The sequence below is a fragment of the Geobacillus sp. LEMMY01 genome, assembly GCF_002042905.1.
GTDB classification, from domain to species: Bacteria; Bacillota; Bacilli; order Bacillales; family Anoxybacillaceae; genus Geobacillus; species Geobacillus proteiniphilus.
Genome location: NZ_MVKA01000019.1, coordinates 1 through 57,379, shown reverse-complemented (window position 1 = coordinate 57,379; position 57,379 = coordinate 1). Strand labels below are relative to the sequence as shown.

The 57,379-nt window shown below is 54.6% G+C and carries 58 protein-coding genes, 1 pseudogene, 1 riboswitch and 2 other annotated features (1 of these 62 cut by a window edge); of the genes and pseudogenes, 50 read left to right on the top strand and 9 right to left on the bottom strand.

The features are described from left to right. Positions 1–121: the beginning of a hypothetical protein gene (locus B1A75_RS10695; RefSeq protein ID WP_079936175.1), read on the bottom strand. The gene continues 212 nt to the left of window position 1, outside the view; 121 of the gene's 333 nt are visible here — the first part of the coding sequence; its start codon is at positions 119–121; the stop codon falls past the left edge of the window. A gap of 180 nt (positions 122–301) precedes the next feature. Between B1A75_RS10695 and B1A75_RS10690 the strand changes: the two genes are divergently transcribed. Both B1A75_RS10690 and argH read left to right on the top strand, forming a co-directional pair. Then, positions 302–1,522: an argininosuccinate synthase gene (locus tag B1A75_RS10690; RefSeq protein WP_079936174.1), complete on the top strand. Its 1,221-nt coding sequence runs from the start codon at positions 302–304 to the stop codon at positions 1,520–1,522. Between the two features lie 62 nt (positions 1,523–1,584). Next, positions 1,585–2,964: an argininosuccinate lyase gene (argH, locus tag B1A75_RS10685; protein ID WP_079936173.1), complete on the top strand. Its 1,380-nt coding sequence runs from the start codon at positions 1,585–1,587 to the stop codon at positions 2,962–2,964. Between the two features lie 86 nt (positions 2,965–3,050). Here the strand turns inward: argH and B1A75_RS10680 are convergent, their stop codons facing one another. Further along, positions 3,051–3,497, bottom strand: coding sequence for a universal stress protein (locus B1A75_RS10680; RefSeq protein WP_021322122.1), 447 nt, complete (start codon positions 3,495–3,497; stop codon positions 3,051–3,053). 112 nt (positions 3,498–3,609) lie between these two features. Here B1A75_RS10680 and B1A75_RS19910 point away from each other — a divergent pair, with 112 nt between their 5' ends. The 3 genes from B1A75_RS19910 to ald all read left to right on the top strand — a co-directional run bounded on the left by B1A75_RS19910 (position 3,610) and on the right by ald (position 5,818). Continuing rightward, positions 3,610–3,750, top strand: a complete 141-nt coding sequence (locus B1A75_RS19910) for a hypothetical protein (protein WP_011232228.1) — start codon at positions 3,610–3,612, stop codon at positions 3,748–3,750. Positions 3,751–3,848: 98 nt separating this feature from the next. Further along, positions 3,849–4,613: an SDR family oxidoreductase gene (locus B1A75_RS10675; RefSeq protein ID WP_079936172.1), complete on the top strand. Its 765-nt coding sequence runs from the start codon at positions 3,849–3,851 to the stop codon at positions 4,611–4,613. An 86-nt stretch (positions 4,614–4,699) separates the two neighbouring features. Continuing rightward, entirely contained in the window at positions 4,700–5,818 is a 1,119-nt protein-coding gene (gene ald, locus B1A75_RS10670; protein ID WP_074043378.1) for an alanine dehydrogenase, read from the top strand. A 129-nt stretch (positions 5,819–5,947) separates the two neighbouring features. Here ald and B1A75_RS10665 read toward each other — a convergent pair whose 3' ends face one another. Continuing rightward, on the bottom strand, positions 5,948–7,042 hold the full coding sequence (locus B1A75_RS10665) for a M24 family metallopeptidase (protein ID WP_074043377.1): 1,095 nt from the start codon (positions 7,040–7,042) through the stop codon (positions 5,948–5,950). A gap of 139 nt (positions 7,043–7,181) precedes the next feature. On the opposite strand from B1A75_RS10665, the gene B1A75_RS10660 reads away from it, so the two are divergent. Both B1A75_RS10660 and B1A75_RS10655 read left to right on the top strand, forming a co-directional pair. Beyond that, on the top strand, positions 7,182–7,862 hold the full coding sequence (locus tag B1A75_RS10660) for a metal-dependent hydrolase (RefSeq protein WP_074043376.1): 681 nt from the start codon (positions 7,182–7,184) through the stop codon (positions 7,860–7,862). A gap of 117 nt (positions 7,863–7,979) precedes the next feature. Continuing rightward, on the top strand, positions 7,980–9,287 hold the full coding sequence (locus tag B1A75_RS10655; RefSeq protein ID WP_074043375.1) for a CBS domain-containing protein: 1,308 nt from the start codon (positions 7,980–7,982) through the stop codon (positions 9,285–9,287). 84 nt (positions 9,288–9,371) lie between these two features. Here the strand turns inward: B1A75_RS10655 and B1A75_RS10650 are convergent, their stop codons facing one another. Then, the gene (locus B1A75_RS10650) at positions 9,372–9,680 is read right to left on the bottom strand and encodes a YtpI family protein (protein ID WP_074043374.1); all 309 of its coding nucleotides are present in this window, start codon (positions 9,678–9,680) and stop codon (positions 9,372–9,374) included. A 101-nt stretch (positions 9,681–9,781) separates the two neighbouring features. Here B1A75_RS10650 and B1A75_RS10645 point away from each other — a divergent pair, with 101 nt between their 5' ends. Continuing rightward, complete coding sequence (locus B1A75_RS10645) at positions 9,782–10,729, top strand: DHH family phosphoesterase (RefSeq protein ID WP_074043373.1); 948 nt, start codon at positions 9,782–9,784, stop codon at positions 10,727–10,729. 149 nt (positions 10,730–10,878) lie between these two features. Here B1A75_RS10645 and ytrI read toward each other — a convergent pair whose 3' ends face one another. Together ytrI and ytrH are read right to left on the bottom strand one after the other, a co-directional pair. Continuing rightward, the gene (gene ytrI / locus B1A75_RS10640; RefSeq protein ID WP_074043372.1) at positions 10,879–11,382 is read right to left on the bottom strand and encodes a sporulation membrane protein YtrI; all 504 of its coding nucleotides are present in this window, start codon (positions 11,380–11,382) and stop codon (positions 10,879–10,881) included. Further along, the gene (gene ytrH, locus B1A75_RS10635) at positions 11,379–11,720 is read right to left on the bottom strand and encodes a sporulation membrane protein YtrH (RefSeq protein ID WP_011232219.1); all 342 of its coding nucleotides are present in this window, start codon (positions 11,718–11,720) and stop codon (positions 11,379–11,381) included. The genes ytrI and ytrH overlap by 4 nt, the downstream gene beginning before the upstream one ends. Before the next feature lie 118 nt (positions 11,721–11,838). On the opposite strand from ytrH, the gene dnaE reads away from it, so the two are divergent. From dnaE to pyk, 6 genes are all read left to right on the top strand, one after another. Continuing rightward, on the top strand, positions 11,839–15,111 hold the full coding sequence (gene dnaE / locus B1A75_RS10630; protein ID WP_079936171.1) for a DNA polymerase III subunit alpha: 3,273 nt from the start codon (positions 11,839–11,841) through the stop codon (positions 15,109–15,111). Between the two features lie 59 nt (positions 15,112–15,170). Continuing rightward, the gene (locus B1A75_RS10625) at positions 15,171–15,854 is read left to right on the top strand and encodes a FadR/GntR family transcriptional regulator (RefSeq protein ID WP_074044348.1); all 684 of its coding nucleotides are present in this window, start codon (positions 15,171–15,173) and stop codon (positions 15,852–15,854) included. Between the two features lie 39 nt (positions 15,855–15,893). Then, entirely contained in the window at positions 15,894–16,766 is an 873-nt protein-coding gene (gene accD / locus B1A75_RS10620) for an acetyl-CoA carboxylase, carboxyltransferase subunit beta (protein ID WP_074044347.1), read from the top strand. Continuing rightward, positions 16,751–17,728, top strand: coding sequence for an acetyl-CoA carboxylase carboxyl transferase subunit alpha (accA, locus tag B1A75_RS10615; RefSeq protein ID WP_074044346.1), 978 nt, complete (start codon positions 16,751–16,753; stop codon positions 17,726–17,728). Before accD ends, accA begins: the two co-directional genes overlap by 16 nt. Positions 17,729–17,908: 180 nt before the next feature. After that, positions 17,909–18,868, top strand: a complete 960-nt coding sequence (gene pfkA / locus B1A75_RS10610; RefSeq protein WP_066226883.1) for a 6-phosphofructokinase — start codon at positions 17,909–17,911, stop codon at positions 18,866–18,868. A gap of 27 nt (positions 18,869–18,895) precedes the next feature. Beyond that, on the top strand, positions 18,896–20,659 hold the full coding sequence (gene pyk / locus B1A75_RS10605) for a pyruvate kinase (RefSeq protein ID WP_074044345.1): 1,764 nt from the start codon (positions 18,896–18,898) through the stop codon (positions 20,657–20,659). Between the two features lie 48 nt (positions 20,660–20,707). On the opposite strand, the gene ytvI is transcribed toward pyk, so the two are convergent. Next, entirely contained in the window at positions 20,708–21,826 is a 1,119-nt protein-coding gene (ytvI, locus tag B1A75_RS10600; protein ID WP_074044344.1) for a sporulation integral membrane protein YtvI, read from the bottom strand. A 93-nt stretch (positions 21,827–21,919) separates the two neighbouring features. On the opposite strand from ytvI, the gene B1A75_RS10595 reads away from it, so the two are divergent. The 24 genes from B1A75_RS10595 to B1A75_RS10475 all read left to right on the top strand — a co-directional run bounded on the left by B1A75_RS10595 (position 21,920) and on the right by B1A75_RS10475 (position 46,059). Beyond that, on the top strand, positions 21,920–22,375 hold the full coding sequence (locus B1A75_RS10595) for a DUF441 domain-containing protein (protein WP_074044343.1): 456 nt from the start codon (positions 21,920–21,922) through the stop codon (positions 22,373–22,375). 288 nt (positions 22,376–22,663) lie between these two features. After that, complete coding sequence (gene citZ / locus B1A75_RS10590) at positions 22,664–23,782, top strand: citrate synthase (protein WP_074044342.1); 1,119 nt, start codon at positions 22,664–22,666, stop codon at positions 23,780–23,782. Positions 23,783–23,853: 71 nt separating this feature from the next. Beyond that, on the top strand, positions 23,854–25,125 hold the full coding sequence (icd, locus tag B1A75_RS10585; protein WP_074044341.1) for an NADP-dependent isocitrate dehydrogenase: 1,272 nt from the start codon (positions 23,854–23,856) through the stop codon (positions 25,123–25,125). A gap of 26 nt (positions 25,126–25,151) precedes the next feature. Further along, positions 25,152–26,090, top strand: a complete 939-nt coding sequence (mdh, locus tag B1A75_RS10580; protein WP_074044340.1) for a malate dehydrogenase — start codon at positions 25,152–25,154, stop codon at positions 26,088–26,090. Positions 26,091–26,173: 83 nt separating this feature from the next. Next, positions 26,174–26,641, top strand: coding sequence for a MaoC/PaaZ C-terminal domain-containing protein (locus B1A75_RS10575; protein ID WP_074044339.1), 468 nt, complete (start codon positions 26,174–26,176; stop codon positions 26,639–26,641). A gap of 205 nt (positions 26,642–26,846) precedes the next feature. Beyond that, positions 26,847–27,554, top strand: coding sequence for a response regulator transcription factor (locus B1A75_RS10570; RefSeq protein ID WP_011232206.1), 708 nt, complete (start codon positions 26,847–26,849; stop codon positions 27,552–27,554). Continuing rightward, positions 27,547–29,295, top strand: coding sequence for a two-component system histidine kinase PnpS (pnpS, locus tag B1A75_RS10565; RefSeq protein WP_079936170.1), 1,749 nt, complete (start codon positions 27,547–27,549; stop codon positions 29,293–29,295). Before B1A75_RS10570 ends, pnpS begins: the two co-directional genes overlap by 8 nt. A 150-nt stretch (positions 29,296–29,445) precedes the next feature. Next, positions 29,446–32,082: a DNA polymerase I gene (gene polA / locus B1A75_RS10560; protein ID WP_074044337.1), complete on the top strand. Its 2,637-nt coding sequence runs from the start codon at positions 29,446–29,448 to the stop codon at positions 32,080–32,082. A 125-nt stretch (positions 32,083–32,207) separates the two neighbouring features. Continuing rightward, on the top strand, positions 32,208–33,032 hold the full coding sequence (gene mutM / locus B1A75_RS10555; protein ID WP_074044336.1) for a DNA-formamidopyrimidine glycosylase: 825 nt from the start codon (positions 32,208–32,210) through the stop codon (positions 33,030–33,032). A 27-nt stretch (positions 33,033–33,059) separates the two neighbouring features. Beyond that, positions 33,060–33,665, top strand: coding sequence for a dephospho-CoA kinase (gene coaE, locus B1A75_RS10550; protein WP_074044335.1), 606 nt, complete (start codon positions 33,060–33,062; stop codon positions 33,663–33,665). A 116-nt stretch (positions 33,666–33,781) separates the two neighbouring features. After that, positions 33,782–34,810, top strand: a complete 1,029-nt coding sequence (locus B1A75_RS10545) for a glyceraldehyde-3-phosphate dehydrogenase (protein WP_074044334.1) — start codon at positions 33,782–33,784, stop codon at positions 34,808–34,810. A 331-nt stretch (positions 34,811–35,141) separates the two neighbouring features. Beyond that, positions 35,142–35,516: an adenosylmethionine decarboxylase gene (speD, locus tag B1A75_RS10540; protein WP_011232199.1), complete on the top strand. Its 375-nt coding sequence runs from the start codon at positions 35,142–35,144 to the stop codon at positions 35,514–35,516. Between the two features lie 124 nt (positions 35,517–35,640). Then, positions 35,641–36,039, top strand: coding sequence for an aminotransferase class IV (locus B1A75_RS10535; RefSeq protein ID WP_074044333.1), 399 nt, complete (start codon positions 35,641–35,643; stop codon positions 36,037–36,039). Positions 36,040–36,106: 67 nt separating this feature from the next. Continuing rightward, positions 36,107–36,568, top strand: coding sequence for a transcriptional regulator NrdR (gene nrdR / locus B1A75_RS10530; protein WP_013144522.1), 462 nt, complete (start codon positions 36,107–36,109; stop codon positions 36,566–36,568). Positions 36,569–36,672: 104 nt separating this feature from the next. Continuing rightward, a complete protein-coding gene (locus B1A75_RS10525) occupies positions 36,673–38,058 on the top strand; it encodes a replication initiation and membrane attachment family protein (protein WP_079936181.1) in 1,386 nt (461 codons plus the stop codon). Between the two features lie 11 nt (positions 38,059–38,069). Beyond that, positions 38,070–39,011, top strand: a complete 942-nt coding sequence (dnaI, locus tag B1A75_RS10520) for a primosomal protein DnaI (RefSeq protein ID WP_013144524.1) — start codon at positions 38,070–38,072, stop codon at positions 39,009–39,011. Positions 39,012–39,439: 428 nt separating this feature from the next. Then, positions 39,440–40,315, top strand: a complete 876-nt coding sequence (ytxC, locus tag B1A75_RS10510) for a putative sporulation protein YtxC (RefSeq protein ID WP_074044332.1) — start codon at positions 39,440–39,442, stop codon at positions 40,313–40,315. A gap of 332 nt (positions 40,316–40,647) precedes the next feature. Further along, a complete protein-coding gene (gene thrS / locus B1A75_RS10505; protein ID WP_074044331.1) occupies positions 40,648–42,609 on the top strand; it encodes a threonine--tRNA ligase in 1,962 nt (653 codons plus the stop codon). Positions 42,610–42,759: 150 nt separating this feature from the next. Beyond that, positions 42,760–42,893 (top strand) — a sequence feature (ribosomal protein L20 leader region). Positions 42,894–42,949: 56 nt separating this feature from the next. Continuing rightward, on the top strand, positions 42,950–43,471 hold the full coding sequence (gene infC, locus B1A75_RS10500) for a translation initiation factor IF-3 (RefSeq protein ID WP_074044349.1): 522 nt from the start codon (positions 42,950–42,952) through the stop codon (positions 43,469–43,471). 13 nt (positions 43,472–43,484) lie between these two features. Continuing rightward, positions 43,485–43,685, top strand: a complete 201-nt coding sequence (gene rpmI / locus B1A75_RS10495; RefSeq protein ID WP_074044330.1) for a 50S ribosomal protein L35 — start codon at positions 43,485–43,487, stop codon at positions 43,683–43,685. A gap of 25 nt (positions 43,686–43,710) precedes the next feature. Next, a complete protein-coding gene (gene rplT / locus B1A75_RS10490) occupies positions 43,711–44,070 on the top strand; it encodes a 50S ribosomal protein L20 (protein ID WP_011887944.1) in 360 nt (119 codons plus the stop codon). A 57-nt stretch (positions 44,071–44,127) separates the two neighbouring features. After that, positions 44,128–44,379 (top strand): DUF1294 domain-containing protein, encoded by a 252-nt coding sequence (locus B1A75_RS10485; protein WP_074044329.1) that lies wholly within the window; start codon positions 44,128–44,130, stop codon positions 44,377–44,379. A 15-nt stretch (positions 44,380–44,394) separates the two neighbouring features. Further along, on the top strand, positions 44,395–44,880 hold the full coding sequence (locus B1A75_RS10480) for a dUTP diphosphatase (RefSeq protein ID WP_074044328.1): 486 nt from the start codon (positions 44,395–44,397) through the stop codon (positions 44,878–44,880). A 93-nt stretch (positions 44,881–44,973) separates the two neighbouring features. After that, the gene (locus B1A75_RS10475; RefSeq protein WP_074044327.1) at positions 44,974–46,059 is read left to right on the top strand and encodes a M42 family metallopeptidase; all 1,086 of its coding nucleotides are present in this window, start codon (positions 44,974–44,976) and stop codon (positions 46,057–46,059) included. A gap of 31 nt (positions 46,060–46,090) precedes the next feature. On the opposite strand, the gene sspI is transcribed toward B1A75_RS10475, so the two are convergent. Beyond that, positions 46,091–46,300, bottom strand: coding sequence for a small acid-soluble spore protein SspI (sspI, locus tag B1A75_RS10470; RefSeq protein WP_074044326.1), 210 nt, complete (start codon positions 46,298–46,300; stop codon positions 46,091–46,093). A 140-nt stretch (positions 46,301–46,440) separates the two neighbouring features. Between sspI and B1A75_RS10465 the strand changes: the two genes are divergently transcribed. The 6 genes from B1A75_RS10465 to pheT all read left to right on the top strand — a co-directional run bounded on the left by B1A75_RS10465 (position 46,441) and on the right by pheT (position 52,950). Then, positions 46,441–47,184 (top strand): HI0074 family nucleotidyltransferase substrate-binding subunit, encoded by a 744-nt coding sequence (locus B1A75_RS10465; RefSeq protein WP_074044325.1) that lies wholly within the window; start codon positions 46,441–46,443, stop codon positions 47,182–47,184. A gap of 133 nt (positions 47,185–47,317) precedes the next feature. Beyond that, a complete protein-coding gene (msrA, locus tag B1A75_RS10460) occupies positions 47,318–47,842 on the top strand; it encodes a peptide-methionine (S)-S-oxide reductase MsrA (protein ID WP_074044324.1) in 525 nt (174 codons plus the stop codon). After that, on the top strand, positions 47,839–48,594 hold the full coding sequence (locus tag B1A75_RS10455) for a TrmH family RNA methyltransferase (RefSeq protein WP_074044323.1): 756 nt from the start codon (positions 47,839–47,841) through the stop codon (positions 48,592–48,594). Before msrA ends, B1A75_RS10455 begins: the two co-directional genes overlap by 4 nt. A 40-nt stretch (positions 48,595–48,634) precedes the next feature. Next, a complete protein-coding gene (locus B1A75_RS10450; protein WP_079936169.1) occupies positions 48,635–49,090 on the top strand; it encodes a hypothetical protein in 456 nt (151 codons plus the stop codon). Between the two features lie 53 nt (positions 49,091–49,143). Then, positions 49,144–49,379: a binding site (T-box leader), on the top strand. A gap of 100 nt (positions 49,380–49,479) precedes the next feature. Continuing rightward, complete coding sequence (gene pheS, locus B1A75_RS10445; protein ID WP_074042837.1) at positions 49,480–50,514, top strand: phenylalanine--tRNA ligase subunit alpha; 1,035 nt, start codon at positions 49,480–49,482, stop codon at positions 50,512–50,514. 21 nt (positions 50,515–50,535) lie between these two features. Further along, the gene (pheT, locus tag B1A75_RS10440) at positions 50,536–52,950 is read left to right on the top strand and encodes a phenylalanine--tRNA ligase subunit beta (RefSeq protein WP_074042836.1); all 2,415 of its coding nucleotides are present in this window, start codon (positions 50,536–50,538) and stop codon (positions 52,948–52,950) included. 312 nt (positions 52,951–53,262) lie between these two features. On the opposite strand, the gene B1A75_RS10435 is transcribed toward pheT, so the two are convergent. Next, positions 53,263–54,186, bottom strand: coding sequence for a helix-turn-helix transcriptional regulator (locus B1A75_RS10435; RefSeq protein WP_079936168.1), 924 nt, complete (start codon positions 54,184–54,186; stop codon positions 53,263–53,265). A 141-nt stretch (positions 54,187–54,327) separates the two neighbouring features. Here B1A75_RS10435 and modA point away from each other — a divergent pair, with 141 nt between their 5' ends. From modA to B1A75_RS10410, 6 genes and pseudogenes are all read left to right on the top strand, one after another. Continuing rightward, positions 54,328–55,119, top strand: a complete 792-nt coding sequence (gene modA / locus B1A75_RS10430; RefSeq protein ID WP_079936167.1) for a molybdate ABC transporter substrate-binding protein — start codon at positions 54,328–54,330, stop codon at positions 55,117–55,119. 48 nt (positions 55,120–55,167) lie between these two features. Beyond that, positions 55,168–55,230, top strand: a riboswitch (Fluoride riboswitch). A gap of 52 nt (positions 55,231–55,282) precedes the next feature. Then, positions 55,283–55,672: a fluoride efflux transporter FluC gene (locus B1A75_RS10425; RefSeq protein WP_079936166.1), complete on the top strand. Its 390-nt coding sequence runs from the start codon at positions 55,283–55,285 to the stop codon at positions 55,670–55,672. After that, complete coding sequence (gene crcB, locus B1A75_RS10420) at positions 55,672–56,022, top strand: fluoride efflux transporter CrcB (protein ID WP_079936165.1); 351 nt, start codon at positions 55,672–55,674, stop codon at positions 56,020–56,022. The genes B1A75_RS10425 and crcB overlap by 1 nt, the downstream gene beginning before the upstream one ends. A gap of 83 nt (positions 56,023–56,105) precedes the next feature. Then, the gene (locus B1A75_RS19905) at positions 56,106–56,279 is read left to right on the top strand and encodes a contact-dependent growth inhibition system immunity protein (protein ID WP_161489610.1); all 174 of its coding nucleotides are present in this window, start codon (positions 56,106–56,108) and stop codon (positions 56,277–56,279) included. An 86-nt stretch (positions 56,280–56,365) separates the two neighbouring features. After that, positions 56,366–56,926, top strand: a pseudogene (locus B1A75_RS10415) (RNA-guided endonuclease TnpB family protein); the annotation flags it as partial. A gap of 56 nt (positions 56,927–56,982) precedes the next feature. Beyond that, the coding region (locus B1A75_RS10410) for an NAD(P)-dependent oxidoreductase (RefSeq protein WP_176202405.1) at positions 56,983–57,379 on the top strand (397 nt) is incomplete at its 3' end.

The following is a 57,379-nucleotide window of genomic DNA, read 5'->3' as shown; positions in this document are numbered from 1 at the left end:
GGATCGTTTCCCATTCCAGTAAAATCGCCTCTTGTTCGTTTGGGCTGTAGTCTTCCCAAGGCTTGTCCAGATGCGGCAGGCGGATGCCGAGCCGTTTGTCTTCGATGAAGATGCCGTTCATCCTCATGGCCTCCTTTTCTTCTATTATACGAAACGTCCCCTTAGAGCGTGGTGGAATTTTTATGCTTTTTTATGAATGTGTATTGAAAAATGATCCGAAAGCTGATAAAGTGATAATGTATTAAATTTGAATATTTATTTATGTTTAAGTATATTTATGTGACAGGAGAGGAGAACGACCATGACAAATCCGAAATTGGTGCTGGCATACTCTGGCGGTTTAGATACATCAGTAGCGATCAAGTGGCTTCAGGAGCGCGGCTATGATGTGATCGCGTGCTGCTTGGACCTTGGCGAAGGGAAAGACCTCGATTTCGTGAAAGAAAAAGCGCTCAAAGTCGGCGCGATGAAATCGTACGTGATCGACGTCAAAGACGAGTTTGCGAACGAGTATGCGCTCATCGCCTTGCAGGCGAACGCGTTGTACGAAGGGAAATATCCGCTCGTCTCGGCGCTGTCGCGTCCGCTCATCGCGAAAAAACTCGTTGAAATCGCCGAGCTCGAAGGCGCGGTGGCGGTGGCTCACGGCTGCACGGGGAAAGGGAACGACCAAGTGCGCTTTGAAGTGTCGATCAAAGCGCTCAATCCAGATTTGGAAGTGATCGCCCCGGTGCGCGAGTGGAGCTGGTCGCGCGAGGAAGAAATCGAATACGCGAAAAAACACGGCATTCCGATTCCAGTTGACCTTGACAGCCCGTTTTCCATCGACCAAAATTTGTGGGGACGAAGCAATGAGTGCGGCATTTTGGAAGACCCGTGGGCTGCGCCGCCGGAAGAGGCGTATGAGCTGACCGCTTCGCTTGAGAACGCGCCGGATGTGCCGGATGTCATCGAGATCGGCTTTGAACAAGGCGTGCCGGTGACGTTAAACGGGAAGGCGTATCCGCTTGCGCAATTGATTTTGGAACTGAACGCGTTGGCCGGCAAGCATGGCGTCGGGCGCATCGACCATGTCGAGAATCGCCTCGTCGGCATCAAGTCGCGCGAAGTGTACGAATGCCCAGGCGCCATGACACTGATTAAAGCGCATAAAGAGCTTGAAGACTTGACATTGGTGAGAGAAGTTGCCCATTTCAAACCGCTCATCGAACAAAAAATCGCCGAAGTCATTTACAACGGCCTTTGGTTCTCGCCGCTGAAAGACGCGTTGGTCGCGTTTTTGAAAGAAACGCAGAAAAACGTCACCGGTGTCGTGCGCGTGAAGCTGTTTAAAGGCCATGCGATCGTCGAAGGGCGCAAATCACCGTTCTCGCTCTATGATGAAAAATTGGCGACGTACACGGCGGACGACGAATTTGATCATCAAGCGGCGGTCGGATTCATTTCGCTGTACGGCCTGCCGACGAAAGTGCACAGCATCGTGAACAAGCAAAACAAGGCGTCGGTGCCGATCGGCCAATGAAGGAAAGTGAAGGAAACTTCATGAAAGGAAGGAGGAAGTCGCATTCCTCTGCGACGAGATTGGTGAAAAAGCTTTGGGGCGGACGGTTTACGAAAACAGCGGAAGAATGGGTCGACGAGTTTGGCGCGTCGATCCCATTCGACCAAGAGCTCGTTGAAGAAGACATTGAAGGCAGCCTCGCCCATGCGACGATGCTTGGCGAATGCGGCATCCTGCCTGAAGACGATGTGGAGCAGATCAAAGGCGGGCTGATCCGCCTGTTGGAAAAGGCGAAGCAAGGGGAGCTCGAATTTTCCATTGCCTACGAGGACATTCATTTAAACATTGAAAAAATGCTCATCGACGACATCGGACCGGTCGGTGGCAAGCTGCACACTGGACGGAGCCGGAACGACCAAGTGGCGACCGATATGCATCTATACTTGCGCAAGCGGGTTGAAGAGATTCTCGGTCTCATCCGCGGGCTGCAGCGGGCGCTTGTCGCTCAAGCGGAGAAGCATGTCGAAACGATCATGCCTGGATATACGCATTTGCAGCGGGCGCAGCCGATTTCGTTCGCCCACCATCTGCTGGCCTATTTTTGGATGTTGGAGCGCGACTATGAGCGGTTTTCTGAGTCGCAAAAGCGCATCAACAAGTCGCCGCTCGGCGCCGGAGCGCTCGCCGGGACGACGTTTCCGATCAACCGGCATCGGACGGCGGAGCTCCTTGGCTTTGCCGATATTTACGAAAACAGCCTCGATGCCGTGAGCGACCGCGATTTTATCATCGAGTTTTTAAGCAACAGCTCGATGCTCATGATGCACCTGTCGCGGTTGGCTGAAGAGCTCATTCTTTGGTCAAGCCAAGAGTTCCAGTTCATTGAGCTTGACGATGCGTTCGCGACCGGCAGCAGCATCATGCCGCAAAAGAAAAACCCGGACATGGCCGAACTCATCCGCGGCAAAACCGGCCGGGTGTACGGCCACTTGATGGCCATGTTGACGGTGATGAAAGGGTTGCCGCTCGCGTACAACAAAGACATGCAAGAAGATAAAGAGGGTATGTTCGATACAGTGAAGACAGTCGTCGGTTCGTTGAAAATTTTTGCCGGCATGATCGAAACGATGAACGTGCGCACGGACGTGATGGAGCGGGCGACGAAACAAGACTTTTCGAATGCGACCGAGCTCGCCGATTACTTGGCCGCGAAAGGCGTCCCGTTCCGCGAGGCGCATGAAATCGTTGGCAAGCTCGTCTTGCATTGCATCGAACAAGGCGTCTTTTTGGCCGACTTGCCGCTTGAGGTGTATAAGGAAGCGTCGCCGCTGTTTGAAGACGATATTTATGACGCCTTGAACCCGCGCACGGCCGTCAACCGCCGCAACAGCGCCGGGGGCACCGGATTCTCTGAAGTGCGTGCGGCGATTGACAAAGCGAAAGAGATACTTGACACCCCGTAATGGCGGGGTGTTCTTTTTTGACCGTCACATGTTTTCGCATCGGACAAGGAAGTTTTTCGGTCCATCTGTTTCATGTGACGAAGACATTATTCTTTCGGCGTCCTTACAACGAGCACATCGCATTTCGCGTGGCGGACGATGTTTTCGGAAACGCTGCCGATCAAGAGCCGTTCGACAGCGTTTAAACCGGTCGCCCCGCAAACGATGAGATCGGCTTTGTATTTCGGAGCGACGTCTTTGGCGATTTTCACTTTCGGTGAACCGAATTCGACCGCGATGTCCACATCGTCGAGCCCGGCGGCGATGGCCTCGTTTTTATACCGTTCGAGCAGCTCGTTCGCATATTGTTCCGACCGTTCGGCGAGGGCGTAGTCGTGCGCTTCAACGGTTGTGAACCCGCGCAAATCGATGATGTGGGACAAAATGAGTTTCGCTCCGTTCCGTTTGGCGATTTGGATCGCTTTTTTCAACGCCCATTCCGCTTCTTTCGACCCATCGACGGCGACGACGATCGTTTGGTAGGTCATTGTCATGTTCTCCCCTCCCTTTGGATAAAAATGCTATCTCTATATATGGTATACCCATCGCCCTTTGACGAGAAACTAGGCCATATATTGAGATTTTGTGAACAGGGGAGGAAGAGCAATGGAAAAGCGGTATAACGACTGGCAGTACGACGAGGAGGAAGTGCGGACGATCACCGAGCAAATTACCGAGTCGTATGAGAGCGGCATTGTTGACGAGGATGAATCATATTACGACCCGCGCCGGGAAGTCGGCGAATAGCCATAGCGCCAACGAGCTATGGTTCTTTTTTTTGTATTCGCTCCTGTTTGTAGTAAAGTAAAAATGAAGACAGCGAATGACGAGAAGGAGGGGAAACGGTGCGGCACGCTTTGATTACGGCTGGAGCGAAAGGGTTGGGGAGAAAAGTGACGGAGCTGCTGCTTGAAAAAGGCTATTCGGTGACGGTGAACTACCGGAGCGATGAACAGGCGGTGCGCTCGCTTGTGGAGAAGTACCGCGGCGCCGCTGACCGCCTCCAGTTTGTGCGCGGCGATGTGACGAACAAAGACGATTTGGCGGCGCTTGTTGACGCCGCCATGGAGCGGTTCGGCCGCATTGACTGCCTCATCAACAACGCGGGGCCGTACATTTTCGAGCGGAAAAAGCTTGCCGATTATACGGAAGACGAATGGTACGAAATGATTGAAGGCAATTTGAGCTCGGTGTTCCATTTAGTGAGGCGGACGATCCCGATTATGCGAAAGCAGCGGTTTGGCCGCATCATTACGTACGGGTTTCAAGGAGCGGCGGATGCCCCAGGCTGGGTGCACCGCTCAGCGTTCGGCGCGGCGAAAGTCGGGCTTGTGTCGCTGACGAAAACGATCGCCCTTGAAGAGGCGGAATATGGCATTACCGCCAATATGGTGTGCCCAGGCAACATTGTCGGCGCCATGAAAGAGGCGGGGATCGCCGACGCCCGCGCCAGGCGGGATGCGGAAACGCCGGTCGGGCGCCCGGGAACTGGCGAAGATATCGCCCGCGTGATCGCGTTTTTATGCGAGGACGACTCGGATTTCATCACGGGCGCCGTCATTGACGTCACCGGCGGAGAGAACGTCATCTACCGCCATTTTTTTCAGTAGAATCTTCAGCCGCTTTTCTGATTGCTTTCCGGTTGAACAGGGAACAATAAGGGAAGAACGGAAAGGAAAAAGGAGGAAAAGCGGCCATGAAAATTGGTGTTCCAAAAGAAATCAAAAACAATGAAAACCGTGTCGCCATCACCCCGGCTGGCGTGATGACGCTCGTCAAAGCGGGGCATGACGTGTATGTGGAGACGGAAGCCGGCGCCGGGTCGGGGTTTTCTGACGCTGAATATGAAAAAGCCGGGGCAGTGATCGTGCCGAACGCGGAAGACGCTTGGGCGGCGGAGATGGTGTTGAAAGTGAAAGAACCGCTGCCTGAGGAGTTCCGCTATTTTCGCCCAGGATTGATTTTGTTTACGTATTTGCATTTGGCGGCGGCTGAGGCGCTCACGAAAGCGCTCGTCGAGCAAAAAGTGGTCGGCATCGCTTACGAGACGGTGCAACTTTCGAACGGCTCGCTGCCGCTCTTGACGCCGATGAGCGAAGTCGCGGGCCGCATGTCGGTGCAAGTCGGCGCCCAGTTTCTCGAGAAGCCGCACGGCGGGAAAGGCATTTTGCTTGGCGGCGTGCCCGGGGTGCGGCGCGGCAAAGTGACGATCATCGGCGGCGGCACAGCGGGGACGAACGCGGCGAAAATCGCAGTCGGCCTCGGGGCGGACGTGACGATTTTAGACATTAACGCCGAGCGGCTGCGCGAGCTCGATGATTTGTTCGGCGACCAAGTGACGACGTTGATGTCCAACTCGTATCATATCGCCGAATGCGTGCGCGAATCGGATTTGGTCGTCGGCGCCGTCTTGATCCCGGGGGCGAAAGCGCCGAAGCTTGTGACGGAAGAGATGGTGCGCTCGATGATGCCAGGCTCGGTGTTGGTCGACGTCGCCATTGACCAAGGCGGCATTTTCGAAACGACCGACCGCGTCACGACGCACGACGATCCCATTTATGTCAAACACGGCGTCGTTCATTACGCGGTCGCCAATATGCCGGGCGCGGTGCCGCGCACGTCGACGTTTGCCTTGACGAACGTCACGATCCCATACGCCTTGCAAATCGCCAACAAAGGCTACCGCGCCGCATGCCTCGACACCCCGGCGCTGTTAAAAGGCATCAACACGCTTGACGGGCACATCGTGTACGAAGCGGTGGCGGCGGCGCACAACATGCCGTATACGGATGTTCATTCGTTGCTACAGGGATGAAACAATGAAGATTGAGGCGCCTTGATGTCAATGAGAAAACAAAGCTGTCCATCCGGGCTTTGCGGCAAACCGATGGCCAGCTTTTTTGATGCGCTCATTCGCGGTAGCTTTTGCCAATGACCTCTCTCGTTAAACAATGATCAACTCCTTCGAAAACGACGTCAACACGTCAACCCCATGATCCGTGATCGCGACGTCGTCTTCAATGCGCACGCCGCCGATGGATGGGACGTAAATGCCCGGTTCGATCGTGAACACCATGCCGGGGACGAGCGGTTCGTTGTTGGCGTGATGAAGCGATGGGTATTCATGAATCTCGATCCCTAAGCCGTGCCCAACGCGGTGGGTGAAATATTCTCCGTAGCCGGCTTGGTCGATGACGTTTCGGGCGGCGCGGTCGATCTCGCCCATCGCGGTTTGCGGGCGGCAGGCATCGATTGCCGCCTGCTGGGCGCGCCGGACGGTCTCGTAAATGCGCCGCTGTTCGTCGCTTGCCGTCTGGCAGACGACGGTGCGGGTAATGTCGGAGCAATACCCATCGACGATGACGCCTAAATCGAACAGCACGAAATCGCCTGGTGCGACCGCCGCTGTTCCCGGCACGCCGTGCGGATCGGCTGATTTTGCGCCCGTGAGCACGGTCGTGGGGAACGACATCCCTTCGACGCCGAGTTTTTTCAGCTCATATTCAATAATGGCGACAAGTTCGAGCTCCGTCACGCCCGGGCGGATGGCGGAGACGCCGATTTCGACCGCTTTGTCGGCAAGTTCCGCCGCCTGGCGCAACACCTTCATTTCCTGCTCATCCTTGATCAGGCGAAGCTGGCGCAGCTTTTCTTCGGCGTCGTGCCACTTGGCGTTTGGAAACAATGCCGAGAGCCGCTCGAAACGGGCGAACGACAAATCGTGTTTCTCGACGGCAATCGAGACGGCCTTGATGCCGCGCGCTTCGAGATGGCGCCGGATCTCTTCCCATGGGTCGGTGCTGTCGTCGTAGCCGATCACCGTATACCCAAAGCCGCTCCGGCGGGCGCGCGGGATTTCCATTTGCGGACAGACGAGCGCCGGTTCGCCGTCAGGGAAGACCAAAAGTGCCAGCAGCCGTTCGTGCGGGTCGCACCAAAATCCGCTCAAATAAAAAACGTTGGCGCTTGACGTGATGAAGGCGAATGAACTATGTTGTTGTTGAAGCCAAGAGGAAAATGCTTGCAGCCGTTTGTTCATCGTTCCCTTCCTTCCTTTTTTCGTGATCGTCCATTTTGAGCGTACCAAGAAACGGGCCGCTTGTAAATGGACAGGCGGGAAAAGAAGGAAATGGATGGGCGGCGGCGAATCATGTGTAGTAGAAAGGGGAGATGTGACGATGAAAATCAGCTACCATGGCCATTCGGTCGTCCGCATTGAAACGAACGGAAAAACGATTTTGATCGATCCGTTCATCACCGGCAATACGACGACCGATTTGAACGCAGCGGATGTGAAGGCAGATGTCATCTTGTTGACGCACGGGCACGGGGATCATGTCGGCGATACGGTTGAGATCGCCAAGCGGAACAACGCCCTCGTTGTGGCGACGTTTGAGCTGGCGACGTATTTAAGCTGGCAAGGCGTCGAGACGTTTGGCATGAACATCGGCGGGGCGCGCGAATTTGACTTTGGCACCGTCAAGTTCACGCAGGCGTTTCACAGCTCCGGGTTTGTGACGGGCGACAAGCAAATCATTTATTTAGGCATGCCGACCGGCATTTTGTTCATGGCCGAAGGCAAAACGATCTATCATGCCGGCGACACCGGGCTGTTTTCCGACATGAAGCTGATCGGCGAGCGCCATAAAATCGATGTCGCCTTTTTGCCGATTGGGGACAGCTTCACGATGGGGCCGGAAGACGCGGCGGTCGCCGCTGAGTGGCTCGGGGCGAAACTCGTCGTGCCGATCCATTACAACACGTTCCCGCCGATCACCCAAGACCCCGAGCGGTTCGTTTCGCTTCTCCCGCCGGGCGTCGGCCGTGCGTTGAAACCGGGGGAAAGCATTGAGCTGTAACAGAGGCGCCCTTCCCAAAGCGGGAAGGGCGTTTTATGATGGCCGACGCGACCGTTGAACCCCCGCCGGCTCCGCCGTTATAATATAAAGTAACAACGCGTAAAGGGTGAAGAACCGTTGGCGACAAAACATGAACAAATTTTGGAATACATCCACCGGCTGCCGATCGGCGAGAAAATTTCCGTTCGGCAAATTGCCAAGGAAATGGGCGTAAGCGAAGGAACGGCGTACCGAGCGATTAAAGACGCTGAGAACAAAGGGTATGTGAGCACGATTGAGCGCGTCGGCACGATCCGGATTGAGAAGAAACGGAAGGAAAACATTGAGAAGCTCACGTACGCCGAGGTTGTCAACATTGTGGACGGCCAAGTGCTTGGCGGACGTGAAGGGCTGCATAAGACGCTCAACCGCTTTGTCATCGGTGCGATGCAGCTGGAGGCGATGATGCGCTATACGGGCGCAGGGGATTTGCTTATCGTCGGCAACCGGACGAAGGCGCACGAGCTGGCGCTTCAGGCGGGGGCGGCGGTGCTCATCACCGGCGGGTTTGATACGGCCGACCACGTGAAAAAGCTCGCCGATGAGCGGCAGCTGCCGATCATTTCGACGAGCTATGACACGTTTACGGTCGCGACCATGATCAACCGGGCGATTTATGACCAGCTGATTAAAAAAGAGATCGTATTGGTTGAGGATATTATCATTCCGCTTGAAAAAACTGCGTACTTGCGCGTCGATGATCCCGTCGAGCGGTGGTATGCATTGAACAAAGAAACACGCCACAGCCGATTCCCGGTCGTCGATGATGAGCTGAAAGTGCAAGGGGTCGTAACGGCAAAAGACGTGCTCGATATGGACCGGCAGCTGCCGATTGAAAAGGTGATGACGAAGCAGCCGATTACGGTGAACGGAAAAACGTCAGTCGCCTTTGCCTCCCACATTATGGTGTGGGAAGGAATTGAACTCCTTCCCGTTGTGGATGACCATCACCGGCTGCAAGGGATCATCAGCCGCCAAGACGTGTTAAAAGCGCTGCAAATGGCGCAGCGCCAGCCGCAAGTCGGGGAGACGATCGATGATCTCATCACCGCCCAGTTTCGTGAGTCAGGCGACAAAGAGACGTTGTTTCGCTGCACGATCACCCCGCAAATGACGAACTATTTAGGGACGCTCTCGTACGGCGTGTTTACGACGATCGTCACCGAAGCGGCGGCGCGGATGCTTCGCGCGTACAAACGCGGCGATTTGGTGATGGAAAATATCACGATTTACTTCATCAAGCCGGTGCAAATCGACAGCACGGTCGACGTGCGGGCAAAGCTTTTAGAGCTCGGGCGCAAGTTCGGGAAAGTGGATGTCGAAGTGTATAACGAAGGCGATCTTGTCGGCAAAGCGATGATGATGTGCCAGCTGATCGACCGATAAACGGTAAAGGCAAAAAAGGATGTCCACTTCCTTATTGGAACATCCTTTTCCTTTATCGTTGGCCGGCGCATACGCCAAACGGCATTACCCTTGTTTTGCCGCTTCCTTTGCCTCTTCGACCGCCTGCGGCAGATAGTAGCGGTAGGCGCGGTAGCCGGCCCAAACGCTGCCAAAGCCTAAGATGATAAAAATAGCGGAGATGATGTACGTCACGGTTGTCTGATACAAAAACAATTGGTTGATCCCGAACAAGGCAACGAACAGTCCAAGCGCCATGCTCGATTTCGCCGAGAGAAAGCGGCGTTCCATCGGACGCTGGGAGCGGACGTAGCGGATTTTATAATAGACGTAAAACGAAAAGGAAAATATAATGAAAATAACCAGGGCTGGCATGGTTGATCCCTCCGTTGTTCATTTCTTTTTTCATTGTACATAGAAGCAGGGAAAAATGCCAGCGGTTGAATATGACAGGTGACAAAAAAGGGGAAGAACGAATGAAACCGGTTCATCAACAAATTCTTGATGCGATTCGTGAATTTGACACGATCATCATCCACCGGCACGTGCGCCCGGACCCGGACGCGTACGGGTCGCAAGGCGGGTTGGCGGCCATGCTAGCGGCGTCGTTTCCGAAAAAAAGGGTGTACGCGGTCGGAACGGACGATCCGTCGCTGTCGTTTTTGCGGAACATGGATGTCATTGATGATTCCGTGTACGAGCAAGCGCTCGTGATCGTCTGCGATACAGCCAATGAGGAGCGGATTTGCGACAGCCGCTACCGGCTCGGGCGAAAGCTGGTGAAAATTGACCATCACCCGAACGACACGCCGTATGGCGACATTATGTGGGTCGATACCGCCGCCAGTTCGACAAGCGAAATGATTTATGAGTTTTATTTGGCGGGAAAAGAGGAAGGATTGACGATGACCGCTGAGGCGGCGCGTCTCATTTACGCGGGCATTGTCGGCGATACGGGACGCTTTTTGTTTCCGCGCACAAGTGAAAAAACGTTCCGCTACGCTGGGGAGCTCATTTCGTACGGCTTTTCGTTGACGGAATTGTACGATGGGTTGTACCGGACAAGCCTACCGCTCGCCCGCTTAAGCGGTTATGTGCTGTCGAACTTTACGATCGAGGAAGGGGTGGCGGCTGTGAAAATGCCGCGGGCGCTGCTTGAGGAATACGGCGTCACCCCGCTTGAGGCGTCGCAACTCGTCGGTTTGCTCGGCAATATTGACGGCATTGTCGCCTGGGTGTTTTTCATTGAGGAAGAACGGGAAATCCGCGTCCGCTTCCGTTCCAAAGGGCCGGTTATCAATGTGGTCGCCAAACGCTACGGCGGCGGCGGCCATCCGCTCGCAGCCGGCGCGTCCATTGCCTCTTGGGAAGAAGCCGATCGCGTGATTGAAGACGTGAAAGCGGTCTGTCGGGCTGAGCGATGACGGAAACGGGTGGTTTTAAAAAGTTGTTGTTTAAGTGAAGCGCCATGTTGATAAGAAAAGGTGTCCCGAAGGCTTTCGGGACACCCTCTTTTCCCGCAAGACGCGCTTGTTTGGCATCGCTACGGCGGAATGGGGCGGCAAGGCGCTCTCTACGGAAGCGGCGTCAGTTTGACTTCGACGGCCAACAAGGTAAAGATCGTGAGTGTGTGAAGTTCAAGCCGGTATTGCTTCTCGTGGATCGTATACGTTTTGTTTTCAATTGCTCGCTCAATCAGTTCGCGGCTGTTGTACACCGTTTCGATATCTTTCGTAATCAAATGGGACAAATCTTCTTTGACGCTGTCTTCAATGCGAAAAGTCGTGTATGAATCAAGTTTATATTGCTCGGCGTTGGCGAGATGGACGGAAACGTCCTGCACGGTCAGCTTTTTTTTCATTTCCTTATTGTAATGAATATAGTCTTCCTGCCAAATGCGAATTTCGTTTTGCAAATCGGCGATCTGTTCGTTGAGCTCATTGACGTGCCGCACTTGTTTTTCCTGCAAGACGCCGAAAATATACAAAAAGACAAACCAGCTGATGAGCGCTCCGATCGCCGCGCCGGCGAAAAAGCGCTGCCATGACGGGTGTTGGTAATACGGAGGAATTCTCATGGCGAAATGTGCTCCTGCGTCAGCCACGTAATGATCGCCACTCCGGTTTGTGCTCCGCCCATGGCGGACAAAATGAGCAAAAATTGCCGCACGATGTCTTTCGTTTCCCCTAAAAACAGCCCTCGCTCAACGACGTAAAACGTGTCAAACGTCCCGCCGATGGCGGCGACGACCGCCCAAATGCGCAAATCGCCGGCAAATCGGTACATGGCCGTCAACGGCTGGCCGCCGCTCAAAAACGCGCCGAGCGCGCCGATGATGGCGCCGCCAAGCAGCACGCCGACGGCGATAAAATAGCTTTGAATGAACGCCGGCAAGAAGGCCGCTTTTTCGTTCATGCGTTTCCCCGCCCTTTCTTTCTCTCTTATCTATGTATATCAATAGGGTGGACGGAGTATGTAGCCGAAAGAAAAGTTTTCGCCCGTCAAGCGCACGGATGAGGGAGGGATGGTCATTATGTTCGTCCACTTGCATGTGTTGAGCGGATACAGTTTGTTTCAAAGTGCGGCGGCGGTGGAGGCGCTTGCAGCGAGGGCGAAACAGCTTGGCTATCAAGCGCTCGCGCTCACTGACCGGAATGTGTTGTATGGCGCTATTCCGTTTTACCGAGAATGCAAGCAGAACGGCATTCGCCCGATCATCGGCGTGACGGCTGATGTCGCTCTTTCTGGGGAGGAAGCGTTCCCGCTCGTGCTGTTGGCCGCCAATGAAGAGGGGTATCGCCATTTGCTTGAAATCAGCACCATGATGCAAATGGGGGAAACAAAGCATATGGAGGAAGCCGCTCTTGTGCGCTTAAGCGGCGGCATCATCGCCATCACTCCTGGAAGCGAGGGACGCGTCGAGTCGCTTGTTGCCGCCGGCGAATGGGAGCGGGCGAAAGAGGCGCTCGCCCGCTACCAACGGTTGTTTCCAGGACGGCTGTATGTCGCCATCCAGCGCGGCGAGCAAACGCGTACCTCGTATGAAGGAGAGCTTCGTCGTTTGGCGGAAGAGATGGACGTTCCGCTTGTAGCGACGAACGATGTCCGTTATATTGAGCGCGACGATGCTGTGGCGTGGCGTTGCTTGCAGGCCATCGGCCGCGGCGTGCTGCTCGCTGACATTGAGGACGATGACGGCCGCTATTTGGCGGGGCCAGAGGAGATGGCGCGCCGGTTTGCGGACTTGCCGGAGGCGCTGGAGAACAGCTTAACGATCGCCAATCAATGCGAGCTGTCTATCAAATTTGGCGGCTGGCGGCTGCCGGCGTACCCCGTTCCGGACGGAGAGACGGCCGACAGTTATTTGCGCCGCTTATCGGAACAAGGGCTCGCCCGACGCGTGCCGTCGGCCGATGAGCGCTACTGGCGTCGGCTTTCGCATGAGCTGGATGTGATTCAGTCGCTTCATTTCAGCGACTATTTTTTGATCGTCGCCGATGTGCTCGCCTACGCCCGCCGGCGCGGCATCATGGCCGGCCCGGGCCGCGGTTCGGCGGCCGGGTCGCTTGTCGCCTATGCTCTGTCGATCACCGATGTTGACCCGATCAAGTATGGGCTTTTGTTTGAACGGTTTTTAAACCCGGAGCGGGCGTCGGTGCCGGATATTGACTTGGATTTTCCTGATGACCGGCGCGAAGAAGTGATTCGCTATGTGGCGGATAAATACGGGCGTGACCGCGTCGCGCAAATCATCACGTTCGGCACGTTCGGCGCCAAAGCGGCGCTGCGCGAGACGGCCAAAGCGCTTGGCGTCCCTGGGCGGGAGGCGGAACAGGTCGCGGCGCTGTTGCCGAACAAACAAAGTGTGACGCTCAGCCAATGGCATGCCGAGTCCGCCGCTTTTCGGCGCGCGGTGGCAGCGGTTCCGCAAGGGAGAGAGTGGCTGGCTGTTGCGCAAAAACTGGAAGGGCTGCCGCGCCATACGTCGATCCACGCTGCTGGTGTCATCATCAGCCCGGAGCCGCTCGTTCGCTTCGTGCCGCTGCAGCCCAGCCATGGCGAATGGCCGTTGACGCAATACGCCATGGGGGCGCTTGAAGCGCTCGGATTGCTGAAAATTGATTTTCTCGGTTTGCGCACGCTTACGTTGATCGAGCAGATCGTGCGCTTGATCGAGCGGCAGACAGGAAAGCCGTTTGACATCCGCACGCTGCCGCTCAATGATGAAAAAACGTACGCGCTGCTTGGCGCTGGAGATACAAACGGCATTTTTCAGCTGGAATCAAGCGGGATGAAGCGCGTGCTCGCCGAGCTGCGGCCGTCGCAATTGGAAGATGTCGTCGCCGTCAATGCCTTGTATCGGCCGGGACCGATGCAAATGATCCCCGTTTACATCCGGCGCAAGCGCGGGGAAGAGCCGGTGTCCTATGCCCATCCTGATCTTGAGCCGATTTTGGCGCCCACATACGGGGTGTTGATCTACCAAGAGCAAATTATGCAAATCGCCGCTCGACTTGCCGGATTTTCTCTCGGACAAGCGGATGTGCTTCGCCGGGCGGTGGCGAAAAAAGAGAAAGCGCTGCTTGCTGAGCAGCGTCAGGCGTTTGTCGCCGGCTGCATGACGAACGGCTATCCGAAAGCAGTCGCCGAGGAACTGTATCGACACATCGTCCGCTTTGCCGATTACGGCTTCAACCGAAGCCACGCGGTCAGCTATGCGCTGTTGTCGTATGCGATGGCGTATATGAAAGCTCATTACCCGCTTTGTTTTTATGCGGTCATGCTCACCAATGCTTCCGGAGACCGAGAAAAAGCGGCGATGTACTATTGGGAGGCGGCGCGAAAAGGGATCAACATCCTTCCGCCGTCGGTCAACAAAAGCGGTTTTCGCTCTTCCGTTGAGGGGAGCGCCATTCGCCTCGGGTTGACGATGGTGAAGCAAGTCGGCTCGGCGGCGAAGCTGATTGTCGAGGAGCGGAAAGCGAACGGACCGTTTGCCGACTTCTTTGATTTCGCTGCTCGCCTGCTGCCAAAAGGGCTCGGGCGCCCGGCGCTCGAGGCGCTCATTTCCGTTGGGGCGTTTGACGAGTTCGGCGCAGATCGGGCTTCGCTTCTTGCCAGCATTGACGTTGCGATCGAACATGTGCAATGGATCAGGCCTTTAGAAACAGGCGGGCTGTCGTTAAAGCCGAAATACGCTGATGCGCCGCCTCTATCGCCGGCTGAGCGGCGGCGGCGGGAAGCGGAGTTTCTTGGCTTCGCCGTCACCCCGCACCCGGCGGCGGTGCTTCGCCCGTTGCTGCAAGCGGCGGGGGCGGTGTGTGTTGCCGATGTACAAGGTCCGTCAACTGTGGTCGGGGGAGCGGTCGTCCGCATACGGAAAACGAGGACAAAGCAGGGTGAAGAAATGGCGTTTTTCACCGTCGGCGATGAGAGCGGGGAATTGGAGGCGGTGGCGTTTCCGAACGTTTACCGCCGCGCGGCGGACGTATTGAAAGAAGGGCAGTTTGTATTGCTTGCCGGAACGATTGAGGTGCGCGGCGGACGGCGTCAGCTCATCATCCGCCGGGCCGAACGCTTGACGGCGTCGGCGCTGTATATCGACGCCAGCCGCCAAGACAAGGCGCGTCTTGCCGCGCTGAAGCCGCTGTTGGAACGACACCAAGGCCGCACCCCGGTGTATTTGTACGATGAAGCGAAGCGAAAGCTTCTCCGTCTTCCCGAGCGGTATGCGGCCGATCTCACCGCCCCGCTTGTCGATGAACTGCTTTCCTTGTTCAGCTTCGGACGCGTGGTCGTCAAGTAAATCGCTCTTTACTATTTCATTATTTTGTTATATCGTATAACCATTAGGTGGTCAGACCAGTGGATGAAGCGAAGGAGAGGGGTCATTGTATCAAAGAGGAGAACGTGTGTGCCGAGACGTTGAAACATATCCACCGTATGATGGTGGAAGACAACTTAGCCCCTGGCGACAAGCTGCCGTCGGAGCGCGAGCTGGCCGAACGGCTCGGCGTCGGGCGTTCATCAGTGCGCGAGGCGTTGCGGGCGCTTGAATTTCTCGGCTTGATTGAAACGCGGCGCGGCGAGGGGAGGTATATGCGTGAGGTCGGCAGCCACCAGCTGATCGACCTGTTGGCGATGTTTTTGTTGGAAAACGAACGGGCGAAGGCGGATTTGGCGGAAACAAAATGGCTCATCGAGCGCCTGTTGCTTGAGCTTGCGTGCCGGCGCCGGAGCGCGGAGGACGTAGACGAGTTGAAAAAAATCGTTCGTCAAAAACCGATTGATTTCGCGCGGTTTTTCGAGACGGTGGTGGAAGCGGCTGGCAATGTTTTGCTCGCCCGCATTTGGCGGGTGCTGTCGGGGTTTGCCGCTTCGTTTGCGCCCGAGCCGCCCCTTGCCGACGCCGGTTATGAACAGCTGCTTGCCGCGTTGGAAAGGCAAGATCCGGCGGAGACTGTCGCCGTCTGGGAGGCGCAACGGCCTTCGCCGTTGTCGAAACGGGCAGGACATCGTTTGACAAACAATGATGTCCATTTTCGATAAAGTAGTAGAGAGGCGAAAACGCAAAGGAGGGGCTCCCTCGTGTGGAAAGACTTGTTTGCGAAAAAGAAAAAGTATGCACCGCTGCCTTCAGAACAAGCGAGGCATGAAGTGCCGGAAGGTGTGATGACGAAATGTCCGCAATGCAAAAAAATTATGTATACAAAAGAGTTGATCAAAAACTTGCGCGTTTGCCTAAGCTGCGGCTACCATCATCCGATGCCGGCGCGTGAACGGATTGCAAGCCTTCTTGATGACGGCAGCTTCTGCGAGTATGACGCCGATATGATCTCGGTCAATCCGCTCGGCTTTCCGGGCTACATAGAAAAACTGGAAGAAGACCGGCGCAAGTCGGGGCTGAACGAGGCGGTCGTCACCGGCGAAGGGGCGCTTGACGGCCATCCGCTCGTCATTGCTGTCATGGATTCATCGTTTCGCATGGGCAGCATGGGCTCGGTCGTCGGCGAGAAAATCGCCCGCGCCGTCGAGCGGGCGCGCGAACAGCAGAGGCCGTTTCTCATTTTCACCGCTTCCGGCGGCGCCCGCATGCAAGAAGGGGTGTTGAGCCTCATGCAAATGGCGAAAACAAGCGCGGCGCTCAAACGGTTCAGCAACGACGGCGGCTTGTTCATCTCCGTCATGACCCACCCGACGACTGGCGGTGTATCGGCGAGCTTCGCCTCGCTTGGGGATTATAACTTTGCTGAGCCGGGGGCGCTCATTGGTTTTGCCGGCCGTCGCGTCATCGAGCAGACGGTGCGCGAAGAGCTGCCGGACGATTTCCAGACAGCGGAGTTTTTGCTGAAGCACGGGCAGCTCGATGCCGTCATTCACCGCCACGAGCTGAAAGAAACGCTTGCGGTCGTCTTGGATATTCATCAAAAAGGAGGGGAAGAGGGATGGTGGCGGAATTAGAATTCGAAAAGCCGCTTGTCGAGCTGCGCCGCAAAATTCAAGAGTTGAAAGAGTTCATGAAAACGGCGGACGTCGATTTATCGGCGGAAATCGAAAAGCTCGAAGCGCGCCTCGCCAAGCTGGAAAACGAGATTTATGCGAATTTGACGCCGTGGGACCGCGTGCAAATCGCCCGCCATCCGCAGCGGCCGACGACGCTCGATTACATCGAGCGGTTGTTTACGAACTTTCTTGAGTGCCACGGCGACCGCTGCTTTGGCGATGACGAGGCGATCGTCGGCGGCATCGCCAAATACGACGGACTCCCCGTGACGGTCATCGGTCATCAGCGCGGCAAAGATACGAAAGAAAACTTGCGCCGCAACTTTGGCATGCCGCATCCGGAAGGGTACCGGAAAGCGTTGCGGCTCATGAAGCAGGCGGAAAAGTTTTCTCGGCCGATCATCTGCTTTATCGACACGAAAGGCGCCTACCCGGGCAAAGCGGCCGAAGAGCGCGGGCAAAGCGAGGCGATCGCCCGCAACTTGTTTGAAATGGCTGGACTCACGGTGCCTGTCGTCTGCATCGTCATCGGAGAGGGCGGAAGCGGCGGGGCGCTGGCCCTTGGCGTCGGCAACCATATCCATATGCTTGAAAACTCGACGTACTCGGTCATCTCGCCGGAAGGGGCAGCGGCGATTTTGTGGAAAGACGCTTCATTGGCGCAGCGGGCGGCGGAAACGATGAAAATCACCGCTCATGATTTAAAGGCGCTCGGTGTCATTGATGAAATCATTCCGGAAGTGAAAGGCGGAGCGCACCGCGACGTCGATGAGCAAGCCAAGCGAATTGACTGCGTGCTGCGCCGTTCGCTCAAGCAGCTGTTGGCGCTTGATGGCGAAGAACTCGTCCGGCAGCGTTACGAAAAATTTAAACAAATGGGCCAAGTGTCGTTTTTGCCGGAAACGATTCGGGCAAGATAAGGAAAAAGCTGTCTCCGTCTGCGAGACAGCTTTGTTCTATCGTGAAAAAATCCACTTTTGTAAGCCGTTTCAGCAAAGCCTTCTGTATTGTGTTCCACTGTTGTTCATGGTACATTAGGGATGTTCAAGAAGACGTATGAGGTCGGACGTGTGCAATTTGATGCAAATGAGGTGGAAATGATGAAACGGATTGGTGTGTTGACAAGCGGCGGCGACTCGCCGGGCATGAATGCGGCCATTCGCGCTGTCGTCCGCAAAGCGATTTACCATGGGGTGGAAGTGTATGGAATCTACCACGGGTATGCCGGACTGATCGCCGGAAACATCAAAAAGTTGGAAGTCGGGGACGTCGGGGACATCATCCATCGCGGCGGCACGATCCTTTACACCGCCCGCTGCCCGGAGTTCAAGACGGAAGAAGGGCAGAAAAAAGGGATCGAGCAGCTGAAAAAGCACGGCATTGAAGGGCTGGTCGTCATCGGCGGCGACGGGTCGTATCAAGGAGCGAAAAAATTGACGGAGCACGGCTTCCCGTGCGTCGGCGTGCCCGGGACGATCGACAACGACATTCCAGGCACCGATTTTACGATCGGCTTTGACACGGCGCTCAATACGGTCATTGACGCCATTGACAAAATCCGCGACACGGCGACGTCGCATGAACGGACGTACGTCATCGAAGTGATGGGCCGCCATGCCGGCGATATTGCGCTATGGTCGGGGCTTGCCGGCGGGGCGGAGACGATTTTGATTCCGGAAGCGGACTACGACATGGACGACATCATCGCCCGCTTGAAGCGCGGCCATGAACGCGGCAAAAAACATAGCATCATCATCGTCGCCGAGGGAGTTGGCAGCGGTGTCGACTTCGGCCGGCAAATCCAAGAGGCGACCGGCTTTGAGACGCGCGTCACCGTATTGGGCCACGTGCAGCGCGGCGGATCGCCGACGGCGTTTGACCGCGTGCTCGCCAGCCGCCTCGGCGCCCGTGCGGTCGAGCTGCTCCTTGAAGGCAAAGGCGGCCGTTGCGTTGGCATCCAAAACAACCAAATCGTTGACCATGACATTGCCGAAGCGTTGGCGAAAACACATACGGTCGATCAGCGGATGTATACATTGTCGAAAGAGTTGTCGATTTAATTCCCGAGGGGAAAGGAAGAAGAAGTGATGAAGCGGAAAACGAAAATCGTCTGTACGATCGGGCCGGCAAGCGAGAGCGTGGACAAGCTCGTGCAATTGATCGAAGCGGGGATGAACGTGGCGCGCCTCAACTTTTCGCACGGCGACCATGAGGAACACGGGCGGCGCATCGCCAACATTCGCGAGGCGGCGCGGCGGACGGGCCAAACGGTCGCCATTTTGCTCGATACGAAAGGACCGGAAATCCGCACGCACAATATGGAAAACGGCGCCATCGAACTGAAGGAAGGGGCAAAGCTCATCATTTCGATGAGCGAAGTGCTCGGCACGCCGGAAAAAATTTCTGTCACCTATCCGGGGCTGATCGATGATGTGTCCGTTGGTTCGAAAATTTTGCTGGACGATGGGTTGATCGGCCTTGAAGTCAACGCGGTCGACAAGCAAGCTGGAGAAATTGTCACGACCGTCTTAAACAGCGGCGTGCTCAAAAACAAAAAAGGGGTCAATGTCCCCGGCGTGCGCGTCAATTTGCCGGGCATCACCGAGAAGGATCGAGCCGATATTTTATTTGGCATCCGCCAAGGCATCGACTTCATCGCCGCCTCGTTTGTTCGTCGGGCGTCTGATGTGCTCGAAATCCGCGAGCTGCTTGAGGCGAATGATGCCTTACATATCCAAATTATCGCGAAAATTGAAAATGAAGAAGGCGTCGCCAACATCGATGAAATTTTGGAAGCCGCCGACGGCCTCATGGTGGCGCGCGGCGACCTTGGCGTTGAGATTCCGGCTGAGGAAGTGCCTCTCATTCAAAAAATGCTCATTAAAAAGTGCAACATGCTTGGCAAGCCGGTCATCACGGCGACGCAAATGCTCGACTCGATGCAGCGCAATCCGCGGCCGACGCGGGCTGAGGCGAGCGATGTCGCCAACGCCATTTTTGACGGCACCGACGCTGTCATGCTTTCCGGGGAAACCGCAGCCGGCCAGTATCCGGTCGAAGCGGTAAAAACGATGCACCAAATCGCGCTCCGCACCGAGCAAGCGTTGGAGCATCGCGACATTTTGTCCCAGCGCACGAAAGAAAGCCAAACGACGATCACCGATGCCATCGGCCAATCGGTCGCCCACACGGCGCTCAATTTGGATGTCGCGGCGATCGTGACGCCGACGGTGAGCGGAAAAACGCCGCAGATGGTGGCGAAATACCGCCCGAAAGCCCCGATCATCGCGGTGACATCAAACGAAGCAGTCTCGCGGCGGCTGGCGCTCATTTGGGGCGTGTATACGAAAGAAGCACCGCATGTCAATACAACCGATGAAATGCTCGATGTGGCGGTCGACGCGGCAGTGCGCTCCGGCTTGGTGAAACACGGCGACTTGGTCGTCATCACGGCCGGCGTGCCGGTCGGCGAAACAGGATCGACGAACTTAATGAAAGTGCACGTCATCAGCGACTTGCTTGCCAAAGGGCAAGGCATCGGCCGCAAGTCGGCATTCGGCAAGGCGGTCGTCGCCAAAACGGCGGAAGAGGCGTGCCGAAAAATGGTAGAGGGCGGCATTTTAGTCACCATCAGCACTGATGCCGATATGATGCCGGCTCTCGAAAAAGCGGCGGCGATCATCACCGAGGAAGGCGGGTTGACGAGCCATGCCGCGGTCGTCGGCTTAAGCCTTGGCATTCCGGTCGTCGTTGGGGTGGAAAATGCTACCAAATTGTTTAAAGATGGGCAAGAGATCACGGTCGATGGCGGCTTTGGCGCCGTCTACCGCGGCCATGCGAGCGTGTTGTAACGGACGTTGCAGCAAAAACAGCCTTGGCGGGAGCCAAGGCTGTTTCGATTACGTGGTCGGCTTGCCGATAATAAAGCGCCAAATATCGCGGAAAACATTGGCGCTATGGAGCGTGCGGATGATAACGAGCGCCACCGGACCGGCGATCAAGCCGAGAAAGCCGAGCAACTTGAAGCCGACGAACAAAGCGATGAGCGTCGCGAGCGGATCGAGGCCGATCGTTGAAGAAAGCACTTTCGGCTCCATGATTTGCCGCTGGACGAGGACGACGACATACAGCACGCCCAACCCGATGGCAAACGGAATGTCGCCGCTAGCAGCAGCGTAAATGATCCAAGGAACAAATACAATCCCCGTTCCCAAATACGGCAAAATATCGACGAACCCGATGATCAACGCGATGGTAATTGCGTAATCGACGCGCAAAATAAGCAAGCCGATCAACACGATGACCGTCGTAATCGAAATGAGCGTCGCCTGCGCTTTAATAAAGCCAAACAGCGCCCGCTTCAAATCAAGAAACACCGTTTTTCCGCTTGTGCGGGCTTTCGTCGGCAGCCATTGCTGCGCCATGCGCATCAGACGGTGCCAGTCTTTGCTGATGAAAAACGTCGCCAGCAGCGAAAAAATAAAAACGGTCGCTGCATTCGGCAGCCAGGCAAGAAGCTGCGGAATGTTTTGCAGGATGCTTTGAACAAATTCTCCGACCGTCGTCCCAATTTTTTTTCCGACGGCTTGAATGTTTTGTATAATTGTATCCTGTTGGGTGGCGCTTAAACTTTTAAACATCCCGGCCAAATCTTTGTAAATCGGGATGATTTGGTCGGCGACGAACGTCTCCATGTAAGTGATCAACGCTTGAAATTTTTCCGGCACGACGTTGGCTAAATATTGCGTTCCCGAAACAATTTCAGCAACGAGAAGCGTGACCAAACCGGCGACCGCGGCAAATAAAATGATGAGCGTGACGCTGACCGCGAGCCAGCGCGGCATTTTCGCTTTCCGCTCCAAAACATCGACGAGCGGGTTGATGATCATCGCGATGAAAAAGGCGATGATGAACGGATACGTCACCGTCGAGATGTAGTACGCGGCGATGGCGCCGAGCACTACGATGGCGACGACGAGAAAGAAGCGCAAAAAACGATCGACATAAACTCGGGACAATGTTTCACCCCCAACGATGTTCCATATTGATATATTACACGTTTTCTTACGGGGAAGCAAAAAGGCAAGTTTCATAGGAAAGGGCGGACGACCATGAACGAACCGGTGTTGTTTTTATTGTTGTTGCTTGCGCTTGGCCTGTTAGCGAAAAACAAGTCGCTTATTGTCGCCGTCGTCGTGCTGGTGGCCATCAAACTTGTCGGCTTGGATCAAAAAGTGCTGCCGATCATTCAGTCCAAAGGGATCAACTGGGGGGTGACGGTTATTACGATCGCCGTGCTCGCTCCCATCGCTTCTGGGGAGATCGGCTTTAAGCAGCTTGTCGGCTCTCTGCAGTCGTTGTCGGCCTGGGTGGCGCTCGCATCTGGCATTTTTGTCGCCTTGATCGCCAAAGAGGGGGTTGCGATGCTGGCCAATGACCCCCATATGACGGCGGCGCTTGTGTTCGGCACCATCATTGCCGTATCCTTGTTTCACGGGGTGGCGGTTGGGCCATTGATCGGCGCTGGCATTGCCTATACGGTCATCAAAATGGTAGAATATTTTTGATCATCAGGCGGTGTGTGGGATCCTCCGTTTTGAGATGAATGGATTTCCATTTTGTTCCTGAACATCGTTTCTTTTGACGTGTGACAGCTGACAAAAGTCTGATAATTGTTTATAATAATAAACGTGAGTGAGTTTTCGGCCAAGCTTTGTGCAGCTGTTGCGACGGGGCGGTTGTCGCCGGCATCATGTAAGCACTTTCGCGCGCGTTTTTTGCCTCCATTTCGAGCAAGCGCTCACCGGCCATCTGTCGTTATGGCCGGAACTTATGAAGAGAAGGGGAGATTGAACATGACAGTAACCCGTGGTTTAGAGGGAGTTGTGGCCACAACTTCAAGCATCAGTTCGATCATCGATGACACGTTGACGTATGTCGGTTATGACATTGACGATTTAGCCGAAAACGCTTCCTTCGAAGAAGTCATTTATTTGCTTTGGCATCGCGAACTGCCGACGAAAGAGCAGCTTGAGGAATTAAAGAAACAGTTGGCGGAAAACGCTGAAATTCCGAATGAAATCATTGAACACTTCAAGCTGTATCCGATTGACAAAGTGCATCCGATGGCTGCTTTGCGCACCGCGGTATCGCTTCTCGGCTTGTATGACGAAGAGGCGGATGTCATGACGAAAGAGGCGAACTATCGGAAAGCGATTCGCCTGCAGGCGAAAATCCCGACGATCGTCACCGCCTTCGCCCGCGTGCGCAAAGGGTTGGAACCGGTTGCGCCGCGCAAAGATTTGAGCTTTGCCGCCAATTTCTTGTACATGTTGACCGGTAAAGAACCAGACGACATTGCTGTGGAAGCGTTCAACAAGGCGCTCGTGTTGCATGCTGACCACGAGTTGAACGCGTCGACGTTCACGGCGCGCGTCTGCGTAGCCACGCTGTCCGATATTTATTCCGGAATCACCGCGGCGATCGGCGCCTTGAAAGGGCCGCTTCACGGCGGAGCGAACGAAGCGGTGATGAAAATGTTGACGGAAATCGGCACGGTCGACAACGTCGAGCCATACATCCGCGCCAAGCTGGCCAACAAAGAAAAAATTATGGGCTTTGGCCATCGCGTCTACCGAAAAGGCGACCCGCGCGCCAAACATTTGAAAAAAATGTCGGAAAAACTGACGAAGCTCGTCGGCGAGCCGCATTGGTATGAAATGTCGACGAAGATTGAAGAAATCGTCACATCGGAAAAAGCGCTGCCGCCGAACGTTGACTTTTATTCCGCCTCGGTTTACCATTGTTTAGGAATCGATCATGATTTGTTTACGCCGATTTTTGCCGTCAGCCGCACCTCTGGATGGTTGGCCCACATTTTGGAGCAATATGACAACAACCGTCTCATCCGTCCGCGCGCCGAGTACACCGGCCCGGGCAAACGGGCGTACGTGCCGATCGACGAGCGCGGCTAACTAAGTGAACAAGGCGGTGAAGGCGAGCCTTCACGCCTTTTCAATAAAACATCGCATTGGGGGGTTTACACGTGACGCAAGGGGAAAAAATTACGGTCACTAATGGTGTGCTCAACGTTCCAAACCATCCGATCATCCCGTTCATCGAAGGGGACGGAACCGGCCCGGACATTTGGGCGGCCGCTTCGCGCGTGCTCGAAGCAGCGGTGGAAAAAGCGTACAAAGGCGAGAAAAAAATCGTCTGGAAGGAAGTGCTTGCTGGTGAAAAAGCGTACAAGCTGACGGGCAACTGGCTTCCGGATGAGACGCTCGAGACGATCCGCGAATACATAATCGCCATTAAAGGGCCGTTGACAACGCCGGTCGGCGGCGGCATCCGCTCGCTGAACGTAGCGCTCCGCCAAGAGCTCGACCTGTTTGTCTGCCTGCGCCCGGTCCGCTACTTCCCAGGCGTTCCGTCGCCGGTGAAACGCCCGGAAGACACCGATATGGTCATCTTCCGTGAAAACACGGAAGACATTTACGCTGGCATTGAATATGCCAAAGGCACGCCGGAAGTGAAAAAAGTGATCGACTTTTTGCAAAACGAAATGGGCGTGCGCAAAATCCGCTTCCCGGAAACGTCCGGCATTGGCATTAAGCCGATTTCCGAACAAGGGACGAAGCGGCTCGTGCGCGCGGCGATCAACTACGCGATCGAACACGGCCGCAAGTCGGTGACGCTCGTTCATAAAGGGAACATTATGAAATTCACCGAAGGCGCGTTTAAAAACTGGGGTTATGAATTGGCGGAGGAAGAATTCGCCGACAAAGTGTTCACATGGGCGCAATACGACCGAATCGTTGAAGCGGAAGGCAAGGAAGCGGCGAACAAAGCGCTTGCTGATGCGGAAGCGTCCGGCAAAATCATTATCAAAGACGTCATCGCTGACATCTTCCTGCAACAAATTTTGACGCGTCCACGAGAGTTTGATGTCATCGCGACGATGAACTTAAACGGCGACTATATCTCGGATGCCCTCGCAGCCCAGGTAGGCGGCATCGGCATCGCTCCGGGAGCGAACATCAACTACGAAACCGGTCACGCCATTTTCGAAGCGACGCACGGCACGGCGCCGAAATATGCGGGGCTCGATAAAGTCAATCCGTCGTCCGTCATCCTATCTGGCGTGATGATGTTTGAGCATCTCGGTTGGAACGAAGCAGCGAAATTGATCATCAAAGCGATGGAGAAAACAATCGCCGCGAAAATCGTCACGTATGACTTCGCCCGCCTGATGGAAGGGGCGACAGAAGTGAAATGTTCGGAATTTGCTGATGCGCTCATCCGCAATATGGACTAACCTTTGAAAGAAAGGGATGGCAAACGATGGCGATGAAACGAAAAAAAATCTCGGTGATCGGCGCCGGATTCACGGGGGCGACGACGGCGTTCCTTTTGGCGCAAAAAGAGCTCGGCGACGTCGTGTTGGTCGATATTCCGCAGCTTGAGAACCCAACGAAAGGGAAGGCGCTCGATATGCTCGAGGCAAGCCCGGTGCTCGGCTTTGACGCGAACATCATCGGCACGTCGGATTACGCTGACACAGCCGATTCCGACATTGTCGTCATCACGGCAGGCATCGCCCGCAAACCGGGCATGAGCCGCGACGATTTGGTGACGACGAACCAAAAAATTATGAAGCAAGTGACGAAAGAAGTCGTCAAATATTCGCCGAACTGCTACATCATCGTCTTGACGAACCCGGTTGATGCGATGACGTATACGGTCTTCAAAGAGTCCGGGTTCCCGAAAAACCGTGTCATCGGACAGTCGGGCGTCTTGGATACGGCGCGCTTCCGCACGTTCGTCGCTCAAGAGCTGAACATTTCGGTAAAAGATGTCACTGGGTTTGTTTTAGGCGGCCATGGCGACGACATGGTGCCGCTCGTCCGCTACTCGTACGCCGGCGGCATTCCGCTCGAAAAACTCATTCCGAAAGATCGTTTGGACGCCATCGTTGAGCGGACGCGCAAAGGCGGCGGTGAAATCGTCAACCTGCTCGGCAACGGCAGCGCCTACTACGCACCGGCCGCGTCGTTGGTCGAAATGGTCGAGGCGATTTTGAAAGACCAGCGCCGCATTTTGCCGGCAATCGCCTATCTTGAAGGCGAATACGGCTATGAAGGCATTTATTTGGGCGTGCCGACGATCCTCGGCGGCAACGGCATCGAGAAAGTGATCGAGCTCGAGCTGACCGAAGAGGAAAAAGCGGCGCTCGCCAAATCCGTCGAATCCGTCAAAAATGTCATGCGTATGTTGGAATAGTGGCGAGGCAAAAATTCGGGCGTTGCCCGGATTTTTGCCCACAGTCAATGAAAGCGCTTTCTAGACAACAAAGGGGTGGAAACATGTTGAAAAAACGGAAGCTCGGGAGACGGATCGGGGAAATTCAAGCGGGGGAAAAGCTCGTGTTCCAAGCCGCCATCGAAGATAAAGATTTGCTTCTTTATCTTGGGCTGACGGATGATGCCAATCCGCTCTATATCCAGCACGATTATGCTTCGCAGACGCCGTTTGGAAAACCGGTCGTTCCGCCGGTCATGTTGACGGGGATGATCACTTCCGCGGTCTCCAAATATTTGCCGGGCCCGGGCAGCTACATTACGCGGCAGGATCTTCGCTTTCTCCGCCCAGTTTATCATTATGAAACGCTCGAATTTTTGCTGGAAGTCGCCGATGTCGATGAGGCGGGCCATTGCGTGACGTTGTCCGTCATGGCGACGCGCGGTGCGGAGACGGTGCTGGAAGGGGCGTTGTCTGTTTGTCCGCCGCATACGTTGCCGCGCCTAGACGGGCGCGTGCTCGAGAACTTTTAACGGATTTCCGAAAGAAGTCCCCCACTTCGAAACAAAGGGGAAGTTTCATGCCGCTTTCCGCCAAAAGAAGCCAACGAAACGCGAGGGTCAGTTTTCCGCGGGCGACCTGTCCGCAGGAAAACTCCTTTTTTCTTTTTTGTCCGAATCAAGGCGTCAATTGTGGTATCATAAAGGCAGAAACCATTGGACGGGATGGAGGAGCGGCATGGGACGAAAAATTTTAGTTGTCGATGACGAACAGCCGATTGTGACTCTGTTGTCGTACAATTTGGAGAAAGCCGGATTTCACGTCGTGACCGCTCACGATGGCGAAGAGGCGCTCGTGAAAGTAGCGTCCGAACAGCCGGCGCTCATCATTTTGGACTTGATGCTGCCGAAGCTTGACGGCGTTGATGTGTGCAAGCGGCTTCGCCAGCAGCAAATCATGACGCCGATTTTAATGTTGACGGCTCGCGATGATGAATTTGACAAAGTGCTTGGCCTTGAGCTTGGCGCCGACGACTATATGACGAAGCCGTTCAGCCCGCGCGAAGTCATTGCACGCGTCAAGGCGATTTTGCGCCGCACGGAGATCGTTCAGCCGGCGGCTGAATCGAGCGAGCGGCTTGTTGTTGGCGAGCTGGAAATTTTTCCAGAACGCTATGAAGCAACGATCGGCGGCAAGCCGCTTGAGCTGACGCCGAAAGAGTTTGAGTTGCTCCTTTATTTGGCTCGCCATAAAGGGCGGGTGTTGACGCGCGACCAGCTGCTCAGCGCTGTGTGGAACTACGAGTTTGCCGGTGATACACGCATTGTCGACGTCCATATCAGTCACTTGCGCGAGAAGATCGAAACCGATACGAAAAAACCGATGTACATTAAAACGGTGCGCGGCCTTGGCTACAAGTTGGAGGAACCGAAGCGGCATGAATAGCTTCCGCACCCGCCTTTTGTTTTGGCTCGTGACGCTCATCGCCGCGGTGTTGATCGCCCTCGGGCTTTTGCTCGGGCAATTGCTGAAAGATTTTTACGCCGAGACGATGAACAAACGGATGGAAAAAGAGGCCCAAGCGCTTGCGATTTTGCTTGAAAATGAACCGCTCGAGCAAATCCGCGCCGATTTGCAGGAAATGGGGAATGAGCTGTCGTCCCGCATCACCGTGCTCGATAAAGAAGAACGGGTGCGGTTTGACAGCGGTCGCGTCGCGGCGATCAGCGACAAAGACCATGAGCGCATCGTCCGAATGATTTTGCGCAAAAAGCAGTTTCCCCGTTTTTCCGTGATTGAAAAAACAAACGACGTCTATTACTACATCGTCCCGTACGAGCGCGGTGAACGGAGCGGGTACGTCGTTTTAAGCACGCCGACGAGCTCACTCCAAAAAGTAAACGAGCAAATTTGGGGGGTGCTCACGAGCAGCCTCGGGATGGCGCTCGTTGTCATCATCGCCCTCGTCTGGAAAATCGCCAATCAATATATGAAGCCGATTGAAGAAGCGACGAAAGTGGCGTTTGAGCTGGAAAAAGGCAATTACGCCGCCCGTGTGCCCGATGGTGAATATAACGAGGCCGGGATGCTTGTGCGCTCGATCAACCGGCTGGCCCGCCATTTGCAGGAGATGAGCCGGGCGCGGGAAATTCAGACCGATCGGCTTCACACGCTCATTGAAAACGTTGGCAGCGGGCTGTTGTTTATTGACCACCGTGGACATATTTCCCTCATCAACCGGGCGTTCCAAATGCAGTTTCATATCGATCCGTCCGCCTGCCTGTACCGTCCGTACGCCGATGTGCTGCCGCACCGCGACATCGTCCGGTTTATCGATGATATTTTCATCACCGAAACGACGATGCGTCGACATATGCGGCTGACGATTGGCATCGAGCGGAAACATTTCGATGTATACGGGGCCCCGATCATCGGCACGAACGCCGAATGGAAAGGGATTGTCGTCGTGTTTCACGACATTACGGAGCTGAAGCGTCTTGAGCAAATCCGCAAAGACTTTGTCGCTAACGTTTCGCACGAATTGAAAACGCCGGTGACGTCCATCAAAGGATTCGCCGAAACGCTATTGGATGGTGCCATGAAGGATGAAGCGGCGCTCGAACATTTTTTGACCATCATCTTAAAAGAAAGCGAACGGTTGCAAACGCTCGTTGAGGAACTGTTGGACTTGTCGAAAATCGAGCAACACGGGTTTCAGCTGCAACTCGAAGACGTGGATATCGCTCAAGTCATCGCCGAAGCGGCTGCTGTGTTTCGCCAAAAAGCGGCGGAAAAACAAATTGATTTGCATATCGAATCGCCACCCGGGCTTGTCATCCGCGGTGACAGAAATCGGATGAAGCAAATTTTGCTGAACTTGCTCGCCAACGCCATCACGTATACGCCGGAGCGCGGACGGGTCGCCGTCGAGGCGGAAGAGACGGAAAACGAAGTGTTGATTCATGTGAAAGACACCGGCATCGGCATTGAGGAAAAGGAAATCCCGCGCATTTTTGAGCGTTTTTACCGCGTCGACAAGGCGCGCAGCCGCGATTCCGGCGGAACGGGGTTGGGCCTGGCGATTGTGAAACATTTGGTTGAGGCTCACCACGGATATATTACCGTAGCGAGCAAAGTGGGGCGCGGCACCGTGTTTACGATCCATTTTCCAAAGCCGGGGCGGTAGCCGGCCTCTTTTTTTATCATCTCCAACTGAGAAGCCCCCCATTTCTCAGCGTGAGCGTAAGTGGGGGATGAATCGGCGCCTCCCATCATGGTGGGAGAGCGTTTCAAGGCAAGCCGCAGGCATGATAGAACAAGGAGCATCCGAGGAGGGATGAAATTGAAGAAAAAGCTGGTCTTAATCGACGGCAACAGCGTGGCGTACCGCGCCTTTTTCGCCTTGCCGCTGCTGCATAACGACAAAGGCATCCATACGAACGCCGTCTACGGGTTTACGATGATGTTGAACAAAATTTTGGCCGAAGAAGAGCCAACCCATTTGCTTGTGGCGTTTGATGCTGGGAAAACGACGTTTCGGCATGAAGCGTTTCAAGAGTATAAAGGCGGGCGCCAGCAGACGCCCCCGGAGCTGTCGGAGCAGTTTCCGCTGTTGCGCGAGTTGCTGAAAGCGTATCGCATCCCTGCCTATGAACTCGACAACTACGAAGCGGACGATATTATCGGAACGCTTGCCGCCCGCGCCGAGCAGGAAGGGTTTGAGGTGAAAGTCATTTCCGGCGACCGCGATTTAACCCAGCTCGCCTCCCCCCATGTGACGGTGGACATTACGAAAAAAGGGATTACCGATATCGAACCGTACACGCCGGAGACGGTCCGCGAAAAATATGGCTTAACCCCGGAACAAATCGTTGATTTGAAAGGATTGATGGGCGACAAGTCGGACAACATTCCTGGGGTGCCGGGCATTGGGGAAAAGACGGCGGTCAAGCTGCTCAGGCAATTCGGCACGGTCGAAAACGTGCTCGCCTCCATTGACGAGATCAAAGGCGAAAAGTTGAAAGAAACGCTGCGCCAACACCGCGATGTGGCGCTTTTAAGCAAAAAGCTCGCCGCCATTCGCCGCGACGCCCCGGTCGAGCTCTCGCTTGATGACATCGCCTATCAAGGTGAAGACCGTGAGAAAGTGATCGCTTTATTTAAAGAGCTTGGGTTTCAATCGTTTTTAGAGAAAATGGATTCGCCGTCACCAGAAGAGGAAAAACCGCTTGCGGAGATGGCATTCACGCTTGCTGACCGCGTGACGGAGGAGATGCTTGCCGACAAGGCGGCGCTTGTCGTTGAGGTGGTCGAGGAAAATTATCATGATGCGCCGATCGTCGGCATCGCTGTGGTCAACGAACATGGACGGTTTTTCCTGCGCCCGGAGACGGCGCTTGCCGATCCGCAGTTTGTCGCCTGGCTTGGTGATGAAACGAAGAAAAAAAGCATGTTTGACTCAAAGCGCGCGGCAGTCGCCTTGAAATGGAAAGGAATTGAGCTATGCGGCGTTTCCTTTGATTTATTGCTGGCCGCCTATTTGCTTGATCCGGCGCAAGGTGTTGATGATGTGGCTGCCGCAGCAAAAATGAAGCAATACGAAGCGGTGCGGCCGGATGAAGCGGTGTATGGCAAAGGGGCGAAGCGGGCCGTGCCGGATGAGCCAGTGCTCGCCGAGCATCTCGTCCGCAAGGCGGCGGCGATTTGGGCGCTCGAACGGCCGTTTTTGGATGAGTTGCGCCGCAACGAACAAGATGGGTTGCTCGTCGAGCTCGAGCAACCGCTGGCAACGATTTTGGCGGAAATGGAATTTGCCGGGGTGAAAGTGGATACGAAGCGGCTCGAACAGATGGGCGAAGAGCTCGCGGAGCAGCTGCGTACGGTCGAGCAGCGCATTTATGAGCTCGCCGGCCAGGAGTTCAACATCAATTCTCCGAAACAGCTCGGCGTCATTTTATTTGAAAAACTGCAGCTGCCGGTCTTGAAAAAAACGAAAACCGGCTACTCCACTTCGGCGGATGTGCTTGAAAAACTTGCGCCTTATCACGAGATCGTGGAAAACATTTTGCATTACCGCCAGCTTGGCAAGTTGCAGTCGACGTATATTGAAGGATTGCTGAAAGTCGTGCGACCCGATACAAAGAAGGTGCATACGATTTTCAATCAGGCGCTGACGCAAACCGGACGGCTCAGCTCGACGGAGCCGAACTTGCAAAACATTCCGATTCGGCTTGAGGAAGGACGGAAAATTCGCCAAGCGTTCGTGCCGTCGGAGCCCGACTGGCTCATTTTCGCCGCCGACTACTCGCAAATTGAGTTGCGCGTCCTCGCCCATATTGCTGAAGATGACAATTTAATTGAAGCGTTCCGCCGCGATTTGGATATCCATACGAAAACAGCGATGGACATTTTCCATGTGAGCGAGGACGAAGTGACGCCCAACATGCGCCGTCAGGCGAAGGCGGTCAACTTTGGGATCGTTTACGGGATCAGTGATTACGGCTTGGCGCAAAACTTAAATATTTCGCGCAAAGAGGCGGCTGAATTCATCGAGCGCTACTTTGCCAGTTTTCCGGGCGTGAAGCGGTATATGGAAAACATTGTGCAAGAAGCGAAACAGAAAGGGTATGTGACGACGCTGTTGCATCGGCGCCGCTATTTGCCGGATATCACGAGCCGCAACTTCAACGTCCGCAGCTTCGCCGAGCGGACGGCGATGAACACGCCGATTCAAGGGAGCGCCGCTGACATTATTAAAAAGGCGATGATCGATCTGAACGCCAGACTGAAGGAAGAGCGGCTGCAAGCGCGCCTTTTGCTGCAAGTGCATGACGAGCTCATTTTGGAGGCGCCGAAAGAAGAGATGGAGCGGCTGTGCCGGCTCGTTCCGGAAGTGATGGAGCAAGCGGTCACACTTCGCGTGCCGCTCAAAGTCGATTACCATTATGGCTCGACGTGGTATGACGCGAAATAAAAGGCGGCCTTGGCGCGAAACGGCCGGCGCCTCATGGAGAATCTTTCTCTCGGCGGATGGACCGGCGTCAATGCGAAAGCGTCGGCTGGAACGATGCAGGAAAACGGAGGAAAGGGGGGATAACCATGCCGGAATTGCCGGAGGTGGAAACGATCCGTCGTACGCTTTTGCCGCTTGTGGTCGGCAAAACGATTGAGGACGTGCGCATCTTTTGGCCGAACATCATCCGCCATCCGCGAGACCCCGAGGCGTTTGCGGCAAGAATGATCGGACAGACGGTGCGTGGTTTGGAACGGAGAGGGAAATTTTTAAAATTCCTGCTCGACCGCGATGCGCTCATTTCCCATTTGCGCATGGAAGGGCGCTATGCCGTCGCTTCTGCCCTCGAGCCGCTCGAGCCGCATACGCACGTCGTGTTTTGCTTCACGGACGGCAGCGAGCTTCGCTACCGCGACGTGCGCAAGTTCGGAACGATGCACGTTTATGCCAAAGAAGAAGCTGACCGCCGGCCGCCGCTTGCTGAGCTTGGACCGGAGCCGCTTTCCCCGGCGTTTTCCCCGGCCGTATTGGCGGAGCGGGCAGTGAACACGAAACGGTCGGTCAAGGCGCTGCTCCTTGACCAGACGGTCGTGGCTGGGTTTGGCAATATTTATGTCGACGAATCGCTGTTTCGCGCCGGCATTCTTCCCGGACGGCCGGCTGCCTCGCTCTCCGGCAAAGAGATCGAGCGCCTGCATGAGGAAATGGTGGCGACGATCGGCGAGGCGGTCATGAAAGGGGGAAGCACGGTGCGTACGTACGTGAACACGCAAGGCGAGGCCGGCACGTTTCAACATCATTTGTACGTGTATGGCCGCCAAGGCAAGCCGTGCAAACGATGCGGCACGTCGATTGAAAAAATAGTCGTCGCCGGCCGCGGCACGCATTATTGCCCGCGCTGCCAGCGCTAGGCGGCGCATAAAAAGGAGAGAGGTTCCATGACGTTGACGATCGGACTGACCGGCGGGATCGCCAGCGGCAAAAGCACGGTGAGTGCGATGATGCGCGAGCTCGGCCTTCCGGTCATTGACGCTGACGAAGCGGCGCGCGCCGTCGTCCGACCGGGGGAAGACGCCTACCGACAGATTGTCGCCGCCTTCGGTCCGGACATTTTGCAGACAAATGGAGAGATCGATCGGGCGAAACTCGGGGCGATCGTGTTCAACGACGAAGAAGAACGGAAAAAGCTAAACGCCATCGTTCACCCGGCGGTGCGTCGGAAAATGTTGGCGGAGAAAGAAGCGCTCGTCCGTTCCGGGGCGAAAACGGTTGTATTGGACATTCCGCTTTTATTTGAAAGCGGATTGACATCCTGGGTCGATAAAGTGCTCGTCGTGTATGTTGACGATGACATCCAGCTTCGCCGGCTGATGGCGCGGAACGGGTTCACTGAGGAAGAAGCGCGCGCCCGCATCCACGCCCAATGGCCGCTGGCGGAAAAAATGAAACGGGCCGATGCGGTCATCAACAATAACGGAACGAAAGAAGAGACACGCCGTCAGCTGTTGGCCATTTTGAAACAATGGGACGCCTTGGAAAAATAGGCGTCTTTTTTGTTCACTTTCAGTTATTTTGTTCTCCACATTCCCTAAAAATATGATATACTATTTATGTGAGTATGTGAAAATAGTATAACATATATGAGGGGAGAACAAAGTGAATGAAGGCGAAAGTGGCGATTAACGGTTTCGGACGAATCGGACGGATGGTGTTCCGGCGCGCCATCAATTCTCCTGATCTCGACATTGTGGCGGTGAACGCCAGCTATCCGCCGGAAACGTTAGCCCATTTAGTGAAATATGACTCAAACCACGGCAAGTTTGAAGGTGAGGTCATCGCTTTGGAAGATGGCCTGCTCGTCAACGGCAAAAAAGTGAAGCTGTTAAACTCGCGCGACCCGAAGCAGCTGCCGTGGAAAGAGCTTGATATCGATATTGTGATTGAAGCGACCGGCAAATTCAACGACCGCGAAAAGGCGAGCCTTCACCTTGAGGCAGGGGCGAAGCGCGTCATTTTAACCGCCCCGGGCAAAAATGAAGATGTGACGATCGTCGTTGGCGTCAACGAGCATATGCTTGACATCGACCGCCATTTCATCATTTCGAACGCCTCGTGTACGACAAACTGTTTGGCTCCGGTCGTCAAAGTGCTCGATGAAGCGTTTGGGATTGAAAACGGCCTGATGACGACGGTTCACGCGTATACGAACGACCAAAAAAACATCGACAACCCGCATAAAGATTTGCGCCGCGCCCGCTCATGCGCGCAGTCGATCATCCCGACGACAACGGGAGCGGCGAAAGCGCTTGGCCTAGTGTTGCCGCATTTAAAAGGGAAGCTTCATGGCATGGCGCTCCGCGTCCCGACACCGAACGTATCGCTCGTCGACTTGGTCGTCGACTTGAAGCGCGATGTGACGGTTGATGAGGTGAACGAGGCGCTCATCCGCGCTGCCAACGGCCCATTGAAAGGCATTTTGGATTTCACGATGGAGCCGCTTGTATCGATCGATTTCAATACGAATCCGCATTCTGCGATTATCGACGGCCTGTCGACGATGGTGATGGAAGGGCGAAAAGTGAAAGTGCTCGCTTGGTATGACAATGAGTGGGGCTATTCGTGCCGCGTCGTTGATTTAGCCCATCTTGTCGCGGCCAAAATGAATGAGCGTCTCAGCGTCAATGCGTAACGGACACGCCGCCTTGGCGGCGGTCCGATGTGAAGCGCGCCGCCCGCGCTATGGCTTTTGCGATCCGCACAAACGGATCGGGCCACAGCGCGGGCGTGGGCGCTTTTTCTCTTTTTTATGCAAAAAAATTAAAAAAGCCTGTTGCAAAAACCCCCTAAACAAAGTATACTATGTCTCGTGAACTTCTTAACGGCAAGGGTAATGTGACTACTTAAAGGGTTAGGACCTCTTAGGACTAACTTTCCCCCGTGGTAGTTATACATGCCATTTTGCAACTCACCTTCTGTTTTTTATTTGTTTGAGAAAATTGGTTCAAAGGGGGATTCTTTTCATGGACACGATGGGTCGTCACGTTATCTCGGAACTTTGGGGATGCGACTTTGACAAACTGAATGATATTGATTTTATTGAAAAAACGTTCGTTGACGCCGCGTTAAAGTCGGGAGCGGAGATTCGCGAAGTGGCGTTCCATAAATTCGCTCCGCAAGGCGTAAGCGGGGTCGTCATTATTTCGGAATCGCATTTGACGATTCATACGTTTCCCGAACACGGCTATGCGAGCATTGATGTGTATACATGCGGCCATTTAGACCCGACGATTGCCGCCGATTACATCGCAGAAATGCTGGGCGCGCAAACGCGGGAAACGATTGAACTTCCGCGCGGCATGCGCCCGATCGAAGTGAAAAAGGCGCAGGCGCTGTAATTGGATAATGATGAAACCGAAAGGAGCGTAAGCGAAACGCTCCTTTTTTTGCGCCCTCGGCGGTACAACGGCGGCGAAAATCATGGTATGATGGAGGAAAAAGAATGACTAGGGAGACGTGGCAATGAGCATGTGGAAATCACTGAAATACGCCTTCACAAACCATTGTGAAACGCGGGAAAATCATGAAGACGAAGAGTTAAGGAGCCATTATTACAAAGCGACGAACCGCGCCGTCATCGATGCGGTCAAAGAGCTGCTCTCGTCGTTGCCCGGCGCCGAGCTCGTTTCTGTTTCCGAAGAGCGCGGCGAAATTTGTGCGCAAACAAAGCGCGGCAAAAAGTTGTTCATCGTCGCTACCGTCATTTCCGTGCGGCCGTTTGAAACAGCGGTCGACTTTTCCGCGACGACGGAGACGAAGCTATTGCCGGTTGATTTTGGGCATAGCCGGGCGGTCATTCTCGATTTGTACCGGAAGCTCAACGCCCGCCTGCCCTATATCGGTTCCGGACTGAACAGCTAACTATATCTTGTCTGCTTTCGTCCATTCCGGTATGATAGAAAATAAGAAGATCAACGGAGTGGATGTTATGCGATGTCCTTCATGCCATCATCAAGGTACGCGCGTGCTTGACTCGCGCCCAGTTGAAGAGGGTCGTTCGATCCGCCGCCGGCGGGAGTGCGAACAGTGCCATTATCGGTTTACGACGTTTGAGCGGATCGAGGAGCCGCCGCTGATTGTCGTGAAAAAAGAGGGAACGCGCGAAGAATTCAGCCGGGAGAAAATTTTGCGCGGCTTGATCAAAGCGTGCGAGAAGCGGCCGGTGGCGCTCGAGGAGCTTGAAAAAGTGACGCAGGAAATTGAGCGCGAACTGCGCAATCAAGGCGTCTCGGAAGTGAAAAGCGAAACGATCGGCGAAATGGTGATGGAGCGCCTGTCACACATCGATGAGGTGGCTTATGTCCGCTTCGCTTCCGTCTATCGGCAGTTTAAAGATATTAATGTGTTCATTGAAGAACTGAAAGAGTTGATCAAAAAAGGGCAGCGGTAAAAAGGGCTTTGGCGTTAGGCGGCAAGCCCTTTTTTCAACGTCTTTTCGGCAGGAAAGGAGAGAGCCGGTTTGAAACGAATACGGCGGAATGGAAGGTCGGAGCGATGCAACACCATTGGAAAGAGCTGATTGCTGTCGACCGTTATACCGTGCAAAGCCGTGGGGTGTTGCATGAGGTGGACCGTAAAGTGCTGACGCTGCTTTACCAGCCGCTCATCGGCTGCCGGGCGTTGGCGCTTTATATGACGCTTTGGGGGGAGCTTGAGCTGCTTGACGGCCAGGAAGCGACCCATCATCGGCTTATGGCGCTCATGCAGTGCGGACTGCCGGACATTTACAGCGAACGGTTGAAACTCGAAGGAATCGGGCTGCTCGACACATACGTCCACGCTCCAGAGGCGGATGAACCGAAGCTGTTTCTTTATGAGCTGCGTCCGCCGCTGGCGCCAGACCAGTTTTTCCGCGACGAGATGTTGAGCGTTTTTTTGCACCGGCAAGTCGGCCGCCACTTGTTTATCCAGCTGAGCAACTTTTTTGCCCGTCCGTCCATTGATGAAACGAAATTCACCCAGGTGACGCGGTCGTTTTCCGACGTGTTTTCGGCCGTGCCCGCTGAACAAATCGTCGCTGGCCTCAGCGAAGAAGCCGGGCCCGAGCTGCTTGAAGGGAAGGATCACATCAGGCGGGATGAGGCGTCGTATGTGCTCGATGATGATGTATTCGACTTTGAGCTGTTTTTTGCCGGCCTGTCCAAGCAGCTTGTGCCGCGCCGGGCTGTGACAGCGAAAGTGAAGGAAGCGATTAAAAAGCTGGCGTTTTTATACGGCATTCCGCCGCTTGAGATGCAAAAACTGGTCCTTGGCGTCATCGATCCGGCCTATCATATCGATATTGACGCGTTGCGCCGGGCGGCGCGCGAATGGTATGAGCTCGAACATGGCGGTGTCGAGCCGCGCCTCGTCGAACGAGTGCAGCCGCTCGCCTACCGGACGATGGAAAACATCGAACCGCGCACAAAAGAGGAGCAACTAATGAAACAGCTGGAAACAATTTCCCCGCGCCAGCTGCTGAAAGAGATTTCAGGCGGCGCTGAGCCGTCGCTTGCTGATTTGCAGTTGATCGAAGACATTATGTTCCAGCAGCAGCTGCTCCCCGGAGTTGTCAACGTGCTCATTTATTATGTCATGCTCCGGACGAATATGAAGCTGTCGAAAAAATACGTAGAAAAAATCGCCAGCCATTGGGCGCGCAAAAAGGTGAAAACCGTGAAGGAAGCAATGGAACTGGCGAAAGAAGAGGCGAAAACATACCAAAACTGGGCGAACGAAAAGGAAAAAGGGACGCGGACGGTGCGCAAAGTCGTGCGCACGGAAATCGTCCCGGACTGGCTGAACATGGATTACAGCCAGCCGGATGATGATGATTTTGACGTCGAACAGGCGCGCAAAGAGCTTGAGGAACGGCTGAAAAAATACCGTGATGAATCATAGAGGGAAAAGCCATGGAACGAGTAAACCACCTGTTGCAGCGGTTGCTTGGCAATCAACGGTTTAAACAACGCTACGAACAAATGAAACGCTACATTTTGGAGCATCCGGACGTGCAGCCGTTTTTGCGGGCGCACGAACGGCAATTGTCGGCCGATGCGGTTGACCGCAGCTTGATGAAGCTGTATGAGTTCATCGAGCAGCACGGGAATTGCCGCCAATGTCCGGGCCTTGAGCGATGCAACAACATGCTGCCGGGGTACCATCCAAATTTGGTGGTCAACGGTGGAAGGATCGACGTTGAGTACGACCGCTGCCCAAAAAAAGTGCAGCATGACGAGCGAAAACGGCAAGAGTCGCTCATTCAAAGCATGTTCATGCCGCGCGAAATCTTGCGTGCTTCGCTCTCTGACGTCGATCTCAATGACGATGGGCGGATCAAAGCGATCCGATTTGCCGAGCGGTTTGTGGCGGAATACGAGCCAGGGAAAAAAATGAAAGGCTTGTATTTGCACGGATCGTTTGGGGTGGGCAAAACGTATTTGCTCGCCGCGATCGCCAACGAGCTGGCGAAGCGAAACGTTTCGTCGCTGATCGTCTACGTGCCCGAGCTGTTTCGTGAGATGAAACATTCGCTTCAAGACCAGACGATGAACGAAAAGCTTGATTATATCAAAAAAGTGCCGGTGCTGATGCTCGATGACCTTGGGGCGGAGGCGATGTCAAGCTGGGTGCGCGATGATGTGTTTGGCCCGATCTTGCAATACCGGATGTTTGAAAACTTGCCGACGTTTTTCACGTCGAACTTTGATATGCAGCAGCTCGCCCACCATTTGACGTATTCGCAGCGCGGCGAAGAAGAGAAGGTGAAGGCGGCGCGCATTATGGAGCGAATCCGCTATTTGGCCTACCCCATTGAAATTACCGGGCCGAACCGCCGCGAGCAAAATATATAAAGGCGATTTGAAACGTTACCGTTTGCAGCTTTTGAATAAGCAGGCATCGATCGACTGTCGGGCGACCGAACAACGCCGCTTCCAGCCCCGCGCATGGGTCTGTGAAGCAGGTGGTTGTTCGGTCTTCCGTCACGCTTAGGCATGACTCGAAGGCAAGCCACCGGCTTGCCTTCGACAGTCGAGAACATCGACAAACGACTTTTTCATCAAGGATATGTTACACTTTTTCGCTTCATCCATAATAGATAGAGGCCATTGGATGTCGTTTTTACAGAGCCAACCGGCGTCCTGTTGTCGGATGCCGGTTTTTTGTTTCGCCATGAGCGCACGAAACGCCGCTAAGCTTTGTGGTTTTTTAGTCTAAACAGCCCGTTGTCCCCATATATATAAACCAAGCATTCCTTTCGGGCTAAAGGGGGGGACAGCGGGTGATCGAAATCCATTTTGACGAGGCAAGCGAGGCGGAAAAATTGGTTGGGCTGCTATATCACCGGCAACCGGATGACGGTCCGCTGTTTCATGCCGCTTATGACGGGAACAAAACCGTGGCGGTTTACATACAGGGCGAGGAGAAGCGTGTGCTTGAGGAGCATATCATCCCAGCTATGACGGCGTTTATGCAGGAGGTGATGGAAGAACGGCTGCTGTTATCCATCATTGCCAATGTTTTTTATTTCCGCGACGTCGAAGAACAGCAGCAAATTTTGGCCCTCGCTCATTCGTTTTTGGACGGAGAGCGGCGCGATTACCGGAAAAGCGCGGCGTTTGCCGCCTCGCGCACCGTGATGTTGCGCGACGCTTTTGCCTCCTTTTTGCGCGACGGCTTGTCGTTTTCGTTTTCTTCGTTCGTTACGTTCCGGTTAAAGCCGTATATGGAGCGCCTCCAACATTATGTCGAGCTGGCGATTGATGAATACAAGCTGGAGCAGGAATATCAAAATTTTGTGCAAATGCTGCGAGACTGCCTGGCTGGTCGGACGCCGCAATGGCCGCGCCTGTATTTGGTGCACGATCCGCCGCACTTCGTATTTTACGACAGCGAGCGGCGGGAGCTGTCGGCGGCGGAAGTGAGACAGTTGATCGACCGCCATCTCGTCTTCAGCCAGCCGATGTATATTGATGCATCGGTGCTCGCTCCGCTTGTCTCGCTCGCTCCGGCGGAAATTGAGCTGTACACCGATCATCCGGATGACGGCATGGTGCAGACACTGCAAAACGTGTTTCAAGAACGGTTGATCGTCTGCCGCCGCGCCGATTTTTCCCGCTTGTTTGCCGCCAACGCTGGAAATGGGGGAGAAGCTTGATTTTTCCTGCTGTTTTCGCTATAATGTCGTCATGAATGATGAATACAAGCGATGACGAGGACATGGGTGCATTTTTACGGTTTCCAGAGAGGGAAGGCAGCGGCTGGAACCTTCCTAACACGAAAAATGCACTTACCCCCTCAGAGCTGCGGCAGCGAACGCAACGCCCAGTAGTTGCCGCCGGTGGACGACCGTTATTCTTGTTGAGCCATGGCATGGCGAGGCACTGCTATGGGAAGAAGGGTGGAACCACGATGAAAACTCGTCCCTTTAGGAGGGAGGAGTTTTTTTATTTTTCCATTTTCATCATCATGACAAAGGAGTGATTGCCGATGCCAGACGTCATTCGCATCACGTTCCCAGATGGGGCGGAAAAGGAGTTTCCGAAGGGGACGACGACGGAAGACATCGCTGCCTCGATCAGCCCGGGGCTGAAGAAAAAAGCGATCGCCGGCAAACTGAACGGCCGGTTCGTTGATTTGCGCACGCCGCTTCACGAAGATGGCGAGCTTGTCATCATTACCCAAGACATGCCGGAGGCGCTTGACATTTTGCGCCATAGCACCGCCCACTTAATGGCGCAGGCGATCAAGCGGCTGTATGGCAACGTCAAGCTCGGCGTCGGTCCGGTCATTGAAAACGGCTTTTACTATGATATCGACATGGAGCATAAGCTGACACCGGACGACCTCCCGAAAATCGAAGCGGAAATGCGCAAGATTGTCAAAGAAAATTTGGACATCGTCCGCAAAGAAGTGAGCCGCGAAGAAGCCATCCGGCTGTATGAAGAAATCGGCGATGAGTTGAAGCTCGAGTTGATCGCCGATATTCCGGAAGGCGAGCCGATTTCGATTTATGAGCAAGGCGAGTTTTTCGACCTTTGCCGCGGCGTGCACGTGCCGTCGACTGGAAAAATCAAAGAGTTCAAGCTGCTCAGCATCTCGGGGGCCTACTGGCGCGGCGACAGCAACAACAAAATGCTGCAGCGCATCTACGGCACGGCCTTTTTCAAAAAGGAAGACTTGGATCGTTATTTGCGCCTGCTTGAAGAAGCGAAAGAGCGCGACCACCGGAAGCTCGGCAAAGAGCTTGAGCTGTTTACGACATCGCAAAAAGTCGGACAAGGCTTGCCGCTATGGCTGCCGAAAGGGGCGACGATCCGTCGCGTGATCGAACGGTACATCGTCGACAAAGAAGTGGCGCTCGGATACGATCATGTCTACACGCCGGTGCTCGGCAGCGTTGAGCTGTACAAGACATCGGGCCATTGGGACCATTACAAAGAAAACATGTTCCCGCCGATGGAGATGGACAACGAAGAACTTGTGCTTCGTCCGATGAACTGCCCGCACCATATGATGATTTACAAAAGCAAGCTGCACAGCTACCGCGAGCTGCCGATCCGCATCGCCGAGCTCGGCACGATGCACCGCTATGAAATGTCTGGAGCGCTTACCGGCCTGCAGCGCGTCCGCGGCATGACGCTCAACGACGCCCACATTTTCGTGCGCCCGGACCAAATCAAAGACGAGTTCAAGCGCGTCGTCAACTTGATTTTGGAAGTCTATAAGGATTTCGGCATTGAGGAATACTCGTTCCGCTTGTCTTACCGCGATCCGCATGACAAAGAAAAATATTACGACGACGATGAAATGTGGGAAAAAGCCCAACGCATGCTGCGGGAAGCCATGGACGAGCTCGGCCTCGACTACTACGAAGCGGAAGGGGAAGCGGCGTTTTACGGGCCGAAGCTCGATGTGCAAGTGCGCACGGCGCTTGGCAAAGACGAGACGCTCTCGACGGTGCAGCTTGACTTCCTGTTGCCCGAGCGCTTTGATTTGACGTACATTGGCGAGGATGGGAAGCCGCATCGTCCGGTCGTCATCCATCGCGGCGTCGTCTCGACGATGGAGCGGTTTGTCGCGTTCCTCATCGAGGAGTATAAAGGCGCGTTTCCGACATGGCTCGCCCCGGTTCAAGTCAAAGTGATCCCAGTGTCGCCGGAGGCGCACCTCGATTACGCGTATGACGTGCAGCGGACGCTGAAAGAACGCGGCTTCCGCGTCGAAGTTGACGAGCGCGACGAAAAAATCGGCTATAAAATCCGCGAAGCGCAAATGCAAAAAATCCCGTACATGCTCGTTGTCGGCGATAAAGAGGCGGCCGAGCGGGCGGTCAATGTCCGTCGCTATGGCGAAAAAGAAAGCCGGACGATGGGGCTTGACGAGTTTATTGCCTTGCTCGCTGACGATGTGCGGGAAAAACGGACACGATCCGCGCAATCGGCGGGTTGAAACCTCGATGAGACGAACCATTGCAAATTTTCTCTTGCCAATCGGGCGGACATCCGTTATAATGGAGTTCGTTGTGTTTATCAAGATCTGCTCCTTGACATGCCATCGCCAAGGTGGTATAGTTTATAAAGTGGAATGATTGCTTGTTTGTAACGAAAGCAGAAGCACCCCGCTTCTCACCTGACCGACGCCAAGACGGCTGTTGGCAGGTTGTTACGGTTCGTCAATGCGAGTGTAAGGACGTACTGCGCGGGTGCTTTGTGCATCTGCGCTTTTTTTTGGCTGGAAGTGGGGCTCTGCTGGCAAACAAGCCAGTCGGAAAAAACCTTGGAGGTGGCTCATTATTAGCAAAGATTTTATTATCAACGAACAAATTCGTGCCCGTGAAGTGCGCTTGATCGACCAAAACGGCGAACAGCTTGGCATCAAGTCGAAGCAGGAGGCGCTTGAGATTGCGGCAAGACGCAACTTGGATCTTGTGCTTGTCGCGCCGAACGCCAAACCGCCCGTTTGCCGCATCATGGACTACGGCAAATTCCGCTTCGAGCAGCAGAAGAAAGAGAAAGAAGCACGCAAAAAACAAAAAGTGATCAACGTCAAAGAGGTGCGCCTCAGCCCGACGATCGAGGAGCATGACTTCAACACGAAGCTGCGCAATGCGCGCAAGTTTTTGGAAAAAGGCGATAAAGTGAAGGCGACGATCCGCTTTAAAGGTCGGGCGATCACCCATAAAGAAATCGGGCAGCGCGTCCTTGACCGCTTCTCGGAAGCGTGCGCCGACATTGCCGTTGTCGAAACGGCGCCGAAAATGGACGGGCGCAACATGTTTTTAGTGCTCGCACCGAAAAACGACAACAAGTAAGGAGGAACCTGCGATGCCAAAAATGAAAACTCACCGCGGCTCGGCGAAACGGTTCAAAAGAACGGCCAGCGGCAAATTAAAACGCGGTCATGCCTATACGAGCCACTTGTTTGCCAATAAAACGAAAAAACAAAAGCGTCATCTCCGCAAAGCGACGCTTGTCTCGCCTGGCGATTTCAAACGCATCCGCCAAATGCTTGACAACTTGAAATAACGACCGACTATAGGAGGGAACGATTATGCCACGCGTAAAAGGTGGACCAGTGACGCGCAGACGTCGCAAAAAAGTGTTAAAACTCGCAAAAGGCTATTTCGGCGCGAAACACGCATTATATAGAGTCGCGAACCAACAAGTGATGAAATCGCTCATGTATGCGTATCGCGACCGCCGTCAACGGAAGCGCGACTTCCGCAAACTGTGGATCGCCCGCATCAACGCGGCGGCCCGCCAAAACGGCTTGTCCTACAGCCGTTTGATGCACGGCTTGAAGCTGGCCGGCGTGGAAGTGAACCGGAAAATGCTCGCCGACTTGGCGGTGAACGATCAAGCCGCGTTCGCCCAACTCGCCGACTTGGCGAAAGCGAATTTGAATAAATAACAACGATGGCCATCCTTGATCAGGGTGGCCATTTTCTTATCAAGGAAAGGGATCGATATGGTACAATACGGGATAGTGATCAATCTTCTCGCTTTTTTCGTGATGGGGGTCGACAAATACAAGGCGAAGCGCCGCCGCTTTCGCACCGCCGAGCGGACGCTTTGGCTGCTGGCGTGGTTGGGCGGAGCTCTGGGGGCAATGGCAGGCATGTACATATTTCACCATAAAACGCGCCATCGGGCTTTTCGCTATGGCTTGCCGCTGTTGGCAGCGGCGGAGCTGTTTCTCTATTGGCGATGGATGAGGTAGAAAGGGGAGGAGAGAATGAATTGGCCTTTGCTTTACGATATGCAGCGCACGTTGGATCGGCGCATTGAAACGGAGCATGGCTTGATGGAAGAAGATTTGTTTGCGCGCAAGCAGCTCGCCTTTCTTGTTGAATTAGGCGAACTCGCGAATGAGACGCGCTGTTTTAAATTTTGGAGCATCAAACCGCCCGCGCCAGCCGAGCGGGTGCTTGAGGAATATGTCGACGGCTTGCATTTTTTATTGTCGCTCGGGCTGGAGTGCGGCTTGTTTTATGAAGAAAACGAAGCTCCGTCGGCGGGACGGCCGCTTGTCGAGCAGTTTCTTGCCGTGTTTCGCGCCGCCGAGCGGTTCGGGGAGACGAGAGCGCGAGCGGAATATGATGCGCTGTTTACGGAGTATTGGCGGCTTGGCGCGGCGCTCGGTTTTTCTTCTGACGACATCGAGGCGGCGTATCGGCGGAAAAATGAAGTGAACCACAAGCGGCAAAACGAGCGCTACTGATCTTTTTTTCGGGTGGCGAATGATTCATTTTGCCAATCGTCAGCCTTTTCAAGTATAATAAAAAAGTGGACAAAACCGGAAAGGGGTGCCAAGATGGCGAAGTTGGACGAAACGTTGACGATGCTGAAAGCGCTGACCGATGCGAAAGGCGTCCCGGGCAATGAGCGGGAAGCGCGCGACGTGATGAAGACATACATAGCTCCGTATGCGGATGAAGTGACAACGGATGGCCTCGGCAGCTTGATCGCCAAAAAAGAAGGGAAATCGGGCGGGCCGAAAGTGATGATCGCCGGCCATTTGGATGAAGTCGGCTTTATGGTGACGCAAATCGACGACAAAGGATTCATCCGCTTCCAAACGCTTGGCGGATGGTGGAGCCAAGTGATGCTCGCCCAGCGCGTGACGATCGTGACGAAAAAAGGCGACATCACCGGCGTCATCGGTTCGAAGCCGCCGCACATTCTGCCGCCGGAGGCGCGCAAAAAACCGGTGGAAATCAAAGATATGTTCATCGACATCGGCGCGACAAGCCGCGAGGAAGCGATGGAGTGGGGCGTCCGCCCGGGCGATATGATCGTGCCGTATTTTGAATTTACGGTATTGAACAATGAAAAAATGCTGCTCGCGAAAGCATGGGACAATCGGATCGGCTGTGCGGTCGCCATCGATGTGCTCAAGCAGCTGAAAGGCGTCGACCATCCAAACACGGTATACGGCGTCGGCACGGTGCAGGAAGAAGTCGGCTTGCGCGGCGCGCGCACGGCCGCCCAGTTCATTCAGCCAGATATCGCGTTTGCTGTTGACGTCGGCATTGCCGGCGATACGCCGGGCGTTTCGGAAAAAGAAGCGATGGGCAAACTCGGCGCCGGCCCGCACATCGTCTTGTACGACGCAACGATGGTGTCGCACCGCGGCTTGCGCGAATTTGTCATCGAAGTGGCGGAAGAGCTGAACATTCCGTACCATTTTGACGCCATGCCAGGCGGCGGTACGGACGCGGGAGCGATTCACTTAACCGGCATCGGCGTTCCATCGCTCACGATTGCCATCCCGACGCGCTACATCCACTCGCACGCCGCCATTTTGCACCGCGACGACTACGAAAACACGGTCAAGCTGCTTGTTGAGGTGATCAAACGGCTTGACGCCGACAAAGTGAAACAACTGACGTTTGACTAATGAAAGCACCGGCCGATTCGGCCGGTGTTCGTCATTGTTTAACCGCCTGCTCGAGTGTCGTGAGCATCATGTCTTTTTGCTGCTCATTGGCATGCGTCCAAATGGCTTCAAAGAGGACGCCGAGGCCGGGCAAATATTTTTCCTCGCCCCGTTGGATCGCGTCTTCGATCGTATGTTCCAGCTGGTCTTTCGAGTTGTTGGCGACGTTGTGCATAATGGCTTTCCGCAAGTTCAAATCCATCTGTCTCACCTCGTTGGCCGTATTGTACACCGTTATCGTTTGCCAATGGCGGCGGATTTATGCATCGGCGGTCGAAGCCGTTGCGCTTGCCAGACTATGGTATAATGAAGGCAAAGATCTTGGAAACGAGGGAAGAGAGGATGGCGGCTCAAACGAGATATGGATTAGAGCGAGCGGTGTTTCGCCAGCTGATTCATCTGTTTCAGCGTTACGCCGATGCCATTGAAGAAGTGATTTTGTTTGGTTCAAGGGCGAGAGGCGATGATAAGAAAACGTCGGATATTGATATAGCCATCAAATTTAGAAAATCAAAAGATTTGTTGCACCGTCTGCAATCGGATTTGGATGAATTGCCCATCATTTATCGGATCGATCTTATTGATTATGATGAGATCGGCAACGAGCGGTTAAAAACAGCGATTGACAAGGAAGGGAAAACGATTTTCCAAACGAATGAGCGTGGGAAGGTGATGGTCACAATGAGCCGGCTGATGGATCGATTTTACGATTTCGAACGGGCGCTCGCCAAACTCCGGCAAAGTGCCGCAAGAGACGCGCAAACGGATGACCTTGTTGTCGATGCGACCATTCAACGATTTGAATTCACGTACGAACTGGCGTGGAAATGGATGAAACTTTATTTGGAGTATCAAGGATACTCCGAAGTGACGAGCCCAAGAAAAACGATTCGCGAGGCGTTTCGGGAAGGGTTGATTCAAGACGGAGAGACATGGCTTCGCATGCTGGAAGACCGCAACCGGACGTCCCATACGTATGATGAAGAAACTGCGATGGACATTTATGAACGCATTCGCACACACTATATCCCGCTGTTTGACCGCTTGCTTGACGAAATGAAGCAACGGCTTGACTCATCGACATGAGCGGCTGATGGGCAGACGACAAGAGATGGCGATTAGCCGTATGGGGAAAGCAGTCACGGCTTGGTCTTGGGCGTGAGGCTCACATTTTTGCTATAATCAAATGAAGAAACTTGACGCATGAGGTGACGACACAATGGAAAAAGCGACATTCGCCGGCGGCTGCTTTTGGTGCATGGTGACGCCGTTTGAGGAGCTCGATGGCATTTACGGCATCGTCTCCGGCTATACAGGGGGACATGTGGAAAATCCGACATACGAGCAAGTGAAAACCGGCACGACCGGCCACTACGAAGCGGTGCAAATCACCTTCGACCCGGACGTCTTTTCGTATGAGCGGCTCTTGGAGTTGTATTGGTGCCAAATCGATCCGACCGATGACGGCGGCCAGTTTCACGACCGCGGGCCGCAATACCGGACGGCGATTTTTTACCATAACGAAAAACAGCGCCAGCTCGCCGAGCAGTCAAAGCGGGCGTTAGAAGAAAGCGGGCGCTTCTCGAAGCCGATTGTGACGAAAATTTTGCCGGCGACGACGTTTTACCCGGCTGAGGAGTATCATCAAAACTATCATAAGAAAAATCCGGAGCATTACAAACAAGACCGCGCCGCGTCCGGGCGCGATGAGTTTATCGCCAAACATTGGGGGACGAAACGGTGAAGCGGATCGAATCGCCGAAAAATGCGCGCGTCAAACAATGGAAAAAGCTGCTGACAAAAAAAGGGCGCGACGAGACCGGATTGTTTTTGCTTGAAGGGTTTCATCTTGTCGAAGAGGCCATAAAAAGCAACGCGCCCCTTGTCGAGCTGATTGTCGAAGAGCAAACGGCCGTCCCGCCCGGCTGGAACGTCACTGACGTCCCGGTTGTGATTGTGACTGAAACGGTGATGAAAGCGATCAGCAGCACGGAGACGCCGCAGGGCATCGCCGCGGTGTGCCGGCAGCTGTCGACCGAGCTGAGGGGCGTGAAGACCGCCTTGCTTATTGACGCCGTGCAAGATCCGGGCAATCTCGGCGCAATGATCCGCACCGCCGATGCCGCTGGGATCGATGCCGTCATCCTCGGCGAGGGATGCGCCGACTTGTACAATCCGAAAGTTGTGCGGGCGACGCAAGGGTCGCTGTTTCACCTTCCGGTTGTCAAAGGCGATCTGGCACAATGGATCGCGCGTTTCAAGGAGCAGGGCATTCCGGTGTACGGCACCGCCTTGGAGAACGCCGTCGATTACCGCACCGTTCCACAATCGTCTTCGTTCGCCTTGCTCGTCGGCAATGAAGGAAGCGGCGTCCGGCGCGAGCTGCTCGAGATGACGACGGAAAATATCTATATCCCCATCTACGGCCAAGCCGAGTCGCTGAACGTCGCCGTTGCGGCCGGAATTTTGCTTTATTCCTTGCAGGCGGTGCGGTAAAATAGAATCGAAAATCAATCGGACAAGGGGGCGGAGACGGATGGATGGCGAACTGCGGGCGTTATTGAACGCTGTGCTTGAGCGTCTTGATGTTCAAGGGGCCTACATCGAACAAATGCGCATGGATATCGTCAAGCTGCAAGGAAGCGTGAAACAACTCGAAGACAAAGTCGATCGCATCCAAAGTGATGTTGAGGCGATGAAAAAAGACATGGATGCGATGAAAAAAGACATGGATGCGATGAAAAAAGACATGGATGCGATGAAAAAAGACATGGATGCGATGAAAAAAGACATGGATGCGATGAAAAAAGACATGGATGCGATGAAAAAAGACATGGACGCCATGAAAAAGGACATGTTGGGGGTCAAAAAAGATGTTGCGGCGCTCAAGGAAGGGCAAGTGCGGCAGGAAAAAATTATGGAGCGCCTTGCTATCCGCTCGATTGAACAGGAAGCGGAAATCGATGAGCTGCGCAAAGAAATTTCGGCCTGACCTTGCCTTTGCCCGCTCATTTGCGTATAATGATAGCGACATTTCCCATACGGACAACAACGATGACGGAGAAAAGTAGCTTGCCGCTCGCCATCCAGGGAGAAAACGCCATAGACTGGGAGCGTTTTTATGGCCGACGCAAGTGAAGTTCACCTCCTGAGTTGACACCGGGACCATCCCAAGGAGGGATGTAAAGGTGTTCCGGCTTTCGGCCGTTATCGCAATGAAGTGAACAGCACGCTTATGCTGTTAACAAGGGTGGTACCGCGAGCAACAACTCGTCCCTTACCGGGGCGGGTTTTTTTTATCATCCTAAACCGAGAAGACCCCCCACTTCTACGCGTGAGCGTAAGTGGGAGAGCGTTCAATTGAAATGAGGAGGGATTGATGTGAAAGAACGGCTGTACGAGTTGAAACGCCAGGCGCTCGAACAAATCGGCCAAGCCCGCGACTTAAAAGCGCTCAACGACGTGCGCGTCGCCTATTTAGGCAAAAAAGGGCCGATCACCGAAGTGCTGCGCGGCATGGGGGCGCTGCCGCCGGAAGAGCGCCCGAAAATTGGGGCGCTTGCCAATGAAGTAAGAGAGGCGATCCAACAGGCGCTGGAAGCGAAACAAGCGAAACTTGAGCAAGAGGAAGTGGAGCGGAAGCTGGCCGCCGAGGCGATTGATGTGACGCTGCCGGGCCGGCCTGTGAAACTGGGCAACCCGCATCCGCTGACGCGTGTCATTGAAGAAATTGAAGACTTGTTTATCGGCATGGGCTATACGGTCGCCGAAGGGCCGGAAGTTGAGACCGACTATTACAACTTTGAGGCGCTCAACTTGCCGAAAGGCCATCCGGCCCGCGATATGCAAGATTCGTTTTATATCACCGAAGAGATTTTGCTTCGCACTCATACGTCGCCGATGCAGGCGCGGACGATGGAAAAGCACCGCGGGCGCGGCCCAGTGAAAATCATTTGCCCGGGCAAAGTGTATCGCCGCGACACCGACGATGCGACCCATTCGCACCAGTTTACACAAATTGAAGGATTGGTTGTTGACCGGAACATCCGGATGAGCGATTTGAAAGGGACGCTGCGCGAATTTGCCCGCAAGCTGTTCGGGGAAGGGCGCGACATCCGCTTCCGGCCGAGCTTTTTCCCGTTCACGGAACCATCGGTCGAAGTCGATGTGTCCTGCTTCCGCTGCGAAGGGCAGGGCTGTGGCGTCTGCAAAGGCACCGGTTGGATCGAAATTTTAGGCGCCGGCATGGTGCACCCGAATGTGCTCGAGATGGCCGGCTTTGATTCGAAAACATACACCGGCTTCGCGTTCGGCATGGGGCCGGAGCGGATCGCGATGCTGAAGTACGGCATTGATGACATCCGCCATTTCTATCAAAACGATCTACGTTTCTTGCGGCAATTTTTGCGTGTGTAACAGAAAAAGGAGGAGTTGGGAATGCTCGTTTCTTACCGTTGGCTAGGGGAATACGTCGATTTGACGGGCATAACGGCCAAAGAGCTCGCGGAGTTGATTACGAAAAGCGGCATTGAAGTCGAGCGGGTCGAGGCGCTTGACCGGGGAATGAAAGGAGTCGTCATCGGCCATGTGCTCGAGTGCGAGCCGCACCCGAACGCGGATAAACTGCGGAAATGCCTTGTCGACTTGGGAGAGGACGAACCCGTGCAAATTATTTGCGGCGCCCCGAACGTCGCCAAAGGGCAAAAAGTCGCGGTCGCCAAAGTCGGGGCGGTGCTGCCGGGCAATTTCAAAATCAAACGGGCGAAGCTGCGCGGGGAAGAATCGAACGGCATGATTTGTTCGCTCCAAGAGCTTGGCGTCGAAACGAAAGTCGTGCCAAAAGAATATGCGGACGGCATTTTCGTCTTCCCGAGCGACGCGCCGGTCGGCGCCGATGCCATCGAGTGGCTCGGCTTGCACGACGAAGTGTTAGAGCTCGCCTTGACACCAAACCGCGCCGACTGCTTAAGCATGATCGGCGTCGCCTATGAAGTGGCCGCTATTCTCGGCCGCGATGTGAAACTGCCGGAGGCGGAGGTCAAGGAAAACAGCGAACATGTCTATGATTACATTTCCGTCCGCGTTGAGGCGCCGGAAGACAATCCGCTGTACGCCGGGCGGATTGTGAAGAACGTCCAGATCGGCCCGTCGCCTCTTTGGATGCAGACGCGCCTCATGTCAGCTGGCATCCGCCCGCACAACAACGTCGTTGACATCACCAACTACATTTTGCTTGAGTACGGCCAGCCGCTTCACGCGTTTGACTACGACCGCCTCGGTTCGAAGGAGATTGTCGTCCGCCGCGCAAAAGCGGGCGAAACGATCGTCACGCTTGATGATGTCGAGCGGAAGCTGACGGAAGAACATCTCGTCATCACCAACGGCCGCGAGCCGGTCGCCTTAGCCGGCGTGATGGGCGGGGCGAATTCGGAAGTGCGCGACGACACGACGACCGTGTTCATTGAAGCGGCGTACTTTACAAGCCCGGTCATCCGCCAAGCGGTGAAAGACCACGGGCTGCGCAGCGAGGCGAGCACCCGATTTGAAAAAGGAATCGATCCAGCGCGGACGAAAGAAGCGCTCGAGCGCGCCGCGGCGTTGATGGCCGAATACGCCGGCGGCGAGGTGGTCGGCGGCATCGTCGAAGCGAGTGTGTGGCGCCAAGAGCCAGTGGTGGTGACGGTCACGCTCGAACGCATCAATGGCGTTCTCGGCACGGCGATGACGAAAGAGGAAGTGGCCGCCATTTTAACCAACTTGCAATTCCCGTTTACGGAAGACAACGGAACGTTCACGATCCGTGTCCCGTCGCGCCGCCGCGACATTGCGATCGAAGAAGATATCATTGAAGAAGCCGCCCGTTTGTACGGCTACGACCGCCTGCCGGCGACCTTGCCGGTGGCCGAGGCGAAACCGGGCGGGCTCACGCCGTACCAGGCGAAGCGCCGCCGCGTCCGCCGCTATTTGGAAGGAGCGGGCTTGTTCCAAGCGATCACGTATTCGTTGACGAGCCCGGACAAAGCGACGCGCTTTGCGCTCGAGACGGCCGAACCGATCCGCTTGGCGCTGCCGATGAGCGAAGAGCGGAGCGTTCTTCGGCAAAGCTTGATTCCGCATCTGCTCGAAGCGGCGAGCTACAACCGCGCCCGCCAAGTCGAGAACGTCGCCTTGTACGAAATCGGCTCTGTCTACTTGTCCAAAGGAGAACACGTCCAGCCGGCGGAAAAAGAGCGGCTTGCCGGCGTTCTCACCGGCTTATGGCACGCCCATTTGTGGCAAGGCGAGAAAAAAGCGGCCGATTTTTACGTCGCGAAAGGCGTTCTTGATGGGTTGTTCGACTTGCTCGGGCTGTCCAAGCGCATCGCGTACCGCCCGGCGAAACGCGACGATTTGCATCCGGGACGGACGGCGGACATTGTGCTTGACGGCCGGGTCATCGGCTTTGTCGGCCAGCTCCATCCGGCCGTGCAAAAAGAGTACGATTTAAAAGAAACGTACGTCTTCGAGCTCGCCTTGGCCGAGCTGTTGAACGCCGAAAGCGAAGCGATCCGCTACGAGCCGATTCCGCGCTTCCCGTCCGTCGTGCGCGACATTGCGTTGGTCGTCGATGAAAACATCGAAGCCGGCGTCCTCGAGGAGGCGATCGCCGAAGCCGGGAAACCGCTTGTCAAAGACGTCTCCCTCTTTGACGTCTACAAAGGCGACCGCCTGCCGGACGGGAAAAAATCGCTCGCCTTCTCACTCCGCTACTACGATCCGGAGCGGACGCTCACGGACGAGGAAGTCGCCGCTGTCCATGAGCGGGTGCTCGCCGCGGTCGAGAAACAATTTGGCGCGGTGCTGCGCGGGTAAAACGAAAAGCTGTTCCAAAAAGCGACTCGCTTTTGGAACAGCTTCTTTTTTGGATGGGTGGCATAGAATCGGAGCAAGGAAATGGGATTCGGGAGGTTCCGCTGAATCATCGCCTGATGTCCAAAACATATAGATGCCATTTGAAGCTTTAACATTTGTCGCTTTTCCTAAGCATTGGATCGACTGCCAAGACGTGACGGAGGCAAGCCTGTGTCCTGCCTTCGACAGTCGAAAAATGGACAAGCGACTTTTCCGTCAAGGATATGGTAAACGTTTTCGTTGCATCTATACAGATGCGGCTGTGCTGCCCTGTCAGCCGCGTTCGGCGATGATTTGCCCGGTTTGCGACACATCGTATCCGCCAAGCGCTTCGAGTTCGGTGCGGAACGAATCGGAGCGAAGCACGTTCAAGACGGCGGCGATGAGCGGTTCGTTCTCCGGCGTCCGTAGCATGACGACATCATACTGCTCTTTCATCAGCGGAATGAACTCGACGCCGGCCATTCGCGCCACTTTTTCCGTGCCGATGCCGACATCAGCAAGGCCCGCCGCCACCGCTGAGGCGACGCTCAAATGGCTTGTCTCCTCGCGCTCATAGCCGTGAATAGCGGACGGCGACAGCCCATGCAGGCGCAGCTGTTCATCCAAGAGCACACGCGCCCCCGCTCCTTTTTCCCGGTTGACGATCGTGACGTCGCTCCTTCCTAAGTCGCTCCACGTTTGGATGCCGCGCGGATTGCCTTTTTGCACGTAAAACCCGATCGGCCTGCCCATCAAGTTCACCATGATGTACGCGTGCCCCGTCAACAGCTTTTCGACATACGGGCGGTTGTACTCGCCCGTTTGCCCGTCAAACAAATGCACGCTGACGATGTCACATTGCCCTTTGTATAGAGCGATCAATCCGTTGAGGCTGCTCGTATAGGTGCGAAGCGATTGATAAGGGCCGTCTTTTTCGAGATGGACGCCAAGCAAATCGAGAGCCATATCTTGACCGCTGATGATGATGGGGCGAAGAGCGGCTTCGGTCGGCCGTGAAACGGCGGGGGAAATGGTGCTTGCCTCCCCTTTTTGCCCAGCGATGTACCGCTTGAGATCATCCGCGGTGATCCGCATTTGCCGCCCGACGCGGAAGGCGGGTAGCTTCCCTTTTTTCACTAAATCGTACACCGTTAGTTTTGACACCTTTAATAAGGAAGCGATTTCTTCGATCGTGTATGACCGCGGTTCCGGCATCATGCAATCCTCCTTTCTTCCATTGTAGCGCAAAGACAGGGGTGTGAAAAAATTTTTTCTTTCACAACTATTTATCATTATTTATAATTAGATATAATTACATATAACAATGCTGTTTCAGTCAGATAAGGGGGAATGCGAATGCGAAAAATGGCATGGCTGACCGCAATCTTTTTATTGTTCGGCTTATATGGCTGCGATGCCGGCCAAAAAGAGGACGCTCATCAAACGAAACCGGCGGAGAACGCAGAGTTGACGGTTTCCGCCGCGGCCAGTCTGCAAGAAGCGTTGGAAGAAGCGAAAACGGCGTTTGAACGAAAGCACCCGAACATCCGCATCCAATACAATTTCGGCGCGTCGGGCGCCTTGCAAAAACAAATTTCCGAAGGGGCGCCGGTCGATCTCTTTTTCTCCGCGGCTGCCGAGCCGTTTGCGGAACTGAAAAAGGAAGGGCTGATCGATTCCAAATACGAAAAAACCGTGCTCGCCAACGAGCTGGTGCTCATCGTTCCGAAACAAGGAGAAGGGGCGATTCAGTCGCTCGATGACATCACCCGAGCCAAACGAGTGGCGACCGGCATCCCCGAGTCGGTGCCGGCCGGCATGTACGCCAAACAAACGTTGGAGAAGGCGGGGTTGTGGGAGCAGGTGAAAGCGAAGCTTGTTTACGCGAAAGACGTTCGTCAAGTGCTGACGTACGTGGAAACCGGCAACGTCGACGCCGGGTTTGTGTACCGGACGGACGCGCTCGTGTCGGACAAAGTCAAGATCGCCGCCGCCGTTCCGGATGGCATGCACGACCCGATCGTCTATCCGCTTGGTGTTGTCAAGACGAGCAAACATCTCAAGGAGGCGCGGGAGTTGTATGATTATTTGACGAGCGAACAGGCGCTCCAAATATTCGAACAACACGGGTTCCGACCAAGCCGTTGAATCTGCTTCCCATCGGGAGGGGATATATGGTAAAATAAAGGCGATGCCAATCGAATAGGCGATGGAGTTCGCCATAACCGCCGGCTTCCGGCTGATGACTCCTGCTGCGTGTAGAAGCGGCAGGAGTTTGTTTATTTTCGTTATTCAAAAGGGGGAATCATCATTGGTCTATTTCGCTGTCGGCGCAGCCGGCATGATCGGTGCGCTTGTCCGCTATGGGCTCGGTTTGGTTGTTCCCGCCGCCGCCGTCGGCGGCTTTCCGCTCGGGACGCTTTTCATCAACTGGACAGGCTCGTTTTTGCTCAGCTGGTTCACCGTGATGTTCACCCGCCGCCCCGCGTGGCCGCCATGGCTGAAAACAGCCGTAACGACCGGGTTCGTCGGTTCGTATACGACGTTTTCGACGCTTAGCGTTGAATGTGTGGAATTGATGGAACAAGGGCGCTTTGGCATGGCGGCCGTTTATATCGCTGCCAGCCTGTTTGGCGGGTTGCTCGCCTCATGGGCTGGATATGCCGCCGCTCAACCGGAACGGAAGGAAGGGATTGGATAATGTACGCACCGCTGTTTGTGGCGATCGGCGGTTTTTTCGGCGCCATGGCCCGCTATCTCGTCAGCCGCTGGGCGGCTCGGCGTTCGCCGCGTTTTCCGCTCGGGACGCTCATTGTCAACTTGCTTGGGTCCTTCTTGCTCGGCTGGCTCGCCGGAAGCGGCGCCGCCGATGCCGCAAAACTGCTTGTCGGCACCGGCTTTATGGGCGCGTTCACCACGTTTTCGACCTTAAAATGGGAAAGCGTGCAAATGATGCAGCAACGCCAATGGGCGAAGGTTATCGTTTATTTGGCGGCTACGTATTTGTGTGGCGTGTGGCTCGCGTGGCTTGGCTATCACGTGGGGCGGTGATGAGCAGCAATGAAAAACGGGCTCTATTTCTTATCGGGGAGAAAAGGTGATCGTTGCCCTTTGATCGAGAGGAGGAGGTCTAAATGGCAGGAATTGAAGAGAGATTCAAGACGTTGCGATACTTTGTCGATGGTTACTACAACCAATCGATAGATGATGATGAGTTTGATGATATGATTCGAGATTTTCGCGATCGTGAACCGGAAAGCTTAGTCAACGCATTACAGACCCGCGAGCGAGAAAGCCCACTCCTTTAGGGGTGGGATGAAAGCGAGCCGTTTTCTTAATATTGAATGATTATGAAAAAAATGGTATCCTGTAATCGCCACAAGGAGGTGAATCCATGCCCACGATCACACTAAGGCTGGAGCTGCACAAACCAACGAAAGTCAAACAAGACATGTATGAACGGATGACAGAAGTGAATACCGCGTTTGCGAATTGGCTGTTGAATCATCCCGAGCTGAATCAAGCGACGAGCAAAATTTTTAAAGAGTTTTCGTCGCAGCGGTTTCCTTCTGCTATCGTGAATCAAACGATTCGAGAAGTGAAGTCCCAAAAGAAAAACCAGAAAACAAAGAAGTTCCGAACATTATGGTGTTGCTTTAACAATCAAAACGTAAAGKTTGAAAAGAAAGGAGAGTTCTACAATGTTTCATGCCCCACACTGGAGAAGCGAATTGGCGTGCCGGTGGTCACGCGTCCCTATCAAGAAGCATGGCTGAATCGGCTGCTCGATGGAACCGTCAAACAAGGGGCAGCCAAGCTCTACAAAAAGATAAAGAAATGGTSCTTTTCTTTTGCGCTCACATTTGAAGCCCCACAATGTGGAGAAACCAAGGTAATTGGCGTTGCTTTGGGACTTCGTTATATCGCCGTTGCCAATGTTGGAACTTGTGCGTTGTCTGAACCAGAAATGTATTAGTGCGTTAACGACCCAAGAATCCCACGCCTTTAGGCGTGTGGAGTGTCAAACTMCAGGACAAAGGAGAGGGTAATCATGGCAAAGTCTACTATAACGGGGATGCAAAGGAACAATATTTGCAATGGCACACGGTCGCGATCCTCGGCTACGGCTCGCAAGGCCACGCCCATGCGCAAAACTTGCGCGACAGCGGTGTCCGCGTCATCGTTGGATTACGAAAAGGAMAATCATGGGAACAAGCGGAACAAGACGGCTTTTACGTATACTCGGTCCGCGAAGCGGCGAAGCAGGCTGATATCGTCATGGTGCTGCTGCCGGATGAAAAGCAGCCGGCCGTGTACAAAGAGGAAATCGAGCCGGAACTCGAGCCAGGCAATGCGCTTGTGTTTGCGCACGGCTTTAACATCCATTTCAGCCAAATTGTCCCGCCGA

Bases quoted from the DNA above. Each gene is read 5' to 3' on its own strand.
- B1A75_RS10660 (WP_074043376.1), top strand. From the start codon at position 7,182: ATGAAAATCAGCTACCATGGCCATTCGGTCGTCCGCATTGAAACGAAC.
- B1A75_RS10680 (WP_021322122.1), bottom strand. From the start codon at position 3,497: ATGACAATGACCTACCAAACGATCGTCGTCGCCGTCGATGGGTCGAAA.
- B1A75_RS10575 (WP_074044339.1), top strand. From the start codon at position 26,174: ATGTTGAAAAAACGGAAGCTCGGGAGACGGATCGGGGAAATTCAAGCG.
- dnaE (WP_079936171.1), top strand. From the start codon at position 11,839: ATGTTCGTCCACTTGCATGTGTTGAGCGGATACAGTTTGTTTCAAAGT.
- B1A75_RS10480 (WP_074044328.1), top strand. From the start codon at position 44,395: ATGAATTGGCCTTTGCTTTACGATATGCAGCGCACGTTGGATCGGCGC.
- B1A75_RS10450 (WP_079936169.1), top strand. From the start codon at position 48,635: ATGGATGGCGAACTGCGGGCGTTATTGAACGCTGTGCTTGAGCGTCTT.
- ytrH (WP_011232219.1), bottom strand. From the start codon at position 11,720: ATGAACGAAAAAGCGGCCTTCTTGCCGGCGTTCATTCAAAGCTATTTT.
- rpmI (WP_074044330.1), top strand. From the start codon at position 43,485: ATGCCAAAAATGAAAACTCACCGCGGCTCGGCGAAACGGTTCAAAAGA.
- B1A75_RS10650 (WP_074043374.1), bottom strand. From the start codon at position 9,680: ATGCCAGCCCTGGTTATTTTCATTATATTTTCCTTTTCGTTTTACGTC.
- ald (WP_074043378.1), top strand. From the start codon at position 4,700: ATGAAAATTGGTGTTCCAAAAGAAATCAAAAACAATGAAAACCGTGTC.
- pheT (WP_074042836.1), top strand. From the start codon at position 50,536: ATGCTCGTTTCTTACCGTTGGCTAGGGGAATACGTCGATTTGACGGGC.
- pnpS (WP_079936170.1), top strand. From the start codon at position 27,547: ATGAATAGCTTCCGCACCCGCCTTTTGTTTTGGCTCGTGACGCTCATC.
- B1A75_RS10690 (WP_079936174.1), top strand. From the start codon at position 302: ATGACAAATCCGAAATTGGTGCTGGCATACTCTGGCGGTTTAGATACA.
- B1A75_RS10525 (WP_079936181.1), top strand. From the start codon at position 36,673: ATGCAACACCATTGGAAAGAGCTGATTGCTGTCGACCGTTATACCGTG.
- B1A75_RS10475 (WP_074044327.1), top strand. From the start codon at position 44,974: ATGGCGAAGTTGGACGAAACGTTGACGATGCTGAAAGCGCTGACCGAT.
- B1A75_RS19905 (WP_161489610.1), top strand. From the start codon at position 56,106: ATGGCAGGAATTGAAGAGAGATTCAAGACGTTGCGATACTTTGTCGAT.
- coaE (WP_074044335.1), top strand. From the start codon at position 33,060: ATGACGTTGACGATCGGACTGACCGGCGGGATCGCCAGCGGCAAAAGC.
- B1A75_RS10645 (WP_074043373.1), top strand. From the start codon at position 9,782: ATGAAACCGGTTCATCAACAAATTCTTGATGCGATTCGTGAATTTGAC.
- B1A75_RS10570 (WP_011232206.1), top strand. From the start codon at position 26,847: ATGGGACGAAAAATTTTAGTTGTCGATGACGAACAGCCGATTGTGACT.
- pyk (WP_074044345.1), top strand. From the start codon at position 18,896: ATGAAGCGGAAAACGAAAATCGTCTGTACGATCGGGCCGGCAAGCGAG.
- sspI (WP_074044326.1), bottom strand. From the start codon at position 46,300: ATGGATTTGAACTTGCGGAAAGCCATTATGCACAACGTCGCCAACAAC.
- modA (WP_079936167.1), top strand. From the start codon at position 54,328: ATGCGAAAAATGGCATGGCTGACCGCAATCTTTTTATTGTTCGGCTTA.
- speD (WP_011232199.1), top strand. From the start codon at position 35,142: ATGGACACGATGGGTCGTCACGTTATCTCGGAACTTTGGGGATGCGAC.
- ytrI (WP_074043372.1), bottom strand. From the start codon at position 11,382: ATGAGAATTCCTCCGTATTACCAACACCCGTCATGGCAGCGCTTTTTC.
- B1A75_RS10535 (WP_074044333.1), top strand. From the start codon at position 35,641: ATGAGCATGTGGAAATCACTGAAATACGCCTTCACAAACCATTGTGAA.
- polA (WP_074044337.1), top strand. From the start codon at position 29,446: ATGAAATTGAAGAAAAAGCTGGTCTTAATCGACGGCAACAGCGTGGCG.
- msrA (WP_074044324.1), top strand. From the start codon at position 47,318: ATGGAAAAAGCGACATTCGCCGGCGGCTGCTTTTGGTGCATGGTGACG.
- citZ (WP_074044342.1), top strand. From the start codon at position 22,664: ATGACAGTAACCCGTGGTTTAGAGGGAGTTGTGGCCACAACTTCAAGC.
- rplT (WP_011887944.1), top strand. From the start codon at position 43,711: ATGCCACGCGTAAAAGGTGGACCAGTGACGCGCAGACGTCGCAAAAAA.
- B1A75_RS19910 (WP_011232228.1), top strand. From the start codon at position 3,610: ATGGAAAAGCGGTATAACGACTGGCAGTACGACGAGGAGGAAGTGCGG.
- dnaI (WP_013144524.1), top strand. From the start codon at position 38,070: ATGGAACGAGTAAACCACCTGTTGCAGCGGTTGCTTGGCAATCAACGG.
- nrdR (WP_013144522.1), top strand. From the start codon at position 36,107: ATGCGATGTCCTTCATGCCATCATCAAGGTACGCGCGTGCTTGACTCG.
- B1A75_RS10665 (WP_074043377.1), bottom strand. From the start codon at position 7,042: ATGAACAAACGGCTGCAAGCATTTTCCTCTTGGCTTCAACAACAACAT.
- crcB (WP_079936165.1), top strand. From the start codon at position 55,672: ATGTACGCACCGCTGTTTGTGGCGATCGGCGGTTTTTTCGGCGCCATG.
- B1A75_RS10465 (WP_074044325.1), top strand. From the start codon at position 46,441: ATGGCGGCTCAAACGAGATATGGATTAGAGCGAGCGGTGTTTCGCCAG.
- B1A75_RS10545 (WP_074044334.1), top strand. From the start codon at position 33,782: ATGAAGGCGAAAGTGGCGATTAACGGTTTCGGACGAATCGGACGGATG.
- thrS (WP_074044331.1), top strand. From the start codon at position 40,648: ATGCCAGACGTCATTCGCATCACGTTCCCAGATGGGGCGGAAAAGGAG.
- B1A75_RS10595 (WP_074044343.1), top strand. From the start codon at position 21,920: ATGAACGAACCGGTGTTGTTTTTATTGTTGTTGCTTGCGCTTGGCCTG.
- B1A75_RS10435 (WP_079936168.1), bottom strand. From the start codon at position 54,186: ATGCCGGAACCGCGGTCATACACGATCGAAGAAATCGCTTCCTTATTA.
- pfkA (WP_066226883.1), top strand. From the start codon at position 17,909: ATGAAACGGATTGGTGTGTTGACAAGCGGCGGCGACTCGCCGGGCATG.
- mdh (WP_074044340.1), top strand. From the start codon at position 25,152: ATGGCGATGAAACGAAAAAAAATCTCGGTGATCGGCGCCGGATTCACG.
- mutM (WP_074044336.1), top strand. From the start codon at position 32,208: ATGCCGGAATTGCCGGAGGTGGAAACGATCCGTCGTACGCTTTTGCCG.
- B1A75_RS10485 (WP_074044329.1), top strand. From the start codon at position 44,128: ATGGTACAATACGGGATAGTGATCAATCTTCTCGCTTTTTTCGTGATG.
- accA (WP_074044346.1), top strand. From the start codon at position 16,751: ATGGTGGCGGAATTAGAATTCGAAAAGCCGCTTGTCGAGCTGCGCCGC.